The following is a 55,162-nucleotide window of genomic DNA, read 5'->3' on the forward strand; positions in this document are numbered from 1 at the left end:
GAGATCACCTCGGCGGCCGAGGCGCAGCTGGTCGCTTTGCGCCGGGACGTGATCGGGTTCGTGTTCCAGTCGTTCGGGCTCGTGCCGATCCTGTCGGCGGCGGAGAACGTGGGCGTGCCGCTGCGGCTGGCGAAGGTGCCGCCGGCCGAGCGGGACCAGCGGGTGTCGGTGCTGCTGGAGCTGGTCGGGGTGGGCGGGCACGCCAACCAGCGGCCCTACGAGCTGTCCGGTGGCCAGCAGCAGCGCGTGGCGGTGGCCCGCGCGCTGGCCAACGACCCGCAGCTGCTCATCGCCGACGAACCGACCGGCCAGCTCGACTCCGAGACCGGCCGCCAGATCATGGACCTGCTCCGCGCCCTGGTCCACGCCCGGGGCATGACCGCACTGGTCGCCACCCACGACGCGGCGCTCATGGAGATGGCCGACCGGGTCGTCACGCTCCGCGACGGAGCGCTCGTCCCCTGACCCGAAATGACCAAAGCTCCGTCCCGCTGCGGGGGCAGCGTGGCGGAGCTTTGGCCATGGGGGGTATGTAGGAGGACTTCAGCCCTCCGGTTGTGCGGCTCAGTCGCCCTGACGCTGGTGCGGGATCTGACCCTGGAGCAGAGCACGCACCTCCGACTCACGGTAGCGACGGTGGCCGCCCAGCGTGCGAATCGCGCTGAGCTTGCCCGCCTTGGCCCACCGGGTCACCGTCTTCGGGTCGACGCGGAACATCGATGCGACCTCTGCCGGGGTGAGCAGGGGTTCTGGTTCGTGCGTACGCGACGCCATGCGGTCTCCTCCACAAGTACCTATAGACGTAGGCCGGGGTCCCGCCGGCCAACGCGCTACCCATAGTCCGGCTAGTCCCCGATGTCCGACATGGGCCGAACGGGTGAAGGTCCGTGGATGGACGGATGATGAATGAACGACATGTCTGCTTTTAGCGGATGAAGACAGTAATTTCATAGCTTTCGATCACTGCAAGTGACCTGAAAACTACTCACCGTCAGTTACTGCGCTCCATCAACTGGACTGCCCGCCACCGTTGCACGAGCTGCTCATACGCCGCCGTGGCGGCGTCGCCGTCCTCGCGCTCCAGCCCGGCCAACCCCGTGGCGACCAGCTCGACCGAGTCGTCGTCACGCAGCGCGTCCTCGGACAGCAGCCCGGTCAGGCCGCCGTAGTCCAGCTCGACCACCGAGCCCGGGTGGAACGACTCGAGCCAGCGGGCGGTCTCCCGCAGCGAGTCGGTGATGGGCACGTCGCCCAGGGTCCGACGCAGCACCCGCAGCCCCTTGTGCGCCCGCTGCCGAGCCTTGCCGATCTCGGTCCGGTAGCGCAGCACCCGCCGGGACGGCTCCAGCACCAGGTCCCGTTCCGCGGGGGAGACCAGCACGAACCAGCGCAGCGGCACCCCCCAGGTGGCCACCTGCTCGTGCATGCGGTCCTCGGCGCGGGTCTGCTCGACCACGGTCTGCGCCAGGTCCACCAGCACCGGCGGCACGAACGCGTCGGCCAGCACCTGCGGCACCCCGTCGCGCGCCTGCAGCGCCGCCTCGGCCACCCGCACCCGCAGGTTCCACGGGCAGACCAAGGTCACGTCGGTCTGGCCGGTCAGCCCCTGCATGACGTACGCCTCATCGGGCAGGTCGGGCAGGCGCGACCAGCCCGCGCCGAGCGCCTCCAGCACGGTCGCCCGCTGCCGGCCGGGCCCGTCGGACAGCCCGACGGCGCGCCCCTCGTCCACGTAGCGGCGCCAGAAACGCTCACGTTCCGGCGCGAACGCGGTGAGCGGCTCGTAGACCCTCAGGTACGCGGCGAACTGTGACGGCACCTCGCGATCCTCCCACGATTAGGCTGTCAGCGGGAGCGTCGCTACCGCGGCGTGCCCCAACCCCTCGGCGGAAGGTGGGGAGTCGCTTGGCGAGCTGCTGGAGGGCAGCTCGACGGGACGAGCCACTTTCCGTCAGACCGAGCAGGATGGGCCTCACAAGGGCCATCGTCGTCACCTTGGAGCCAGCAGTGGGCGTATTCACCGACGGCAGTCACGAACAGGTCGTGTTCTGCCAGGACCGGGCCAGCGGCCTGAAAGCGATCATCGGCATCTACTCGACCGCGCTGGGGCCCGCCCTGGGCGGCACGCGCTTCTACCCGTACGCCTCGGAGGAGGAGGCCCTGCACGACGTGCTGGACCTGTCCCGGGGCATGGCGTACAAGAACGCCCTCGCCGGGCTCGACCTGGGCGGCGGCAAGGCGGTCATCTGGGGCGACCCGGATCAGATCAAGTCCGAGCAGCTACTGCGCGCGTACGGCCGCTTCGTGCAGTCCCTCGGCGGGCGCTACTACACCGCTTGCGACGTCGGCACCTACGTGCAGGACATGGACGTCGTGGCCCGCGAGACCAAGTACGTCACCGGCCGCAGCGTCGAGTACGGCGGCGCCGGCGACTCGTCGATCCTCACCGCCTGGGGCGTCTTCCAGGGCATGCGCGCCGCGGCCGAGCACCGCTGGGGCACCCCGTCGCTGAAGGGCAAGCGGGTCGGCGTGGCCGGCCTGGGCAAGGTCGGCAAGTACCTGGTCGCGCACCTGATCGAGGACGGCGCGGAGGTGGTGGCCACCGACGTGAGCCCGAAGGCGCTGGAGTGGGCCAAGGCGACCTACCCGCAGGTGGGCCTGGTCGCCGACGCGACCGCGCTGATCACCAGTGACATCGACGTCTACGCGCCCTGCGCCCTGGGCGGCGCGCTCAACGACGACACCGTGCCCGCGCTGCGGGCGCAGATCGTCGCCGGCGCGGCCAACAACCAGCTCGCCCACTCGGGCATCGAGAAGCTCCTGGTCGACCGCGGCATCCTGTACGCGCCCGACTACCTGGTCAACTCGGGCGGTGTGATCCAGGTCGCCGACGAGATCGACGGCTTCAATTTCGACCGGGCCAAGCTGCGCGCCACCAAGATCTACGACACCACCAAGCGGATCCTGGAACTGGCCGACACCGAGGGCATCTCGCCGGCGAGCGCCGCCGACCGCCTCGCCGAGCAGCGCATGGCCGAGGTCGGCCGCCTGCGCACCATCCGGATCTAGCGCCACGCCGAACCTAGATCATTCGAGTCGCCTGGTAATCGTGCGCATCCTGAGCAGTCTTTCGCCCGATTGCCAGGCGACTTTCGCGATCAAGAACGGGTCGCCGCGCTGGTGAGAGAGCTGGGCCGTTATTACTGGGGAGCGATATACTCCTTACCAGTAATAAAACGGACAGGTTCCGATGTGCCGCCAGACACCCGGTAACCCGAGATGCCGAAGTGGCCTCCTCCCATGTACCGTATGACCCACGAGAGATGTCTGACGTCATCGGGGCCCGCCTTCGGGTAGCCCCGTCATTCATGTGCGAGGGGGTCGGCCATGGGGCGCGGCCGAGCTAAGGCCAAGCAGACTAAGGTGGCCCGGGAGTTGAAGTACCACTCCCCGAACACCGACCTCGCCGCCTTGCAGCGCGAGCTTGCCGGTAGCGAGCTCAGCAGCGGCAGCGGCAGTGCTGTTGTCGAGGACCAGCGAGACGACGACGAGCCGGACCCGTACGACCCGTACGGGAACTATGCCGTCGACGACGATGACGACGACGACGGTAAGGACTGGACCCCCCGCCGCTGACTTCCTGAACGACCGCCGCCTCAGCGCGGCCGGTTGTTCCAGTTGAAGAAGGTCGGGATGTTCTCGAAGTGGTTCCAGGCGCAGACGGCGCTGCTGTCTGCGCCTGGCACTTCGGAACGGGCCAGCCTCGCCAGGCGGGCCTCCTCCAGCAGGGGAGCCAGCTCGCCGCGCGCGTCGCGGATCCGGTCATCAAGGGTGTCGGACATGGTCGAGCACTCCCTCCAGTAGGTTGATCTTGCTGTTGCGGCAGTGCTCGGTCTCCGTGCCGTCGAACCGCCCGTGCTCGAAGTACCTGTTGGCGGCGTGCCCGCCGCCGCAGAAGCCGAAGTACGCACAGGTGTCGCGGCATGCCTCCACCCCGGTGAGGAACTCCGGCACCCAGCTCGTGCGCCCTGGCTCGGCCAGCAGCGACGACAGCGGCGTGTGCAGCACGTTGCCGCTGCTGAAGTCGCCGTGCTCCGGGTCGTGGAAACCCGCCAGCTCCGGCGAGAGCAGCACCACCGCGCCGTCGTGGCCGACGGTCGGGATCGGGTCCAGCTCAGCCGGCAGCAGGTCGCCCGACGTGCCGTCCAGCACCGCGCCCAGGTAGCGCAGGCTCCACTCCAGCTCGCGGACGTGGATCCGCGGGTCGGCCCGCCACGCCGCGACCAGCTCGGCCCAGAACGCCCGCACCGACTCCGGATCATGGGAGTTCGGACGCTCGTTGACCCCCTCGCGTTCCTCGATGTTGATGCCGAGCGTGTCGCAGCCGAGCTCCAGGAAGTACTCGTAGAGCCGGGCCGCCACGCCCGGCCGCGGGTCGCCCACCACGCACAGCGCGGCGAAGGACTGGCCGTGCCGGCGCAGCGTCGCGATCCCCTGCGCGATCCGGTCGTACGCGGGCCGCGCCGCACGCGACACCCGGCCCGTGTTGAACTCCTCCGGCCCGTCCACGCTCACGCTCACCCGCACCCCGCGCGCGGCGAAGAACTCGCACCAGGCGTCGTCGAGCAGCGTCGCGTTGGTCTGCACGTGCTGCTCCACGGCCGGGCCGAACGGGGCCATCAGCGCCCCCAGATGGTCCCTGCCGGCCGCCAGGGGCTCACCCCCGTGCCACACCACCGAGAAGCGGTCGCGAGCCGCCCAGGCGTTCGCGTCGGTCGCCACGGCACGCGCCACCTCGATCGGCATCCGGCGGTCCTGGGCGCGCAGGGGCAGGTAGCAGTAGACGCAGTCCAGGTTGCACAGGGTCGTGGGCTGCATCACCACATATGCCGGCACGCGGGACACCCCGCGCATGCCGTTGACGGTGGCCACCCGACCATTCCAGCAAACCGCGCCGACTCCTGTCTCCCCTCTCCCACCTCGTGCACCCTGACACGCCGCGGAGAGGTCCCCGCACGCGCGGACGCCCCCCGGAGATTCCGGGGGGCGTCCGTCGTTCACGATGGCCGGTGCTCAGTCGTCGAGCCAGTCGAGCCGGCGGTTGTCCCGGTTGCTGCGGCGGTCGTCGTTGTAACCGCCGCCCGGGGCACCGTAGGGGTCCTGCTGGCCGTAACCGCCGCCCTGCTGGGCACCGTAGGGGTCCTGCTGCTGGCCGTAGCCCGGCTGCTGGGCACCGTACGGGTCCTGCTGGCCATAACCGCCGCCCTGCTGCTGGCCGTAACCGCCGCCCTGCTGGGCGCCGTACGGGTCCTGCTGGCCGTAGCCGCCCTGCTGCTGCTGCCCATAGGAGTCCTGCTGGCCGTAGCCCTGCTGCTGGCCGTAGCCGGCCTGCTGGTCGTAGGAGCTGCCGCCGGACGTCGGGCCCGCGTAGTGCGTGGGCTCGTCGTACTGGCCCTGGTAGCCGCCCTGCTGCTGCCCGTAGCCGCCCTGCTGGCCGTAACCCTGCTGCTGGCCGTAACCGCCCTGCTGGCCGTAGCCCTGGTCGTAGCTGGGCTGGCCGCCGCTGTAGCCGGACGTCGGGGTAGTCGAGCTGTAGGCGTCGTTGCCGCCGTAACCGGACGTCGGCGCGGGGCTGCCGTAACCGCTCGTCGGAGCCGGGTTGCCGTAGCCGGAGGTCGGAGCCGGGCTGCCGTAGCCGGAGGTCGGAGCCGGGCTGCCGTAACCGGAGGTCGGAGCCGGGCTGCCGTAACCGGAGGTCGGCGCGACCGGGGAGCCGCCGTAGGCACCGCCGGCCGGGGCGTCGTAGCCGCCGTACTGCTGGGTCGGCTGGGCGGGCGAGCCGTAGCCGCCGCCGTACTGCTGGGTCGGCTGGGCCGGGGCGCCGTAGGGCTGCTGCGGGCCGCGCTGGGCGGGCACGCCGCCGTACTCGCCGGGGCGGTGCATCACGGTCGCGTCGGCACCGCCGGGGCGGGCCACCATGGTCGGGTCGGCCGGGCGGCCGTACGCGCCGCCACCGCCACCGCCGCCGTAGACGCCGGCTCCGGCACCCGCGCGAGCGGGCTGGGCCGCGGGACGCACCGGGCGGCCGCGCACCGGCTCGTCGTCGTCGTCGTCATCGTCGTCGTCGTCGTCATCGTCGTCGTTGCCGCGCTTCATCACGAGCAGCACGATCGCGCCGATGCCCAGGGCGACGAGCAGGCCACCCAGGATGATCATGACCCAGGTCATCGTGCCGAGACCTGAGTCCTCCTCGTTGTTGGAGGCCGTATCGGTCTCGACGGTCTCGCCGCCCTCACCCGACTCCTCGGGGACGACGCTCTCCTCGGCGGTCGGCGTCAACTCCGCCGTCGGCGAGGCGGTGGCGTTCACGTCCACCATCGAGACGTTGATGTCGGTCTTCGACTGGCCGGGGCCCAGGTTCACCGAGACGGACTTCATCTTGTACGGGTCCTTCTGGACCGTGATGACGATGAGGCCGGGCTCGATCGGAACCGAAGCCGTGGGGGTGAAGGTGAAGGTGCCCGCGGAGCCCGTCGTCTTGGTCGGGAAGTTCCGGCCGCTGTCGTCGGACAGCGCGACGAGCGCCCCGCTGATCGGGTCACCGGTCTTCTGGTCACGGACGATGCCGGAGATCTTGCCGGTGGTCTCCGGCGCCTGCTGGGTGGAGCCCTTGATCGTGACGCTCAGCGTCTTCGACTGGTTACCCAGCACGACCGTGACAGCGTCACCCGCGACCGACGGCGCGTTGGACGACGCCTTCAGTTTCAGATTGCACGAACCCGACTTCGCGTTGCCCGAGCCACCTCCAGACTCGAAGGTGATGACGCAGTCGCCGTCCTTACTGAGCCCCGAGGGAAGACTGGCGAGAGTAACGCTCACCGGGCCACCCGCGGGATCCTCGGACTTTGCGTTGACCTGCACAACTTCGTCGCTGCCGGCGTCAATCGTGATAGAGCCAGGCGAGATCGAAAGTTCGCTGACACTGGGTGCCGCGTGCGCAGGAGCGGAGACTCCGACGAGTGTGCCGAGCGACACCATCGCTACCACTCCGACGCGTGCCAACCAGGACCGTCGCTGGGTAGTCACGGCCACCGCCTTCCAAGCTCCTCGATATCCCACAGCGATCGGGGTGTGGGGGGCGCTGCGGGAATACACCGACCGCAACTATGCCTTGCGAAGCAAGGATTGCGCGACCCAGGGCCGCCACAAAGTGAGCCGCAGTCATCTTGTATCGTCCGCTTATGTCCCCCTCGCCGGAAATCTCCCCCGCCGTCAGCACCGCCCTGGACTGCCTGGCCAACGGCCGGACTCCGGAACGTTTGACGCTCCGCGATGCGGTTAGGGCATTGTTGGCACATCTTGCGGCCACGGCGCCTGGCCGTTCGGTGGAGGTGCGGGTTCCTCCTTATGGCGCGATTCAGTGCGTCGAGGGGCCGAGGCACACGAGAGGAACGCCACCGAACCTCGTCGAGACCGATCCGGTCACTTTTCTTCAGCTCGCCGCCGGACGGGTGGATTGGGCCTCGGCGGTGGCGGATGGGCGGATTCGGGCGAGTGGCATTCGTTCCGACATCAGTGCTTTCTTCCCGATCGTGTAGCCATCCGGCCTGCGGTTCCGTTATTCAGTCACGTAGCACACAGCCCGGCCACCGGGGTGCCCACCCCGCCGGGTCACGTACACTGAGCTGCGGCGGCGATCCCCGCCGGACGCCGACACACACCACCGATGCCGGCTCACCGAGCAGGGCATCCAGCCAGCTACTGAAGCGACAAGCGCAAGGAGCAACAGGGTGCCCCGAGGCGACGGCCGGTTGAGCCACGAACTCGACCCCCACCGGCCAGGCCCGCAAGACGCATGTGGCGTCTTCGGTGTCTGGGCCCCTGGTGAAGAGGTTGCCAAACTCACCTACTTCGGCCTGTACGCGCTGCAGCACCGCGGCCAGGAGGCCGCCGGCATCGCGGTCAGCGACGGTTCCGGTGTGGTGGTCTACAAGGACGTCGGCCTGGTCGCCCAGGTCTTCGACGAGCCGACCCTGGCCAGCCTGCGCGGGCACCTCGCGATCGGGCACGCGCGCTACTCGACCACCGGCGACTCGACCTGGGAGAACTCCCAGCCCACGCTGCAGTCGACCAGCTCGGGCACCACGATCGCGCTGGCGCACAACGGCAACCTGGTGAACACCGCCGACCTGGCCCGCCGCGCCGCCGACCTCGGCATGGACAGCCGCGGTTCCACCAACGACACCAGCCTGGTGACGATGCTGCTGGCCGGCCACCCCGACCTGTCGGTCGAGGCCGCCGCGATGGAGGTGCTGCCGACCGTCGAGGGCGCGTTCAGTTTTGTCTTCATGGACGAGAACACCCTCTACGCGGCGCGCGACCACCACGGCGTGCGGCCGCTGGTGCTGGGCCGCCTGGAGCGCGGCTGGGTCGTCGCGAGCGAGCAGGCGGCGCTGGACATCGTCGGCGCGTCCGTGGTCCGCGAGGTCGAGCCCGGCGAACTGATCGCCATCGACGAGTACGGGCTGCGCTCCTCGCGCTTCGCCGCCCCGGACCCCAAGGGCTGCCTGTTCGAGTACGTCTACCTGGCCCGCCCGGACGCGACCATCAACGGCCGCAACATGTACTCGACCCGGGTGGAGATCGGCCGCAAGCTGGCCGCCGAGCACCCGGTAGACGCCGACCTGGTCATCCCCGTGCCCGAGTCGGGCACCCCGGGCGCGATCGGCTACGCCGAGGCCTCCGGCATCCCCTACGGCCAGGGCCTGATGAAGAACGCCTACGTCGGGCGCACCTTCATCCAGCCCTCCCAGACCATCCGCGCGCTGGGCGTACGCCTCAAACTCAACCCGTTGCGCGACAACGTGCGGGGCAAGCGCCTCGTCGTGGTCGACGACTCCATCGTGCGCGGCACCACGCAGCGCGCCATCGTGCGCATGCTGCGCGAGGCCGGCGCGCTGGAGGTGCACGTGCGCATCTCCTCTCCGCCGGTGAAGTGGCCGTGTTTCTACGGCATCGACTTCGCCACCGGCGCCGAACTGCTGGCGAACGGCATGGACATGGAGGGCATCCGCCGCTCCATCGGTGCCGACTCGCTCGGCTACGTGTCGCTCGAAGGGCTCATCGCTGCGTCCGAGCAGCCGAAGAACCGCCTGTGCCGGGCCTGCTTCGACGGCGAATACCCGATCAAGCTGCCGGCCAGCAACCTGATCGGCAAGCACGTGCTCGAAGGGGTCGGCCGCCGGGTCGAGTCCGACGAGCTCAGCGGCGACCAGGCCGCAGCCCCGTCCACGGAGCTGAGCCGGTCTTAGTACCACTCGTCACGGCACCACCGACCCTTCCCTGAACGGTGCCGCGCACAAAGAGGAGAAATACCGTGACCCACGTGACCGAGCGCCCCGTGTCCGGGCAACCGGAGAACGGGAACCGTCAGCTGTGGACGGCGGAGGGCAGCACCAACCGCCGCCGCACCGTGACCTACGCCGACGCGGGCGTGTCCATCCACGCCGGTGACAAGGCCGTGGAGATGCTGAAGGACAAGGTCGCGCGTACGCACCGGCCCGAGGTCCTGGGCGGGCTCGGTGGTTTCTCCGGCCTGTTCAAGCTCGACACCGCCAAGTACAAGAGCCCGGTGCTGGCCTCGTCGACCGACGGCGTGGGCACCAAGCTGGCCATCGCGCAGCAGATGAACATCCACGACACGGTCGGCATCGACCTGGTCGCGATGGTCGTCGACGACCTCGTCGCGTGCGGCGCGGAGCCGCTGTTCCTGCTCGACTACATCGCCTGCGGCGAGGTCGTGCCGGACCGGATCGCCGAGATCGGCGCGGGCATCGCCGACGGCTGCCGGTACGCCGGCTGCGCGCTGCTGGGCGGCGAGACCGCCGAGCACCCCGGCCTGATGCGCCCGGACGAGTACGACCTCTCGGCCAACGGTGTCGGTGTCGTCGAGGAGGACATGATCCTCGGCGCCGAGCGGGTGCAGCCCGGTGACGTGGTCATCGCGATGCGCTCCTCCGGCCTGCACTCCAACGGCTACTCCCTGGTCCGCCACGTGCTGCTCGGCCAGGCCCGCCTCAAGCTCGACTCGGTCATCGAGGACCTGGGCGACCAGCGCACCCTCGGCGAGGAGCTGCTGACCCCGACCAAGATCTACGCCAAGGACTGCCTCAGCCTCATCGCCGAGTGCGACGTCCGCGCCTTCGCCCACGTCACCGGCGGCGGCATCCCCGGCAACCTGGTCCGCGTCCTCCCCAAGCACCTGGACGCGACGGTCAACCGCTCCACCTGGGCCCCCCAGCCCATCTTCGACCTGATCCAGCGCAAGGGCCGCATCGACCAGCACGACCTGGAGTCGACCTTCAACATGGGCGTCGGCATGTTCGCCGTCGTCTCCGCCGCCGACGCCGACCGCGCCATGGCCCTGCTCACCGGCCGCGGCGTCGAATGCTGGCACGTCGGCGACATCATCGAGGGCACCGGCCAGGTCCACATGCTCGGCTCCCACACCCGCGGCTAAACCCCGCTCCTCTCACCACCGCACCACCAAGATCGCGACGATCTTGCGCAAGCTGCGGGGACGACACGCCCGAACAGGCCATCTCCCCGACAGTTCCCGCAAGATCGTCGCGATCTTGCTTTGGGGCGGGGTCAGGGGAGCCAGGTGGTCAGGGTGGTGCGCAGGGTTGAGGGGTCGAGGCCGTGGTGGCGGGCGTGGTCGGCGGGGGTGCCGTAGCCATGGAGGTCGCGGCGGGTCACGCCGAGGCTGAGGAGGCGGTGGGGGCGGTCGGCGAGGGCCGCGGAGACCGCGTGAGCCGAGGTGCCGGCCAGGTAGGGCTCGATCAGGGCGACGTTTCCGGAATGGGCCAGGGCGCGTAGGCCGGTGGTGTCGAAGGGGCGGGGGGTGTGGGTGTACGCCACGGTGACGTCCAAGCCCCGGGTCGCTTCGAGGACGGGGGCGAGCATCGGGCCGACCGCCACGACCAGGGCCTTCGTGCCGTGGCGCACGGGGCGCAGGAGGGACGCGTCGGCGTACGCGATGTCGTTGGTCTGGGTCGACAGCCTCAGGTAGACGGGGTCGTCGTGCAGCGTCGCCGCGGTGAGCAGGGGTGGGACCTCGCCGGGGTGGCCGGGGACGTGCACGGTCCAGCCGGGCAGGGTGTCGATGAGCTGCACGTCCATCGGTGACATGTGGGTGTATCCGGCGGAGGAGCCGTCGTAGGACGCGCCGACGCTTACCAGGATCGCGCCCGTGCCCTGGTGGGCCAGGTCGAGTTTGATCTGCTCGTAGGCGCGGTCGACCAGGAAGGTCGCGTAGCTGTGGGCGATGGGGCGCAGCCCGGTCAGGGCCAGGCCGCCCGCGACTCCGATCATGAGTTGTTCGCGGATGCCGACGTTGAGGATCCGGTCGGGGTGCTTGAGTTTCGCCTCCTCGAAGGCCGAGACCGAGATGTCGGCCAGCACCAGGGCGGTGCGGGGGTCCTCCTCGATCAGCGCGGTGGCGGTGTCGATGAACGCCTGCCTCATGATCAACTCCCCTTCGTCTCGACGACCGCCACGACCACGTGCGGCGCGCCTTCCCTGGCCTGGCCCAACCCGGCCTCGACGGCGTCGTGGTCGCGCCCGTCGACGGTGACCGCCGTCCACCCGTGCACCGCGAACCGGGACGCGATGCCGCCCGGCCAGCCATGGGAGGCGCTCCGGTTGTCGATCACGATGGCGGTGACCGTGTCGAGGCCGGTGGCGCCGGCGTACGCGATCGCCTCGTGGTTGCTGCCCTCGTCGAGTTCCGCGTCGCCGAGCAGGACGTACACCCTCGGTTCCAGCCGGCCCTGGGCTCGCAGGCCCAGCGCGGTGCCCACGCCCAGGCCGAGGCCGTGCCCGAGCGAGCCGGAGCTGATCTCCACGCCGGGCACGCGCAGCCGGTCCGGGTGGTGGCCGAGCGGGCTGTCCGCACCCGCCAGATCGTCGAGCCAGTCGTCCGGGAAGAAGCCCTTCGCGGCGAGCACCGCATAGTAGGCGGCCGGTCCGTGCCCCTTGGAGAGCAGGAACCGGTCCCGGTCGGCGTCGTCGAGCCGGTGCGGGTCCACCCGCAGCACCCGGTCGTAGAGCACCCAGAGCACGTCCAGGGTCGAGAACGCGCTCGGCGCGTGCTTCTCGTCCCCGGTCAACCGCCGCAGCAGCGGCTCGACATCCAGCACCGTCATGGGAGTAGCCTGCAAGTTCAAGTGCACTTGAACTCAAGTACGGGGGATCCGTGAAACCGGTGACGCTCACCATCGGCGAGCTGTCGGCCCGCAGCGGGGTGGCCCCGTCGGCGCTGCGCTTCTACGAGGAACGCGGGCTGATCCACTCCACCCGCACCAGCGGCAACCAGCGCCGGTACGAGCGCAGCGAGCTGCGCCGCGTCTCGTTCATCCGGATCGCGCAGCAGGTCGGGGTGTCCCTGGAACGGATCGGCGACGCGCTGAAAGAACTGCCGGAGGGTCGTACGCCCACCAAGGCCGACTGGACGCGGCTGTCCGCACGCTGGCGCTCCGAACTCGACGACCGGATCGCGCTGATGGAACGGCTGCGCGACACGCTCGACGGGTGCATCGGCTGCGGCTGCCTGTCCCTGCAGTCCTGCCGGCTCTACAACCCGGGCGACGAACTCGCCGCCCAGGGCTCCGGCCCGCGCAAACTGCTGGGCTGAGCCGCCGGGCGGCCCGCCGCGCGCCGCCAGGAGTCGCTTCAGGACTGCGAAGGATCATCGATCCGTTTACCGTGACGGAATGACCCTTGTCGAACTCCCGAAGTCTGCGGCAGGCGCCATGCCACCGTCGTCACAGCGCGGCCTGCACCGGCTGATGATGGGAGCGGTGGCGTTACTGCTCATCCTGGGCGTCACCTTCGGGCTGACCGAGTACTACCACGCCAGCGTGCCCATCCCGCGGGAGAAACCGGGCTCCACTCAGGTGCGGGCAGAGAACCTGCGGCCAGGCGTCGCCAATGCGATCGTGGCGGCCGTGGACCCGGATTTCCACCAGCAGTCCGATGAGATCATGTGGCCGTCGACCTACCTCACCAAGCGGTACGCGGTGGTCGCGATGGAAACCTCGTGGGATGACCTGGACAGCTGGCGGGTGCGGGTCGGCGCGCACAAGCTGGAGGGCTGGTACACGAAGGCCCAGCTCCTCGACTTCTACCTCAACACCGCGCACTACGGCCAGGGCGCGATCGGGCTCGTCGACGCCTCGATGCTGTACTTCGGCAAGCATCCGCGCGACCTCACCGTCGCCGAGGCGGCACTGCTCGGGGTGCACCTCGACCCGGACCCGGGCGACGTGGCGGCCGCCTGGAACCGGGTGCTCGACACCATGGTCGAACACGGCTGGCTGAACGCCGGCGAGCGCACCGGCCTGCTGCTCCCGAAGACGATCGCACGCTGAGGCGGCGGCTGCGGCCCCGTGACCGCAGCCGCCGCCCCCGGTCAGAGCGTGGCCGCCAGGCGGATGAGCTCCTGGTCACCGACCCGGACGTAGATCCAGCTGTCCCCCAGGTCGCGCCGCAACTCGCTGATCGTCATCCCGGCCGGAACCGTCAGGTGGAACGTGAGGAACGCGTGGTCGTGGCCCCGGTCGGTCTGGCATCGCACCCACTGCTGCGTACCCTCGGCGCAGGCCTGGCCCGCGACCCGTGGCGCGCTCGCCGCCTCGCCCACGATCGTGACTCCTGGCGCGTTCGCCACCGACAGCAGCACCGTCACCGGGGCCAGTGCCTGTGCCACGCGCTCGACCCTCACCTTCACCTCGACCTGGGTGCCGCCGCCAGGGGCGGGGCTGAGGTCCGGGGAGGACAGCACCACGTTGAGCGGCACCACGTCCGTGTCCGCCGTGAACGAGGGCGAGCCGCCCGACTGTGCGAAAGCCGAGCCGTTCCAGCGGTACGAGCGCCACTGGTACAGCCCGATCGGCCCGCCCGACAGGTCGCTGTAGGTCGTCTCCAGGTTGCCCACCTCGACCTGGATCTCGCCCGACGAGTCTCCGGCCAGCTTCGTGACCCGCTCGACCGTCATCGGAGTCTGCTGCGGTGGCAGCGCGAGCGGCGTCTCGACCTGCACGACCACCCCGAGCGTGGTGAACCCGTCGCCGTCGCGCCGGAAGGCGACCACCTGACCCAGCGGGATCTCGCCGGGACGGCAGTAGATCAGCGCGACCTGTTCCGGCGTGCCGTCGGCGTCGAGGTCCGTCTCCACCGCGCTGTCGATCCAGACGTCCGGGCCCGCCTTGCCGTCCCGGAAGGCGGTCGGCCCGGCTGGGCAGTCCTTGGGGAGCACCTTCCGTGCGGGCAGGTCCAGCACCGCCCCGGCCAGCCCGTACAGCGACCCGCCGGTGGCGACCGGAACGGGGCTGTTCGTGGGGCTCGGGCTCGCCGCCGGCGACGCGCTGGTGCTCCCGCCGGGGTTCGGCTGCGTCGGCCCGGGCCCGCCCAGTGTGGTGATCGCGAAGCCGCCCGCCAGCACTGCGACCAGCGCGCTCGCGGCGACGCCGACGGAGCGGACCCGCTTGCGGTGCCGGACCGTCGCGTACGCCGCCGCGGTGCCCGTCGGCCGGATCAGCGGATCGGTGTCCGCGCGGTACGTGTCCACCGCGGACCACAGGACGTCGTCGTGCTCGTACTCAGACATGGTCGTGCTCCTTCCGGGCCTCGGTGAGCTGGGCGGCGAGCGCGGTCCGGCCACGGTGCAGCCAGGACTTGACGGTGCCCTCGGCGACGTCCTCCTGCTCGGCGATCTCCGCGATGGTGAGCTGGGCGAGGTAGAACAGCACGCACGCACGCCGCTGCACGTCGGGCAGCGCGGCCAGGGCACGGGTGAGCGCCACCCGGTCCGGCCCCGGGGCGGGCACGTGCTCCTCGCGCTGGCGGCGCAGGAAGTTCAGCGCGGTACGGCGGCGTCGCCACCCGCTGGTGGCCAGGTTCCAGGCGACCCGGCGCACCCAGGCGGGCGGGTCGGCGTACCGCGCGATGGTGTCCCACCGCGCCAGTGCCCGCACGAACGCCTCCTGCACCATGTCCTGCGCCTCGCTCAAGTTCCCGAGGTACGCATTGAGCTGCAGGGTGAGGCTGTGGAAATGCGCGGCGTAACACTCCTCGAAGTCGGCACGGCGGTCCGGTCCGTCGTCGCGATAAGGGGCCATCGCTCCCCGTTCTCCCCTCCGTGGCGGGCCCCGTCGGCCCGTCGCGACATCACGCCGCATCTGCCCTGAAGGTTGCGAAGATCTTTCCAAGCCGGGCCGTCGACCCACCATGATCGTTCGACTTGCCTGGCACCTGGGCAAATGCCCGTTCAAGATACGCACGACTGCCAGGCAAGTCGAGCGATCATGAGGCGCGCCCAGGGGAGGGGCACGGAAACGAATCGGGTGCCGTTTCCGCTGCGGACAGCGGAAACGGCACCCGGGTCAGAAGGTGCGGAGAATCAGCCCTCGGTGCGGCGGCCCTCGTCGTCGGCCTGCGCCACCTCGCCGGGCTGCTCGGCCCGCTCACCCTCGGCGAGCAGCGCCGCCGGAGCCTCGACCACCACGGTCTCGGTGACCTCGACGCCCGCCGGGGTCTCCAGCACGGTCAGCGTCTCGACCACGGTCACGGCCTCAACCGCCTGCGCCACGGCCGCGCCCGGCTCGTTCGAGCCGAACAGTCGCGGCAGCGTGCCGGTGAAGGCCTCCCGCAGCTCGGCCTGCGACACCGTGAACCGGCCCGCCTCGCCGTGGCCGATGACCGTCAGGTCCGCGCCCTCGTCGTCGACCTGGCCCAGGATCGTCGCCGGCAGCTCGTGCTCGGCCAGCAGCGTCTCGAAAGCCTGGCGGTGGCCCACCGGCACGGAGATCAGCACCCGGCCCGCCGACTCGCTGAACAGCGACACGAACGGCTCGATGTCCACCGGCAGGGTCACCGTCGCGCCCATGCCCTTGCGCAGCACCGATTCGACCAGCGCCTGGCCGAGGCCGCCGTCGGACAGGTCGTGCGCCGAGCGGACCAGGCCGGTCTCGGCGGCCTTCTGCATGAAGCCGGCGATGGCCTGCTCCCGCGCGAAGTCGACCTTCGGCGGGCGGCCGCCGAGGTGCCGGTGCGCGACCCAGGCCCACTCGGAGCCGGACAGCTCCAGGCTGGTCTCGCCGAGCAGCACCAGCACGTCCCCGGTGTGGCTGAAGCCCATCGGGATGCGCTGCGCGGTGTTCTCCAGCACGCCGAGCACACCCACGACCGGGGTCGGATGGATCGCCACCGCACCGGTCTGGTTGTAGAAGCTGACGTTGCCGCCGGTCACCGGGATGCCCAGCTCCTGGCAGCCGTCGGCGATGCCGCGCACGGCCTCGGCGAACTGCCACATGACCGCCGGGTCCTCGGGCGAGCCGAAGTTGAGGCAGTCGGTGACGGCGACCGGTTCGGCGCCGGTGACGGCCACGTTGCGGTACGCCTCGGCCAGGGCCAGCTTCGCGCCCTCGTACGGGTCGAGGCGGGCGAAGCGCGAGTTGCAGTCCAGCGACAGCGCGACGCCGAGGCCGGTCTCCTCGTCGAGGCGGACGATGCCGGAGTCCTCCGGCTGCGCCAGCACGGTGTTGCCCAGCACATAGCGGTCGTACTGCTCGGTCACCCAGCTGCGGTCCGAAAGGTTCGGCGACGCGGCGAGCTTGAGCAGCGTGTCCTTGAGCTGGAAGTCGTGGTGCGGGCGGGGCAGCGTCTCCGCGCGGTCGGCCTGCAGCAGGATCAGGTCCGCGGGCTCACGCAGCGGCCGGGCGTACACCGGGCCGTCGTCGGCGAGGCTGCCCGGGGGCACGTCCACCACGGTCTCGCCGTGGAAGGTGATCCGGACCCGGCCGGTGTCGGTCACGGTGCCGATCGGCGTGGCGATGACGCCCCACAGCTGGGCGATGCCGAGCACCGCGTCCAGCTTGGCCGGCTCCACGATGAAGAGCATGCGCTCCTGCGACTCGCTGGCCAGGATCTCGTGCGGCTCCATCGAGGCCTCACGCAGGTGGACCTTCTCCAGCTGGATGTCCATGCCGGTGCCCGCCGAGGCGGCGGTCTCGGTGAGCGCGCAGGTCAGACCCGCGCCGCCGAGGTCCTGCACGCCGACGATCAGCTTCGACGCGTACAGCTCCAGGCACGACTCGATGAGCAGCTTCTCGGTGAACGGGTCGCCCACCTGCACGCTCGGCCGGCGCTGCTGCGACTCGTCGTCGAAGGTCGCGCTGGCCAGCACCGACACGCCGCCGATGCCGTCGCGGCCGGTCTTCGCGCCCATCAGCACCACGATGTTGCCGGGGCCGTCGGCCTCCTTGCGCTGCAGGCCGTCGACCGGCAGCACGCCCAGGCTGAGCGCGTTGACCAGCGGGTTGCCCTGGTAGCACTCGTCGAAGAAGACCTCGCCGCCGACGTTGGGCAGGCCCAGGCAGTTGCCGTAGCCGCCGACGCCCGCGACGACGCCCGGCAGCACCCGCTGGGTGTCGGGGTGGTCGGCCGCGCCGAAGCGCAGCGAGTCCATCACCAGGATCGGGCGGGCGCCCATGGCGAGGATGTCGCGCACGATGCCGCCGACGCCGGTCGCCGCGCCCTGGTAGGGCTCGACGAACGACGGGTGGTTGTGCGACTCGACCTTGAAGGTGACCGCGATCTTCTCGTTGATCTGGATGACACCGGCGTTCTCGCCCATGCCGGCCAGCATGCGGTCCGACGGCGGGGCCTTCTCGCCGAACTGGCGCAGGTGCACCTTGCTCGACTTGTACGAGCAGTGCTCGCTCCACATGATCGAGTACATGGCCAGCTCGGACTGGGTCGGCCGGCGGCCCAGGATCTGCTTGATCCGCTGATACTCGTCGTCCTTGAGGCCGAGCTCCAGGTAGGGCTGCAGCTCCTCAGGGGTGGACTCGGCGTTCTTCACCGTGTCCACGGTCATCGACTCCAGGTTCATGCTGCCGCCTTAGCGTCGGCCAGGTGCTTGAGCACCGACGAGAAGAATCCGAGGCCGTCCAGCGACGGGCCGGTCAGCGCCTCGACCGCGTGCTCCGGGTGGGGCATGATGCCCAGCACGTTGCCGGCCTCGTTGCGGATCGCCGCGATGTCGCGGGTCGAGCCGTTCGGGTTGCCGCGGATGTAGCGCGCGACGATCTGGCCGTTGGCCTCCAGCTCGTCCAGCGTGCGCCGGTCGGCGACGTAGCAGCCCTCGCCGTTCTTCACCGGGATCAGGATCTCCTGCCCCTCGGTGAAGTGGTTGGTCCACGCCGTCGAGGAGTTCTCCATGCGCAGCCACTGGTCGCGGTTGCGGAAGTGCAGGTGCTGGTTGCGGGTCAGCGCGCCGGGCAGCAGGTGGGCCTCGCAGAGGATCTGGAAGCCGTTGCAGATGCCCATGACCGGCATGCCCCCGCGGGCGGCGTCGGCGATCGTCTCCATCACCGGCGCGAACCGGGCGATCGCGCCGCAGCGCAGGTAGTCACCGTAGGAGAAGCCGCCCGGGAGCACCACGGCGTCGACGCCGTGCAGGTCCGGGTCGGCGTGCCAGAGCCGTACGACCTCGGCTCCGGAGATGCGCGCGGCACGGGCCGCGTCCCCGTCGTCCAGCGAACCGGGGAAGGTCACCACACCGATCTTGCTCATGCTGCTTCGACTACCCGGATCTCGTAGTCCTCGATGACCGGGTTGGCGAGGAGCTTGTCCGCGATCTCGCGAGCCCTCTCCAGGTCGGCATCTCCAGCGAAATCGATCTCCACACGACGACCGATACGCACTGAGGCGACGTCATTGACGCCCAGGCGGGGCAGCGCGTTCGCGACGGCCTGCCCCTGCGGGTCGAGGATCTCGGGCTTAAGCATGACGTCAACCACGACGCGAGCCACGGGGAAACTCCTGACTTTTTTCTATGTCTGCCTGTCCGCCACGGGCATGCACAGATTACCGGTCGGCTGATTCGCCCCTTGTTCAGGGGAGCGCCAAATCCCCCAGGAGTTCACTGCTTTCACAGAGCTGAGAGCAAGGTCACGACCGCGAGGACCGCGCACACCCCCGCACCGACGTAACGGATGACCGATAGCTTCACCCGTTTCAACAGCCAGCGCCCGAGGAGCACGGCGAGTCCGGAAACCGTCGCCAGACCGAGCCATCCGCCCAGAAACGTCGGCAGCATCGGCCGCCCACTGGCCACCAGACCCGCCAGCAGCAGTTGCGACAGATCGCCCCATTCGGCGGTGAAGAGCACCGCGAAACTGGCCGCCGCGGCCCGCCAGCCCCGCTTCGGCTCGACGGCCTTGGCCTCGAACTCGGCCTCCTGCTCCTTCTCTTCCGCATCGGCCTTCTTCGCCCCCCGGGCCAGGATGAACGCCCCGGTGGCGAACAGCAGGGCGGCCACCAGCTGCACCGGCCGGGTGGGCAGCTTCGTCAGCAGCGCACCGAAGGCCACCGCGATCACGCACTGCACGCCGAACGCCGCGACCACCCCGAGCCAGGTGGGCAGCGGCCGGTAGCGGGTGCTGAGCACCAGCGTCGCGACGAACGTCTTGTCCGGCAGTTCGACCGGAACGATAGCGACGTACGCGACTAAAAGCGCCGTAAGGAACTCCACGGGTCGATCTTCTCAGCCGGATGGGGGGCCGCGTGACCAGGACGGACTCGATACGGTCAGCACATGACATATCCGCCCTCGGCTGACGACCCGTACCGCGCGGCCGACCCGTACGCGCTGCCCGCCGCCCCGCCGCCCGCGGCCCCCGTCTCCTGGGGCCCCAGTTCGGCCGTCCAGCCCTACAGCGGCGTGCCGGGCGGCTACGGCTACGGCCCGCCGGTGTCGGACAAGAGCAAAGTGGTGGCGGGCCTGCTGCAGATGCTGCCCGGCTTCCTGCTGGGCCTCGGCGGCATCGGACGGCTCTACGCCGGGCACACCACGCTCGGCATCCTGCAACTCGGCGCGACGCTGGTGGGCTGGGCGTCCTTCTGGTGCGGCATCTTCCTGATCCTGCCGCTGTTCATCTACGCCGCGATCTGGCTCTGGTTCGTCATCGACGGGATCATCCTGATGGCCGGCAACCCCGTCGACGGCCAGGGCCGCCCGCTGCGTTCCTGACGGCAGCGCCCGCAGGCCACGGGCGCTGCCGCCGGAGGTCAGAGAATGGCGCCCGGGGTGTACGCCGCCGCGGCCGGGTGCTGGGCCGCGATCTTCTCGACCTGCGCGACGATCGCGGCGACCTGGGCCGATGCCGCGCCCACGAACGCGGAGCGGTCCGCCACCAGCGCGTCGATCTCGGCCCGGGACAGGCCGAGCCGCGTGTCGGCGGCCAGCCGGTCGAACAGGTCGTTGTCGGCCTGGCCCCGCTCGCGCATGGCCAGCGCCACGGCGACCGCGTGCTCCTTGATCGCCTCGTGCGCGGTCTCCCGGCCGACGCCCTTCTTCACAGCACCGACCAGCACCTTCGTGGTGGCCAGGAAGGGCAGGTAGCGGTCCAGCTCGCGGTTGATGACGGCCGGGTACGCGCCGAACTCGTCGAGCACGGTGAGGAACGTCTGGAACAGGCCGTCCAGCGCGAAGAAGGCGTCCGGCAGGGCCACCCGGCGCACCACCGAGCAGGACACGTCGCCCTCGTTCCACTGGTCGCCGGCCAGCTCGCCGGCCATGCTCGCGTACCCGCGCACGATCACGGCCAGGCCGTTGACCCGCTCGCTGGAGCGCGTGTTCATCTTGTGCGGCATCGCCGACGAGCCGACCTGGCCGGGCTTGAAGCCCTCGGTGGCCAGCTCCTGGCCGACCATCAGCCGGATCGTGGTGGCCAGGCTCGACGGCGCGGACGCCGCCTGGGCCAGCGCGGTGAGCACGTCGAAGTCCAGCGAGCGCGGGTACACCTGGCCGACGCTGTCCAGCACCCGCTGGAAGCCGAGGTGCCCGGCGACCCGGCGCTCCAGCTCGGCGACCTTCGCGGCGTCGCCGTCGAACAGGTCGAGCTGGTCGGCCGAGGTGCCGACCGGGCCCTTGATGCCGCGCAGGGGGTAGCGGGCGATCAGCTCGTCGAGGCGCTCGTACGCGATGAGCATCTCCTGCGCGGCGCTGGCGAAACGTTTGCCCAGCGTGGTGGCCTGGGCCGGGACGTTGTGCGAGCGGCCCGCCATGATCAGGTTGTCGTACTCGGCGGCGCGGGCAGCCATCCGGGTCAGCGCGGCGACGATCCGGTCCCGGATCAGCAGCAGCGAGTCGCGGATCTGCAGCTGCTCGACGTTCTCGGTGAGGTCGCGCGAGGTCATGCCCTTGTGGATCTGCTCGTGCCCGGCCAGCGCGCTGAACTCCTCGATGCGCGCCTTCACGTCGTGCCGGGTCACCCGCTCGCGCTGCGCGATCGAGTCCAGGTCGACGGTGTCCAGCACCCGCTCGTACGCCTCGATGACGCCGTCCGGAAGTGCGATGCCCAGGTCGCGCTGCGCGCGGAGCACCGCGAGCCAGAGCCGCCGCTCGGCGCGGACCTTCTCCTCGGGTGACCACAGCGTCACCAGTTCAGCGGAGGCGTAGCGGGTGGCCAGGACATTCGGAACGTGCGGGCGCTTTGTCACGTGCCTCATTCTCGCACGCAGCGATCGCCGTCCCTGGCGAGGCCGTGCGGGCGCGGATATACTCGGGATCCAAAGCGTATATACGCGGATGCGAGGGGGAGCCGATGGCGAAGATGCTGATCGACATCGACGAGGAACTGCTCGCCGAGGCGGCCGAGGTCTTCGGCACCAAGACCAAGAAGGACACCGTCAACACGGCCCTGCGGGAGTCGGCCGCCAGGCTACGCCGCGCCCGCGCCCTGGACGAGCTGCGGCAACTGGGCGACACCGGATATTTCGATGAACTCTTGGACAAGAACAACTATCGGCCGAAGCCGTGACCGTCGACTACCTGATCGACACCAGTGCCCTGGTGCGGCTGCTTCGACCCGGTTCGGCGGCCCTCGGTTGGGATCAGCAGATCGAACAGGGACTGGTCGGGGTCTGCCCGATCACGGAACTCGAACTTCTCTTTGCCGCCAGGTCGCTGGTCGACCGGAAGAAGATCGTCGCACTCCTGCACGACGCCTACCCCTGGGTGCCGATGCCTGATGACGTCTACCGCCGGGCAGCACAGGTGCAGGATCTGCTGACGCAGAAGGGTCAGCACCGCAGTGCGGGGCCGATCGATCTGCTGGTGGCGGCGGCTGCGGAGCTGAACGGGCTGACCGTGCTGCACTACGACGGGGACTTCGACGTGATCAAGCGAGCCACCGGGCAACCCGCCCAGTGGCTCGCTCCGCCCGGCACCATCCGCTGACTAGGCGATGACCTTCGCGGCGACAGCCTGCGCGATCGCCTGGAGCTGATCCGCCGTCAGCGGAGGCTCCGACTGCACCGGTCCGGTCGGGATCGGGTCGCCGTACAGGTTGCTCGCGTGGACCCGCAGCGTCCGGCCGTCCGCGAGGCGCACCGACACCCTCGTCACGACCTGCAACAGCTCACCCTCGATCATCCGGCGCTCAGTCTCGACCGGCCTCGCGGACGGGCCGACCCCGACGGGAGACACCTGCAGATGCAGGTGGCCCAGGCGCTGCCCGACGGACAGGTCGCCGCCGCCGGAGAAGAGGGTCTGCGCGACGTCTGTGCTCCCGTTCTTGGCCCTGAACAGCACGATCGCCCCGTCGGTCGACATCCAGACCCGGTTCGGGACGACCGCCAGCACCGCCTTGTCGAACTCGTCGGCGAGCCGAGCCGCGGTGGCCTGGGCCTCCTCCGGCGTGCCGTAGACCAGGCGAAAGCCGGGCACCGGAACCGGGTCACCGGAACCGGGCGCGGCGGTGGCCGGCACCGCCACCGGAGCTGCCGGGCCGCCGGTCAGGGCTCCCGAGCCCAGCGCCACGGCACCCACCGCCAGCAGGGCGAGGGCACCCGTGGACACTCCCGCCAGCCGCCTCGACACTGCACCGCGCCGCTCCCGGCGAATGATCCGGTCTACGTCGACGCCGGGTGCCGGCACCTCACCGATGACGTCGTCGAACAGCTGCTGTGTCATGACATACCCCCCATCGGGACGGCCTGGCGGCGCAGCGCCTCCAGGCCTCGTGCGGACTGGCTCTTGACGGTGCCGACCGAGATGCCCAGCACCTCGGCGGTCTGCTCGACCGAGTAGTCGAGGTAGTAGCGCAGCACGACCACGGCGCGCTGGCCCGGCCCAAGCGAGCCCAGCAGCGCGTTCAGGCTGTCGCGGTCCAGGAAGCCGTGCGGTTCGTGCATCGCCCGTTCCGGCAGCTCAGACGTAACCCGTTCGCGCCGCCACGGGCGGGCGGTCTCGTCGAGCCAGGCGCGGGTCAGCACGCGCTGGGCGTACGCGTCGGGATTGTCGGCGGCCCTGACCTTGCGCCAGTGCCGGTAGAGCTTGCCGACGGTGACCGACACCAGGTCGTCCGCCGTGTGCCAGTCCCGGCTGAGCAGGTACGCGGTGCGCCGCCAGCGGTCCATCCGCTCCGCGACGAACACCCGGAACCGTTCCTCTTCGGACTTCGTCATCCCTCACCTCCACCCGCCCGACCGGCCCCACACGGTACGAGGTTGCACCTTGGTCGGGATTCCAGGCGATCGGTTGTCGCAGTCGCGACCACCTCCCGCACAGATCCTGACCAGGCTGCTGTCATGGAGGAATTGGAGTGGACGCTGTTCGCCCAGAGCAACGTGCTCACCTGGGCGCAGGCGAGTGCGCTGCTGACACCGGGCAAGGTACGGCATCGGGTGCGATCCGGGCGCTGGACGACAGTCTGCCGAGGCGTCCTGGTCGCTGGAACCGGGCCGTACACCGTCGACCAGCAGCGCTGGATCGCCGTGCTGGCAGCGGGACCGGGCGCACGGCTCGCCGGGCTTGCCTCGGCGCAAGCAGGCGGACTACGGGGACGGTTCCGTGACGACCGCATCGACGTGACGGTTCCCCCTGGGCGACACCCAGAAGGGCTCTACCGGCGGTTACCCCTCGACATGCCCGCAGTGCGGGTGCGCCGCCCCGCCCACCTGCCGGAGCAGGACTGCCAGCTGGCCCGGCCGCCGCGCACCGCCATGGCCCGATCGGTCGTGGACGCGGCCTCCTGGGCGCGCTTTCCCGACATCGCGCAGTCGATCGTCGCCGCGGCATGCCAGCAGCGTCTGGTGACACCCGATGAGTTGCTCGAAGTGCTCGGGCGGGTGCCTCGCGCGCCACGGCGGGCATTGATCGGTGCGACCGTGCGAGACGCGGCGGGCGGCGCGGGCGCACTGTCTGAGATCGACTTCATACGGCTGTGCCGACGGCATCGGCTGCCGATGCCCGACTTGCAGGACCGGCGCGTGGATGCGAGCGGGAGAGTGCGTTACCGCGACGCCTACTGGCGCGCATATCGTCTGCATGTCGAAGTTGACGGCGCGCATCACATGGAGGCGGCTCACTGGGAGGCCGACATGCGACGGCAGAACGACATCTGGACCAGCGGTGACCGCATCCTTCGCTTCTCCGCCCACCAGGTCCGCACCCGCCCCGCCGAGATCGCCGCCACCCTCCGTACCGCTCTCACCGCCGCCGGCTGGCCCGAGAGCCGCAAATCTTGACGCTTTATCGCAGCCATGACAACGACAACCAGTCAAGATCGCGAGACAGCCACTGCGCGGGTGTGGATGTTGGCGGTTTGTGGCCGCTATTGCGGCCACAAACCGTCAAGATCTGTGGGTCAGCGTTCGAGGACGGCTACGACGCCTTGGCCGCCGGCGGCGCAGATGGAGATGAGGGCGCGGCCGCGGCCCTTCTGGGCGAGGAGTTTGGCGGCGGTGGCGACGATGCGGCCCCCGGTCGCGGCGAAGGGATGGCCGGCGGCGAGCGAGGAGCCGTTGACGTTCAGCTTCGACCGGTCGATGCCGCCCAGGCCGTTGGACTCCCAGGCGGCCAGGGTGGCGAGCACCTGCGAGGCGAACGCCTCGTGGATCTCGTAGAAGTCGAAGTCCTGGAGCTTCAGGTCGAGCCGGGACAGCAACTGGGGCACGGCGTACACGGGGGCCATGAGCAGGCCTTCGGGCTCCGGGTCGCCGTGCACGAAGTCGACGGCGGCGGTCTGCGCGGTGACGAAGTGCGCCAGCACGGGCAGCTTGCGCTCGGCGGCCCACTCGTCGGTGCCGAGCAGCACGACGGCGGCCCCGTCGGTGAGCGGGGTGGAGTTGCCCGCGGTCATGGTGGGGTTCTTGCCGCGCAGGCCGTAGACGGGCTTGAGCGCGCCGAGCTTCTCCAGGGAGGTGTCGGGGCGCAGGTTCTGGTCGCGGGTGAGGCCGAGGTACGGCGTGACGAGGTCGTCGAAGAAGCCTGCGTCGTACGCGGCGGCCAGTTTGCGGTGCGAGTCCAGCGCGAGCTCGTCCTGGTCGGCGCGGCTGACGCCCCAGCGCTCGGCGGTGATCGCGGCATGCTCGCCCATGGACAGGCCGGTGCGCGGCTCGGCGTTGCGAGGCAGCTCGGGCTTGAACGGCTGCAGCGGGCGCAGCGCCATCGCGGCCTTGATCCGCTCACCCGTCGTCTTCGCGTTGTTGAGGCGCAGCAGGATGCGGCGGAACTGCTCGTTGAGGGCGAGCGGGGCGTCGGAGGTGGTGTCGACGCCGCCGCCGATGCCGGACTCCAGCTGGCCGAGCGCGATCTTGTTGGCGATGTAGTTGATCGCCTGGAGGCCGGTGCCGCAGGCCTGCTGCAGGTCGACGGCGGCGGTGGCCGGGTCGAGGCCGGTGCCGAGCACGGCCTCGCGGGTGAGGTTGAAGTCGCGGGAGTGCTTGAGCACCGCGCCCGCGGCCACCTCGCCGAGGCGCTGCCCGGCCAGGCCGTGGCGGGCGATGAGGCCGTCCAGGGCAGCGGTGAGCATGTCCTGGTTGGAGGCTCGGGCGTAGCGGCTGTTGGAGCGGGCGAACGGGATGCGGTTGCCGCCGATGACGGCCACCTTGCGCACTCTGTCAGTCACAACAGCCTCCTGGTGTCAGACCTTACTCGCGAGTAAGGTCTACCGCATGAGCGACCGTTACACAAGTTTCGCAAGGTCCGGGCCGGGGCGGGCGATAGTCAAGCGGCTCGGGCTGCCCGATCCGCCGCGGCTGCCGCGCTACCGGTCGGGCGACGCGCTCATCCCCGGGCCGGTGCTGGTCGGACCGTCGGACGGTCCGCGCTACGAGGAGCTGGCCAAGCTGCTCGGCTCGAACGAGCAGGGCGAGAAGCACCACGCGCTGGTCTTCGACGCCACCGGCATCAGCACGCCGGCCGGGCTGCGGGCGCTCTACGACTTCTTCCACCCGGTGGCGCGCTCGCTGACCCCGGCCGGACGCGTCATCGTGCTGGGCCTGCCGCTGAGCAGCGCCGCCGACCCCGGCCAGGCCGCGGCCCAGCAGGCGCTGGACGGCTTCGTCCGCAGCGTCGGCAAGGAGTTCGGCCGGGGCACCACGGCCCAGCTGGTGCGGGTGCACCCCGAGGCGGACACCGCGGCGCTGCGCTCGACGCTCGAGTTCCTGATCTCGACGAAGTCGGCGTACGTCAGCGGGCAGACGATCACCGTGGACGCCACTCCGGCAGCCGAGGGCAAGGACCTGACCGGCAAGGTCGCGCTGGTGACGGGGGCCGCGCGGGGCATCGGCGCGGCGATGGCCCGAGTGCTGGCGCGGGACGGGGCGCACGTGATCTGCCTGGACGTGCCGTCTGCCGGGGACGATCTGGCGAAGGTCGCCAACGAGGTGCGCGGTGAGGCGTACCAGCTGGATCTGACCGGGGCCGACGCCGCGCAGCGGCTCGTCGAGCACGTGCGGGACCGGCACGGCCGGCTCGACGTGCTGGTGCACAACGCCGGCATCACCCGCGACAAGACGCTGGCCAACATGGACCAGACCCGCTGGGACAGCGTGCTCAAGGTCAACCTGATCGCCCCGGCGCACGTCACCGAGGCGCTGCTCGACGCGGGCCTGATCCCGGCGGGCGGCCGCATCGTCGGCGTGGCCTCGATCGCGGGTGTGGCGGGCAACCGCGGGCAGACCAACTACGCCGCCAGCAAGGCCGGCGTGATCGGCTGGGTACGCGCGCTCGCGCCGGTGCTCGCCGCGCAGGGTGTCACCGTGAACGCGGTCGCGCCCGGCTTCATCGAGACGGCGATGACCGCGAAGATGCCCGTGCTCATCCGCGAGGTGGGGCGGCGCATGAACAGCCTGTCGCAGGGCGGCCTGCCGGTCGACGTCGCCGAGACGGTGGCCTGGTTCGCCGCGCCCGGCTCGGCCGCCGTGACCGGCAACGTGGTGCGGGTCTGCGGCCAGTCGCTGCTGGGGGCCTGATGCCGAGCATGCTGCGCGCCGCGCTGTCCGTGGTGCCGTTCCCCCGGCCGAGCACGCTGCCCGAGGACACGCTGACCGCCACGGTCACCGTCGACCCCGAGCACCTGGCCCGCTACCAGCGGGTCTGCGGGTTCCGGCTGAGCGACCGGCTGCCGGTCACGTACCCGCACGTGCTCGGCTTCGGGCTGCAGCTCGACCTGATGACCCGGCGCGACTTCCCGTTCCCGGTGGTCGGCGGGGTGCACGTGGCCAACCGGATCGAGCAGCACCGCCGGCTAACCGCGGGCGACGTGCTCGAACTCGCGGTCCATGCGCAGGACCTGCGGGATCACCCGCGCGGACGGCAATACGACGTGATCACCACGGCGGCGGTCGGCGGCGAGGTGGTGTGGCGGGACGTGTCCACCTACCTGCGCAAGGGCCCGTCGGAGACGCCGAAGGGCGAGCGCCCGGCCCGCGAACCGGCCCCGGCGACCCCGCCGCATGCGACGTGGCGGGTACCGACCTCGACGGGCACCGCGTACGCCGAAGCGTCCGGCGACCACAACCCGATCCACACCTCGTGGGTGGGTGCGCGGCTGTTCGGCTTCCCCAAGCCCATCGCGCATGGCATGTGGAGCAAGGCCCGCTGCCTGGCCGCCCTGGAGGGACGCCTGCCCGAGGCGTACACCGTGGACGTCTCCTTCAAGCTCCCGATCCTGCTCCCGGCCACGGTCGGCTTCACCTACACCGGCCGCGACTTCACCCTCCGCGACGCCCGCACCGCCAGACCCCACCTGGCCGGCACGATCACCACCTGACCCACCCGCCCCGGCGCGGCTCGCAGGCGCGCCGCGGCCCGCAGTTTCAGGGAAACTGCTGTTATCACCGGCTCGATTCGTGCAGTTTCCGCGAAACTGCACGCGGCGCGCGGACGCGCGGCGCGGAGCGCGGGGGTGGTGGTCAGGGGCGGGTGAAGAAGGTGCGGAGGAGGGTCGCGGATTCGTCGGCCAGGACGCCGGAGTAGACCTCGGGGCGGTGGTTGAGGCGGCGGTCGCGGAGCACGTCCCACAGTGAGCCGGCCGCGCCGGTCTTCGGCTCCCACGCGCCGAAGACCACCGTGGCGATCCGGGCCAGCACGATCGCGCCCGCGCACATGGTGCACGGCTCCAGGGTCACCACGATGGTGCAGCCCTCCAGCCGCCACTCGCCCCGCCGGGCCGCGGCGGCGCGCAGGGCGAGGATCTCGGCGTGCGCGGTCGGGTCGTGGGCGGCCTCCCGCTCGTTGCGGCCGATCGCCAGCTCCGTGCCGTCAGGGGCGTACACGACCGCGCCGACCGGCACGTCCGCGCTGTCGTCGCAGCCCGCCGCGACGTCGAGGGCGCGGCGCATCCACTGCTCGTGCCGCGGCCGGGATCTCAAGACTCGCGCAGCTCCTCGACCTCGTCGCCGCAGCCGATCGCCTGGCACACCTCGGCGGTCACGTCGGCGGGCAGCAACCCGTCGGTGGCGCAGAGGGCCAGCAGCTTGTGCGCGGAGACGCCGAGGTCGGCGAGCAGGTCGGCGTCGCCCACCGGGTCGGCGGTGGGGTCGGCGGCCGGGCGGTCCTCGTCGTCGTCGGCCGCCTCGACCTCCTCGATCTCCACGACCGGGGCCTCGACGTCGCTGAGCAGCAGCTTGCCGAGGCGGGACTCGTCGGCGAAGGCCGAGTCGGAGCCGAAGATCCGCAGGTCCTCACCTTCGTCGAGGCGCATGACGACCAGGTAGGCGTCGTCGGACTCGACGAACATCAAGGAGACGTCGGCAGCCGGGTCGGCGTCGCGGAGCAGGTCGGCGACCTCGTCCACGTCTGCCGCGTCATGCAGGTCGAGTTCGCTGGCGGCCCAGCCGGACCGGCCCCGGACCACCGCGGCGGCGAAGTACGACACGGTCCCCCCAAATGGTGTCGATATGGGCTACGGGCGAGCCACAGGTCACCCGCGATACGGCCATCCGGCGGGTGTCCCCGAGTGATGACCCTGATCTGACAACGACCAGTCAGCCCGCCAGTCGCCGACGCAACGCGATCAGCTCGCGGAGTTTGTCAGCCGCGACGGCTCTGCCGGCCCCCCGGACGGCACGCACGGTGCTGGCGGCGCTGTGCACGGCGGGCAGCTGGCGCTCGCGGCCGGTGCCTGTCGACAGCTCGGCGAGCAGCTGCAGGCGCCGGCGACAACGGTCCGGGTCTGGCTGCTGCGGCGTCCACATACAGCCGAGAGTGCCGCGCGGGTGTGACCTCCGTCAAGTCCGGTAACGCGGTTGTTTGGCGACGCTCCGTGACTGCTGCTCCTCAGCACGGTACCGGTGCCGAGGTTGTTTCTCGGGTTTAACACAAGGTCACTCACAGTGGCCAGGCTCCTCGGCGGATCCACTCGGCGACTACGGAGAGTGCCGCCGCGGTCCAGGCGACACCGGTGGCCGCGGCAACGCCCGCGGCGACCCCGCGATCGCCGTACCGGCTGAGGGCCAGCGCGGCCGCCCACGCGAGCAGACCCGCAGCGAGGGTCCAGGCGACGTAGCCGCCCAGAGTCGCCCCGAACATGCCGAACGACAGCAGCCACACCCCCGCCGCCAGCGCCCCGGCGACGACCGCCCAGGGGCGCACCGAATGGGGTTCGCGCAGCGTGGGACGCGTCCGTGCCTGGGTCATACCCGCTCCTCGCCGCACCTGTCGACGCAACGACCGGCAGCCTGCCACCCGATCCGCCCGCTCACGCCCCTTCAACCGGCAGGAACGCCGTCACGGTACGGCGGTCCGCGGCGACCTCGCTGATCCAGCCTCCGGCGCGGCCCAGCCGCAGCAGCGTCTCCACCCGGACCGGGACCTGTTCGGGGCGGCCCGGCGCGGGCGGCCAGGCCCGCCGGGCGGCGTGCCCGTCCTGCGCCCAGTCCCGCACTGCGCGCAGCGGGTCGCGTCCCTCCAGGGCTTTGGCCGCGTCGTCCAGGCGGTCCTGCACGTCGGCGAGCGCGGCCAGCACCGCCGCGGCGTTGCCCCCGCACATCGCGGCCACCAGCTCCGGCCGGCTGCCCGCGACCCGGGTGCCGTCCCGGAACGAGCCCGCGGCCAGGGTCAGCGCGAGCGGGTCGGTGGCGGCCGTCGCGGCCAGGGCCAGTGCCAGCAGGTGCGGCACGTGGCTGATCGCGGCGACCGCGCGGTCGTGCTCGGCGCTCGTGGCCGGCACCACCCGAGCGCCCAGCGAGGTGACCAGACCGGCCACGGTGAGCCAGTCGTCCAGACCGGTCTGCTCGTCCAGGCACAGCACCCAGGCACAGCCGGTGAACAGGGCCGGATCGGCGGAGGCGAAGCCGGACACGGACTTGCCCGCCATCGGGTGCCCGCCGACGAACCCGGCGAGCGGGTTGGCCGCGCGGCGCAGCCGGGCCGCGACCGCCTCCCGCACCGGCCCCTTCACCGAGGTCACATCCGTGATCAGGCCGTGGTAGCCGCTGGCGACCAGCGCGTCGAGCACGTCGTCCAGGGCGGGCAGCGGCACCGCCAGCACCACCAGCCCCGCGTCGGCCGCGGCGTCGCGGATCGTCGCGGTGATCTGCCAGCGCTGCGCCGCGGGCACCCGGGCCGCCGCGCTGCGGGCGGTGGCCCGGGTCTCCGGGTCCGCGTCGAAGCCGAGCACACGATGCCCGGCGGCGGACAGGGCGCGCATGAGTGATCCGCCGATGAGCCCGAGTCCGATCACCGCGATGTTCACACGCGCAGCCTGCCACACCGCGCGCGTGGGAGCGTCGGCCCGGTGGGTGCCTCGTTGGGCATGACGTGCTGAAATGTTCTGCATTGCGCAATATGACGGTGGCCGCCGCATTGGGCGTGCTGGTCTCACCGCTGGCCTTCACGGCCGTCCTCGCCGCCCCGGTCAACCCGATCCCGGCTCCCTCGGTCACCTTCAACGGGGAGGTGCTCGCCACCACGTACTGGGGCAACACCATCTACGTCGGCGGCGACTTCACCTCGGCCACCAGCAACGGCAAGTCGGTCGGCAGGTCGCGGCTGGCGGCCGTCGACGCGCGCACCGGGGCGCTGCTGCCGTGGAACCCCGGCGCGGACGCCCGGGTCACCGCGCTGACCGCCGACTCCGGGGGTGTCTACGCCGCCGGGTCGTTCCACAAGGTCAACGGCGTCAGCCGGGACAACCTGGCGAAGATCAGCTCGTCGGGCGCGGTGGAGAGCACCTTCAAGCACTCGATCTCGGGTACGCCGTACGCCATCGCCGTCGGGCACGGCCGGGTCTACCTGGGCGGCTCCATCACCAGCGTGGACGGGCAGGAGCGCACCCGGGCCGCCGCGTTCGACGCGAGCTCCGGCGCGCTGGACCCGAACTGGCGGCCGCACGTCAACGACATCGTGCGCGCCCTGCTCGTCTCCTCCGACCGGGTCTACCTCGGCGGGCGCTTCAACGCGGTGAACTGGCTCAAGGGCACCGGCAAGGTGGCCGCGGTCGACCCGGCGCGGGGCGACGTCGACCTGGGCTTCTGGTCGCATGTCACGGCGATGGTGCACGACCTGGCGCTGGACGGCGGCACGCTGTATGCCGGGATCGACGGCGGCGGCGGCCGGGCCACCGCGATGGACCTGGCCGGCAACGCGAAGTGGACCATCACCACGGACGGCGACGTACAGGCGGTCGCGGTCCTCGACGGCACCGTCTACCTCGGCGGGCACTTCGACAACGTGTGCAAGAGCGCCAACGTCGGCCACAAGGGCGTCTGCCTCGACGGCTCGAACCGCCGGGTCAAGCTGGCCGCGGTGACCCTGTCCGGCGAGCTGCTGCCGTGGACCGCGAACGGCAACGGCTCGGTGGGGGTGAACACCCTCAGCGCGAACCGCGACCTGGGGCAGCTCGTCGCGGCAGGGGCGTACACCGCGATCAACGGCAACCAGCAGCGTCGTTTCGCCCTGTTCAACCTGGTCAGCCGCCCAGGCTTCCTGGACACCGGCTGGTGATCCGGACCGGGTCATGACGAAGGGCTCCCACCGTGTGGTGGGAGCCCTTCGTCGTGTGTGCGACTACTTGATGTTCTGGATCATGACCGCGATCAGGCCCGCCACCACCGGGGAGAGCACCACCAGACCGGCCTTCAGCTCGCCGAACGTGGTCTGGTCCAGCCCGAGCAGCTTCTCCAGCTTCGCCTTGTTCTCGGCCGCCTCGATCAGCTCGCCGGTCGCCACCTCGTCGAGCGAGAAGTGCCGCTCCAGGTAGAGCTGGCCGCGGCGGCGCAGGGTCGCCGCGGTCGGGGCGAACATCGCGCCCACCACGAACGAGGCGACCACTCCGGAGTAGAGCACCACGCCCTTGTCCAGCGCCGCGCCCCAGTCGAGCGCGGCCGCGTTGACCGCCATCACCAACAGCACCAGGATGCCGAGCTGGCTCATCATGCGCGCGCACATCCGGCGCAGCCGCAGCAGCGCGTCCAACTGCTGGCCGGGCGTGCCGGGCAACGGGTCCGCGACCACCTGCTTGACCGCGGCGAGCGTGGCCGCACTGGTCAACCCGCCGAAGATGGCCAGGGCGGACAGCGCCACCCCGCGGCTCGTCAGGTTGTCCGCGCCGCTGTCGCTGCGCAGCACGAACGGCGTCGCGTAGACCAGTGCCCCGGCGAGCACGAGCACGCTTCCCACGGAAAGCCACACCCGCCGTTTGACGATGACGTGTAGGCGGCGCACCTCCGCCCACCGGGACAGGCCGAACCCGAATGCCTCCCCGGCGGCCGCGCCCAGCAGGGCCGCGACCACGACGAACGTCATCGGGTGCTTCGGACTGCTCCAGGCGATGCCCGCGCCGATCAGCGCTCCGACAAGCATGGTGAGCAGGCGGAAGTCGCCGATCGACCAGCCGCGTTCCTCGCGCGCCTCGGCCTCGTGCGCGGCGGCCACGACACCTCCGTGCGGGACGGACCGGGCCGGCTCGCCGTAGTCGAACGCCGCGACCAGGCCGCCGGACGGTGCGGCCGGCTCGGCGGGGTGGTGCGGGTCGGGCTGGCGTTGCTGGATCACGCGATACTCTCCCGTCGGCATCGGCTCGACCGGCATCCGGTCACTCCCCGGCGAACTGTGCGAACACCTCGTGCAGCACCTCGCGGCTCTTCTTGTGCAGCTCGTCGCCGGTCCACGACTCCTTGAGCTCGATGCTCCGTCCATCGTGGAGCTCGATCGTGGCACGGATCGGCACCTGCTTGACGATGGTCACCTTGCGGACCTCCTCGTACGGCACGAAGCGGTTCATCTCGGCGATCTTGGCCACCGGCATCGAGGCCATCATCGCCTTCATCCGCTTGGTGCCCTCGTCCTTGTCGCCCTTGGTCGGCACCGCGATCAGCCCGTTGTCGAGCACCAGCAGGTCGGCCTCGCCGCCGTCGAAGGTGACGTTGCCCAGGCCCGCGATGACGTCGCCGCCACGGGCGGTGGCCGTCGCCTCCACCACCACCGCCGCCGTGATCTCGATGCCCAGCTCACGAAGCTGGTCGACCGCCAGGGCCGTGGTCGCCGGAACGACCGCCAGCTTCGCGATCGGCGCGAGGTCCAGCGGCTTGCCGTCGAGGCCGAGCAGTTCGGCGGAGTCGGTCCACGACGCCTGCCAGGTCGCCCGGTCCGAGCGCACCGCGGCCAGCATCAGCAGCTGCTCCAGCACGTCGGCGAACTTGGCTGCGGCCTCCTTGCGGGTCGCGTTCTCGTAGAAGGCCTCACCGAGTTCGCCCGCCCGGCCCGCCGCCATCGCGTCCATCACCTCGTACAGGCCGACGACCGGGCGGTTCATCCGCCGGGCCAGCTCGCGGAAGATGTTGTCGGCGGTCTCCTGCAGTCGGCGGCTCGCGGTCGCCGCGGTGAACTGCGGCCAGGGCAGCACCTGCCGCCCCTCGGTCCGCACCGAGAGCCGGTGCAGGTGGCCGCTCATGGTCGGCAGGTCGGGGATCAGGTCGGTGGCGCGGCGGCGGTCGTTGCTCGGCATGCCCTCGGGCAGCGCGTTGATGGCGGCGATGCGCACCGCCAGCGGCGGGTGGGTGTTCCAGCGCGAGCCGGTCTCCCGCTTGGCGGCCTCCGGACGCAGTCGCGCGATCTCCTCCTCGCGGGCCGCCAGCATCTCGCCGAAGCCGGCGAACACGTTGTCCGGCAGCATGCCCAGCTCGGCCCCGGGGCCGACGTAGCGGTTCAGGTAGAAGGCGTACGCCATGTCGACGACCGCAATCTCGGTCAGCGCCGCGACGGCGGCCTGCCGGCCCGCCAGCCGCACCGAGGCGGCGTCGGCCTCCAGCTCCTGGCGGCGCGACACCGCGTTGTCCACCAGCAGGTATGCCCGCGCGTAGAGGCGGATCGGCCAGCCCGCGACGTTCCACTTGCCGATCCGGCCGATCGCGCCCTCCATGGCGATACGCCCGCGGTAGGCCACCGCGCCCAGCCGCAGGTGCGCCTCGGAGTAGTGGCCCAGCTCGTGGGCGAGCACCGCGCGCAGCTGGTCGACGTTCAGCGCCTGCAGCACCGGCAGGCCGACGTAGAGGTAGCGGCGGCCCGGGATGAGCCCCAGCAGGCGGGAGTGTTCCGACACGGCGGCGTTGACCTCGGGCACGATGCGCAGCTCGTCCGGGGCCCGGGTGCCGACGCCCTCGGCCAGCCGGCGCACCTCGGCCCACAGCTGCGGGGCCTGGTCGGGGGTCACCACCACGCCGGGCATGGGCTCGTTCTTGAACCGGACCGCCTGCCACAGCGCCCAGCCGACACCGCCGACGATCGCGACGAACAGCGGCGCGGTCACCTTCACCGCCAAGGCCGCCGGGCCCACGGTGATCAGCCAGACGGCGAACGCCACCGAGGCCAGGAACTCCACCAGGACCAGTACGAAGAAGCCGATCAGCATCAGCACGCTGAACAGCGCGCGCATACCCGCTTTCATGGCACATCCCTCCCCGTGCGCCCGGACCGCTCGTGCCGCGGGCATCTCACCGCGTCACGCGGCGTGCCGGACCTTATCGCGGCCCTCTGACCGCGACAATCCCCTTCCCCGCCTGGGGTTTGCGGGCATGCGGCTAGCCTGTCGGGGTGAGCGGATCAGGTGGGCTGCGGGAGCTGCTGCGCGGGGACTGCCATGTGCACACCGACTGGTCCGACGGGGGCGACCCGCTGGAGACGATGGTCGCCGCGGCGGCCGCGCAGGGCCACGACTACGTGGTGCTGACCGACCACTCGCCCCGGCTGACCATCGCGCACGGGCTGTCCCCGCAACGGCTGCGCCGCCAGCTCGACGCGGTCGCGGCGGTGAACGAGACGCTGGCGGGCACCGGGTTCCGGGTGCTGACCGGGATCGAGGTGGACATCCTGCCCGACGGCAGCCTCGACCAGGAGCCGGAGTTGCTGGCACAGCTCGACGTCGTGGTCGGCTCGGTGCACAGCGAGCTGCGGATGGACAAGCCGAAGATGACCCGGCGGCTGCTCGCCGCGCTGGCCCAGCCGCACCTGGACATCCTGGGCCACTGCACCGGCCGCAAGCTGCCCGTGGTGACCGACGCGCGGCACGCGTCCCGGGGCGGCGCGCCACGGCGGCGCGCTCCGAGCAGCTTCGACGTGGACGCGGTGTTCGCCGCGGCGGCCCGGCACGGTAAGGCCATCGAGATCAACTCTCGGCCGGACCGGCTCGACCCGCCGTCGAACCTGCTGCGCAAAGCGGCCAAGGTGGACGGCCTGCGCTTCGCGATCAACACCGACGCCCACGCCGTGGCGCAACTCGACTGGCTGGGCAACGGCTGCGCCCGCGCCGAGGCGGCCGGCATCACCGCCGACCGGATCGTGAACACGCTGCCCGCGGCCGAGTTGCTGGCGTGGACCCGTACCCACCAGGCCTGACGAGCGCGCCCAGCCGCCGACCCGCACCGGGCCCGACCACCGGGGCCCACTGCCTTGATCGCTCGACTTGCCAGGCAGGTGGGGGAATGGCCGGTCAAGATACGCACAGGTGCCAGGCAAGTCGAGCGATCTTGGTGCACCACGCGCCCGCACCGCACCGCGGCCCGCGCGGGCGAGTCAGCGGCGACGGGAGAGGGCGCCCTGGGCGACGGCCACGCCGAGCAGCACGATGAGCGCGCCGACGGGCTGGTTCCAGTGCAGGGACTCACCCAGCACCAGGATGCCGAGCAGGGTGGCCACCACGGGGACGAGGTAGGTCACGTACGCGGCGGTGGACGCGCCGGCGGCCGTGATCACGCGCATGTTCAGGGCGAACGCGATGCCGCTGCCGAACACGCCCAGCGCCACCACCGAGCCGATGACCGGCCAGGACAGGCTGGTCACCGCGGGCGGCGGGCCGGAGACCAGCAGGGCGGCCAGCACCGAGGCGAGTGCCGCGACCGCGGTCTGCACGAACGCGAGCGACACCCCGGACGGCCGCGTGCCGCCGAAGTCGCGGCCGGTGACGAAGCGCTTGAGGTACGGGATCGACACGCCGTAGCAGGCGGCCGCCGCCCCGCACATGAGCTGCCCACTAAGCGAGGACGCTCCGGCGTCGTGCCAGAAGCCGAGCACGATGAGCACACCCGCGAAGCCGAGCAGCAGGCCGGCCGCGGCGCGGGCGGTGAACTTCTCGGTGCGGAACACCAGTACCGCGAACGGCAGCACCCACAGCGCGGTGGTGGCGTTCCAGATGCCGGCGACCAGGCTGTCGACCCGCTCCTCGCCGTACGCGAAAAGGGTGAACGGCAGCGCCACGCCGACCACTCCCGGCAGCAGCATGTGACCCCACAGCCGGCGGTCGCCCGGCAGCCGCTGCCCCGCGATGAGCAGCAGCGCCAGCAGCGTCAACGCGCCGATGACGATCCGGCCGGCGGCCACCCAGGTCGGGTGCAGCTCCCGTACACCGATCTTGATGAAGATGAAGCTGGAGCCCCAGATGACCGCGTTCGCCGCGAATGCGGGCAACCAGGCTGACCTGGTGGCGGACGCGGTGGTGTCAGGAGCGATAGTGGTCGTCACCCCTGACACATTGCCAGAGTCGCCGGGTCCCGGGCCAGCGAGTTCCGGACATCGGACGGCTGATTCGCGCCACGACTAAGTCGCCTGCGCACGGTCGGTCCGGTCGGCTAGGTTTCCACGCATGGGACGAGTTGATGACCTGGCCGATCGCTATGTCGACGAGTGGGCGCCGCTGAGCCCCACCGGCGCCACCTATGTCGGTATCAGCGGCTATGACGACAAACTGGATGACCTCTCCGCGGACGGCTTCGCCGCCGGCGCCGACCTGGAACGCCGTACGCTGGCCGAACTCCGGTCGATCGAGCCTGAGAACGAGCGCGAGTTCGTCGCCAAGGAAGCCATGGTCGAGCGGCTGGAGCTGGGCGTCGCCCGGTTCGACGCGGGCGAGGTGACCAGCGAGCTGAACGTGATCTCCAGCGCGCTGCACAACCTGCGGGCCACGTTCGACCTGATGTCGACCGACAGCGAGGAGGCGGTGGCGAACATCGCCGCCCGGCTCAACGCCTTCCCCACCCCGCTCGCGCAGTACCGGCAGACCCTGCTGGACGCCGCGCGCTCCGGCAAGGTCAGCGCGCGCCGCCAGATCGAGGAGGTCGCCAAGCAGTGCGACATCTGGACCAGCGCCGACGGTGACGACTTCTACTTCGGCCTGGCCCGGCGCATCGAGGCCGACGGGGCGCTGCGCGCCGAGCTGGACCGCGGCGCGGCGGCCGCGAACGAGGCGACCCGCGAGTTCGGGGCGTTCCTGCGCACCGAGATGGCCCCGCTGGGCCGCGAGAAGGAGGCCGCCGGGCGCGAGCGCTACGAGCTGGCCTCGCAGTACTTCCTCGGGGCCCGGGTGGACCTGGACGAGACCTATGCCTGGGGCTTCGAGGAGCTGCACCGGCTGGAGACCGAGATGCGTGCCGTGTCCGCGGTCATCGCGGGCCCCGGCGCGTCGATCGACGAGGCGGTCGCCAAGCTCGACGCGGACCCGAAGTACCGGATCCAGGGCAAGGAGCAGTTCCGCGACTGGATGCAGCAGCTCGCCGAGAAGGCCATCAACGACCTGAACGGCACCCACTTCGACATCCCCGAGGCGATCCGGCGCATCGAGTGCTGCATCGCCCCGACCAGCGACGGCGGCATCTACTACACCGGCCCGAGCGAGGACTTCAGCCGTCCCGGCCGGATGTGGTGGGCGGTGCCGCAGGGCGTCAACGACTTCTCCACCTGGCGTGAGGTGACCACGGTCTACCACGAGGGCGCTCCGGGCCACCACCTGCAGGTCGCCCAGGCGGCGTACCAGGCGGACAAGCTCAACCGCTGGCAGCGGCTGCTGAGCTGGTCCTCCGGCCACGGCGAGGGCTGGGCGCTGTACAGCGAGCGCCTCATGGACGACCTCGGCTACCTGGCCGACCCCGCCGACAAGCTCGGCATGCTCGACGGGCAGGCGTTCCGGGCCGCCCGCGTCATCGTCGACATCGGCATGCACCTGGAGCTGGAGATCCCGCGCGACAACCCGTTCGGCTTCCACCCCGGTGAGCGGTGGACCCCCGAGCTGGGCTGGGAGTTCCTGCGGGCGCACTGCCGGATCGGCGACGAGACGCTGCGCTTCGAGCTCAACCGCTACCTGGGTTGGCCGGGCCAGGCTCCGGCGTACAAGGTCGGCGAGCGGATCTGGCTGCAGGCCCGCGACGACGCCAAGGCCCGCAAGGGCGCGGCGTTCGACCTGCGCCAGTTCCACTCCGACGCGCTCGACCTCGGCTCGCTCGGCCTGGACCCGCTCCGCAAGGCCCTCGCCCGCCTCTGACCCGGGACAGGACGAAGGAAGGGCACCTTCTTATCGCTACGCGTATAAGAAGGTGCCCTTCCTGACATCGCCTGCGGGATGAGCTGGGCGGGCACGACCTGCGGAGTGTCGCCTCCCATCGGGTGGCCGCGCCTCGCGGCCGACCGCGCACGATCACGGCGTGGCCAGCGCCTCGGTCGGCGACAGGCGTGCGGCACGGATCGCCGGGTAGAGCCCGGCCACTCCGCCGATCAGCAAGGTGGCGCCCAGGCTGCCCAGGGTCGCCCAGGCCGGCACGACCCCGGGCCAGCCCTGGAGCAGGGCATAGGCCGCGGTGACCGCCCCGCCCAGCAACACCCCGCCGACTCCGCCAAGCGCCGCGAGCAGCAGCGATTCCGTGAGGAACTGGCCGCGTACCTGCCCCCGGGTCGCCCCGAGCGAGCGGCGCAACCCGATCTCGGCCCGCCGCTCCAGCACCGAGATGACCATCGTGTTGGCCACCCCAACGCCGCCGACCAGCAGCGCGACCGCGCCCAGCCCCAGCAGCAGCCCGGTGAACGCCTCGTCAGTGGCCTGCTGCGCGGCCAGCGCGTCCGACGGCCGGGACACCTTGACCTCGTTGGGGGCCTCCGGGTTCGCGGTCGCCGCGAGCACCTCGCGAACCGCCTCCACCTGCGACTCCGCCGATCGGGTGTAGACCGTGGTGGCGTGGCCGTCGAAGGCGAGGTAGGACTCGGCCGCAGGCCAGCCGACCAGCGCCGCGGTGTCCAGCTCGGCGGCCAACGGCACCGGCCGGAGGATGCCGACCACGGTGAACCAGCGGCCGCCCAGCCACACCTGCCGGTCCGGCCCCGCCTCGGTGACGCCGAGGCGGCCGGCCGCGGTCGCCCCCAGCACCGTCGCGGGGTAACGGGCCGTCGCCGCGTTGAGCCAGGCACCGTCGGCCAGTTCCGCGCCGACCGTGGCGGGCAGGTCCAGGTCCGTGGCGCGTACGCCCAGGCTGCCGCTCTCCGCCTGGGGGATACGGTCACTGCGGTAGACCTTGGTGTCGATCCGGCCCACCGCGGACACGTCGGTGACCGGGCCGATCCGCTCGATCATCGTGGCCGCCTCCAACGGCAGCTTCGCGTCCTGCCCGAACAGGTTGCTACCCGGGCTGACGGTGAGCAGGTTGGTGCCGAGCCGGTCCAGGGTCCGGTCCAGCTCCGCCCGCGACGACGCGGAGATGCCGACGACGGCGACCATCGCCGCGATCCCGATGGCGATCCCCAGCGCGGACAGCAGCGCCCGGGTCGGCCGGGTACGCAGCCCGATCGCCCCCACCCGCACCAGATCCGCCCACCGCAGCCGCGGGGCGGCCAGGCCCGGCCCTCGCCCTTGATCATCGGACTTGCCTGGCACCTGTGCGTATCTTGACCGTCCTTTCACCCGGTTGCCTGGCAAGTCGGACGACCTTGGTGAGGCCGCCGCCCGGGTCGCGGCTGGCGAGCCGCCCGCGGGGGCGGGGGTCGTGTCGCGGGCGCTCATGTGAGGGCCTCGGTGATCAGCGCGCCGTCGCGCAAGGCGATCATGCGGGGAAAGGACGCGGCGATCTCCCGGTCGTGGGTGATCACGACCAGCGTGGTGCCCGCCGCGTTGAGTTCGCGCAGCAGGTCCAGGACCACTTCGCCGGAGTGCGAGTCCAGGTTGCCGGTGGGCTCGTCGGCCAGCAGCAGCGGCGGGTCGCCGACCACGGCCCGGGCGATGGCGACCCGCTGCCGCTCGCCGCCGGACAGCTCGTGCGGCCGATGGGTCAGCCGGTGCGCCAGCCCGACCCGGTCCAGCGCGGCGGTCGCCCGCTCCCGGCGCTCCCGCAGCGGCACGCCCGCATAGAGCAGTCCGTCGGCGACGTTGTCCACGCAGGACGTCCCCTGCGCGAGGTGGAACTGCTGGAACACGAACCCGATCCGGCTGCCGCGCAGCGCGGACAGCTGCCGGTCCGACAGCTCGGCCAGGTCGTACCCGTCGATCTCGACGCGGCCGCCGGACGGCCGGTCCAGCGCCCCGATCATGTGCAGCATCGTCGACTTGCCCGAGCCGGACGGCCCGACGATCGCGGCGGCCTCGCCGCGCTCGATCCGCAGACTCACCCCGGCCAAGGCGGTCACCCCGCCGGGGTAGACCTTGGCAACGTCGCTGAGGGCGATCATCGCGCCGCCGGTGCCATCCGGCGTCGCGGTGGTTCGGCTCGGCCGACCAGGGGGTACGCCGACCGCGACGGCAGCGGACCGGCCCGCCCGATCCGTGTTGGCGCCGGTCATGACGGCATCCCGACGACCGCGCCCTCGGCCAGTCCGTCGCCGCTGACCTCGACCCGCCCGGCCGCGAACAGCCCGGTCTCCACGGCGACGATCCGGCTCCCACCGCCCTCGACGACCTCGACGCCGTAGCCGCCCTCGGCCAGCGCGAGCAGCGCCGCCACCGGCACGGTCAGCACACCCGCACGGGTCTCCGCGGTGAAGTCGACGTCGACGGCCGCCTGGTGGAAGCCCTGCACCGCGTCCTTCGCGGTCAGTGCCACGGTGACCTCCAGGTTCGTCGTCGGATCGGCCCCGTTGACGCCCGGCGCGATGACGGTCTGCACCGCGCTGACCTTGCCGGGCACCCGCCTGCCGTCGGGCAGTTCGACCTCCACGGCCGCGCCGGCCACGGCCAGCCGCTCGTCGGCGACCTCCAGCTCCACCACGACGGCGCGGTCCACCCCGCTGCGGGTGAGGATCGGCGTGCCGGGCTGCACCAGGTCACCGACGGCCGCGCCGAGCGCGTCCACCCGCACCTGCCCGGCCGCGTACACGACCCGTCCCGGCTCGACCGTCCCGGTCTCCGGCAGTCCCAGGTCCTCCTGCCACCGCCGCACCGCGCTCGCCGTCGAGGCCGTGTACTCGCGGTCCACGGTGAAGCCGGTGTACCCGAGCGCCTTCAGGTTCTGCTCCAACTGCTTCACGTCCGCGCCCTCGGCCCCGTCGCGCAGCTGCCGATAGGCGGGCAGCGGCCCGTAAAGCAGCACCACCGGCTGGTCGTCGAGGCGGAACAGGGGCTTTCCCCGACCGATCACCGCGCCCTCCGCGGCCAGCCAGGTGACCGTGCCCGCGCTGCGCGCGCCGACGGTGTGCTCGGTGCCGTAGCCGAGGGTGCCGCTCTTCGTCTCGGTGTCGGACAGCGTCTGCCGGGTCACCGTGGCCGTCCCGGCCGGGCCCGACGCGGCCGCCTGCTCACCACCGGACAACCTGGGCAGGCCCACGGCCAGGCCCGCCGCGGCGGCGACCGCCAGCACGGCGACGCCACCGACCAGGTAGCGAGCCTTCACTTGCCACCGCCGCCCTTGAAGTCCGGCACGATCGCCCGGCACTTCTCCAGCGCCTTGGTGAAGGCCGGGCTGGTACGCCACTGGCCGAGCGCACCGTCCAGCCGCAGCTTGCCGGTGTCGTCGGGCTCCGGGAACTCCGGCACCCCGTTCTCGCGCATGCACTTGGCGAAGACCCGCAGCTTCTCCACCTGCTCGGGGTCGAACTGCACCGCCTCGCCACCGTTGGGCAGCAGCGTCTTGCACGCCTCCATCGCGGGCTGCAGCTTGTCCTTGTCGATCTTCGCGAGGTCGGCCCGCATCTGGTCACCCGGCTCGGGGTCGGGCATGTCCACGCCGTGCTCGCGCATGCAGGCAGCGAACTTCCGTCCCTGCTCCTGCTTGTCCAGCGCCGCCGCCGTGGCCGACGCGCGGACCCCGCCCGCGGTCGCCACGCCCTCGTCCTTCGTCCCGCCGCACGCCGCCAGCGCCGGCACACACGCCAGCACCGCCGCGACGGCCATCACTCTCATCCTCATGCCGCCATCAGACCGGCCCTCGCATAACCCCCACGTAAACCGCGACCGGACGCCCGGCCGCGGTGATCGTCCGACTTGCCGGGCAGGTGGGCGAATCTTGAGCGCCGATACGCCCGGTTGCCAGGCAAGTCGGGCGATCATGATCTTGGTTATGCGGGGGTTACCCGGGGGCGGGCATCATTGCCGGGTGCGGGTGCTGGTGGTGGAGGACGAGGACGTGCTGGCGGACGCCGTGGCCGAGTGGCTGCGGCGGGAGGCGTTCGCGGTGGACGTGGCGTACGACGGGGACGCGGCACACGAACGGCTTGCGGTGAACCCGTACGACGTGGTGGTCCTCGATCGTGATCTGCCGGGGGTGCCCGGGGACGAGCTGTGCCGCCAGATCTCCGATCGGCTGCCGCAGACGCGGGTGCTGATGCTGACCGCGGCGGCGGCCGTACGCGAGCGCGTCGCGGGGCTGGCCCTGGGCGCGGACGATTACCTGGTCAAACCGTTCGCGATGGTCGAACTGGCGGCGCGGGTGCACGCGCTCGCGCGGCGGGCGGTCGTGAAGAACCCGGCCGTGCTGCAGCGGGCCGGCATCGTGCTCGATCCGGCCCGGCGCACCGCCGAACGCGGCGGCCGCGATCTCGGCCTGGCCCGCAAGGAGTTCGCGGTGCTGGCCGAGCTGCTGCGCGCCGACGGTGCCGTGGTCTCCGCCGAGCAGCTGCTCGAACGGGCCTGGGACGAGCACATCGACCCGTTCACCAACGTGGTACGGGTGACCGTGATGAAGCTGCGGCGCAAACTCGGCGAGCCGCAGCCGATCGAGACCGTCGCCGGAGTGGGGTACCGCATACCGTGAACAGGCTGACCATCCGCGCCCGGCTGACCCTGCTCTATGTCGTGCTGTTCACCGTCGCCGGGCTGGCCCTGCTGGCCATCACGTACTTCCTGGTGCGGTGGCAGATGAACGCCAACCCGTTCGACACCAAGCTGATCGTCACCGACCTGCTGAAGACCGGTGGCGACTTCAAGGCGCTGCGCGAGCTGCTGCAGGCCAAGACCGAGGAGTCCAACAACGCGACCCTCACCACGCTGCTCACCCAGGGCGGCATCGCGCTCGCCCTGGTGCTGACCGCCGCGACCGGTGTCGCCTGGGTGCTCGCCGGGCGGGCCCTGCAGCCGCTGCACCGCATCACGGCGACCGCGGGCCGCATCGCGGCGAGCGCCGGGGGCCGCGGGCTGCACGAGCGGATCGCGCTGAAGGGGCCGAAGGACGAGGTCAAGCAGCTCGCCGACACGTTCGACGCGATGCTGAGCCGGCTCGACCACTCCTTCGACGGGCAGCGGCGCTTCGTCGCGAACGCGTCGCACGAGCTGCGTACGCCGCTGGCGCTGAACCGGGCGCTGGTGGAGCTGGCCATCACCCGCCCCGAGGCGAGCGCCGACGCGCGGCAGCTCGGCGACGCCCTGCTGAAGGTCAACGAGCGCCACGAGCGGCTCATCGACGGGCTGCTGATGCTCGCCGACAGCGAGCACGAGGTGGCCGAGCAGACCTCGGTCGACCTGGCCGACGTCGCCGAGTATGTGCTGGAGGCGCTGCCCGCGGGCGGGCCCGTGGTGACCAGCCTGCTCGACCCGGCTCCGGTCACCGGGGACCCGGTGCTGCTGGAGCGGCTGGTGCAGAACCTGGTCGAGAACGCCGTCCGGCACAACGTGCCCGACGGCTGGCTGCGGGTGGAGACGACCACCGTGGACGGGCGGGCCAGGCTGATGGTGGTTAACAGCGGGCCGGTCGTGCCGGCGTACGAGCTGGAGTCGATCTTCCAGCCGTTCCGCCGCCTCGGCCGGGAGCGGGTCGGCGGCCCGTCCCGCGGCCTCGGCCTGGGCCTGTCCATCGTGCGCGCCATCGCCCAGGCCCACCGCGGCACCGTCACCGCCACCCCCCGCCCCGGCGGCGGCCTCACCCTCACCACCACCCTCTGACCCACTAGATCGCTCGAGTTGCCTGGCAAGTGGGCGAATGGGTGCTCAAGATACGCACACCTGCCAGGCAAGTCGAAAGGTCATGAACCCGCGGCCGTGATGGTGGTGGCGGTGACGGTGGTGTCGGAGGTGGTGCCCTGGACGGTGATCTCGGTGCCGGTGGTGAGGTCCTTGAGGGTGGACTTCTCGGTGGTCTGGACCGTGGTGGTGTCTGCGGTCTTGACGGTGAGCAGGCGGCCGTCGGAGGTCTCCAGGTAGACGGTGGTGCCGTCGACCAGCTTGATCTTTCCGGTGATCGGCGCGGCGGCGGGTTGCTGACCGCCCTGCTGGCCGCCGGGGAAGGCGCCGTTGCCGCCGCGGAGACCGCCCGGCCGGTTGCCGGTGGCTCCGCCGGGAGCCGCGCTGCTGGCGGCGGGCGTGCCGAAGTTCTGCTGGACCTGGATGCCGGCGAGGAAACCGCCGCAGGTCAGCACCAGTGCGAGCAGGGTGCCCGTGCTGCGGGTCAGCCACGGGCCGCGTTTGGCCTTCGCCAGGCCCGCCACCAGGTCGTCCATCGGCGCTTCCACGGTGACGTCCGGCTCCTGCGTACGGATCGCGTGCTTCATGAGGTTCAGGGCTCCTTACTCGTACCGCAGGGCGTCGATGGGGCGCAGGCCGGCCGCCCGGCTGGCCGGGTAGCTGCCGAAGAACAGGCCGATCGCCACGCAGACGCCCAGCGCCAGGACGACCGAGTCGGGCATGACCACCGGTTTGATGCCGACGATCTCGAAGTTCGCGCCGATCAGCGCCGCCGCGACCCCTAACCCGCCGCCGGCGAGGCTGAGCAGCGTCGCCTCGATCAGGAACTGGGTGAGGATGACCCGGCGCGGCGCGCCCAGCGCTTTGCGGATGCCGATCTCCCGGGTCCGCTCGGTCACCGAGACCATCATGATGTTGGTGATGCCGATGCCGCCCACGACCAGCGAGATCCCGGCGACCGCGCCCAGCAGCACGGTGAACGTCTCCGCGGTCGCGGTGCGGGTCTCCAGCAACTGAGAGGCATCCCTGATCTGGTACGGCGTGCTGCTCGCGCCGTCCGCGACGTGCATCTTCGCGTTGAGGATCGCGGTGATCTCGGCCTTCGCCGCGGCCACGGCGTCCGCGTTCACCGCCTCGACGGTGATCGACGAGACGGGCCCGTACCCGGTGAGCGAGCGCTGCACCGCGGGCAGCGGCGCGATCGCCACGTCGTCGGGGTCGTTGAAGCCGGTCGAGCCCTTCTTCGCCAGCACGCCGACCACCGAGTAGATCTGCCCGGCGATGCCGATCCGCTGCCCGACCGGGTCCACGGTGCCGAACAGCTCCTCGGCGGTGGTCGGCCCGAGCACCACGACCCGCGCGGCCTGGTCCACGTCCTCCTCGGTGAACCCCGAGCCGGTCGCGACCAGGCTGTTGGACGCGGAGAAGTACGACGGGTACGTGCCGATCACCGAGTTGACGTCGTACGACGCGTCGCCGAAGGTCAGCGTCTGCGCGCTGCTCACCACCGGCGAGACGCTCTTGACGTCGGGCGCGGACTCCTTGTCCTGCAGCGCCTTGACGATGTCGAGGGTCAGGTCGGTGCGGTAACCGGTGTTCCCGCCGCCCCGCCCACCCTGCACGGTCAGCGTGTTCGTGCCGAGCGCGGCGAGGCTGTCCTCGACCTGCTTGGCCGAGCCGTTGCCGACCGCGACCAGCAGGATCACCGCCGCGACACCGATCAGGATGCCCAGCACGGTCAGTCCCGAACGCAGCTTGTTGGCGGCCACCCCGCGCAACGCGAACCCGAAGATCTCGAAGACACTCATGCGGGGACCCCCACGGGCGCGATGTCGCGGCGGCGGACGTCGGAGACGACCAGGCCGTCGACGAGGCGGATGGTGCGGTGGGCGTGGGCGGCGACCTCGTCCTCGTGCGTGATCAGCACGATGGTGCGGCCCTGCGCGTTCAGCCCGTCCAGGATGCTCAGCACGTCCTTGGTGGAACGGCTGTCCAGGTTGCCGGTCGGCTCGTCGGCCAGCAGCAGTGCCGGTTGGCTGACCAGTGCGCGGGCCACCGCGACGCGCTGCTGCTGGCCGCCGGAGAGCTGGTTGGGGTCATGGTCGGCCCGGTTGGCCAGGCCCACCATGTCCAGCGCGGCGAGCGCGCGTTCGCGCCGCACCGCCGGTTTGATCCCGGCGTACGCGAGCGGCAGCTCCACGTTGGCCAGCGCGCTGGTCCGGGCGATCAGGTTGAACGACTGGAACACGAAGCCGATCCGGCGGTTGCGCACCAGCGCCAGCTGCGACTCGTTCAACTCGCTGACGTCCACCCCGTCCAGCCGGTACGTGCCCGAGGTGGGCACGTCCAGGCAGCCGAGGATGTTCATCAGCGTGGACTTGCCTGAGCCCGAGGAGCCCATGATGGCGACGTAGTCGCCGGGCGCGACGGTCAGCGAGACCCCCGCGAGGGCGTGCACCGCCGTCTCGCCCTCGCCGTACGTCTTGACCAGGTCGACGACCTCCAGCACAGGCCGTTGCCCGCGGCCGGGGGCCGTCATCGCCCACCACCGCCGCCACCGGGACGGTTGCCGGTGTTGCCGCCGAAGCCGCCGCCGGTGAAGCCGCCCGGCCCGCCGCCGGGGAACTGCTGCTGGTTGCCGGTGCCGCTGGTCACGGTGGCCAGCACGACCTGCTCACCGACGCTCACCCCGGACACGATCACGGTGTACGCGTCGCCCTTGAGCCCGATCTCGACGGCCCGGGTCTCCTGAACGCCGTCCTTGACCACGGTCACCGTGGTCCGGCCGCCGGCCGTGCGCACCGCCGCGGCGGGCACGTAGACCGCGTCGGCCACCTCGTCCACGGTCACCGACAGGCTCACCGTCTGCCCCAGCCGGGTGCCCTCCGGGATGCTGTCCAGCAGCACCTCGATCGGGTACGTCACCGTGTTCCCGCTGGACGCGGTCGGCGAGATCGCCGAGACCTTGCCGGTCGCGGTGGCCCCGGTCAGCGCGTTCCAGGTGACCTTGGCCGACTGCCCGACCTTGAGCCGGGTCGCGTCCGCCTCGGCTACCCCGGCCGTGACCTGCAGCTTCGTCAGGTCGGCTAGCTGCATGAACCCGGATCCGCTCGACGACGAGGACGACGAGCCGTTGCCGCCGCCGGACGAACCGCCCGAGGAGCCGCCGACCGCGCCGCTGATCGCCACCACGGTGCCGGCCATCGGGGCCTTGAGCACCGTGCCGTCGACCGCGCGCTGCGCCGCGGCCAGCGCCGACTCCGCCTGGTCCACCTGGTTCTCGGCGTTGGCGATGCTGCTGTCGTCGCCGCCGTCCTCGGCCCGGTCCAGCGCGTCACGGGCCGCGTCGAGGTTGCGCGCCGCGGTCTGCCGGCTCTCCTTGACCTCGGTCGCGTCGACCGTCGCCAGCACCGCGCCCTTGGCGACCCGGTCGCCCACCTTCACCTTGATGGCGGTCACGGTGCCGCCGGTGGCGAAGTCGGCCGACATGAGGTTCGCCGACTCGATCGACCCGTCGGCGGTGACCGTCGCGGTCACCGTGCCCTGGGCCACCGCCACCGTGCGCGTCGTGTTCGCCTCCGCCGGCGCCGCGTCTCCGCTGATCATGAAGTACGCCCAGGTGCCGCCACCGACCAGCAGCAGCCCGAGGGCACTGTTGAGCAGGGTCGTCCGCCCGAGCGGGATGGCTCGCCGCAATCGCATGGCACGCATCGTCGCGAGCCGCCCTCGACGCGACCTCCGGCCAACCTCGGAATGAGCTTGGAGCTGCGAGCTGCGGCGAGCCACGTCTCACGTCGCGTCGGCACCTCGGCCCGCCGCGCGAGTGGGTACCTCGTGGTCGGCTTACATCTTTTTTGATGTGGGCACATCAAAAAAGATGTAAGCGCGCCGTAGCACATGTGTCCGCAGGGCAGGCCCCGAACACCGCCCGCGCCCGCAGCTGCGCCGACCCGGCGGCAGGGCACCCTGGGTGCGATGCCGTCAGGTGTCCAGTGGCAGCAGGACGCGGAACGTCGAGCCGACTCCCGGCGACGTGGCCAGTTCGATGCGGCCGCCGTGGGCCTTCACGATCGCCGAGGCGATGGCCAGGCCCAGGCCCGCGCCGCCGTGGCTGCGGGCCCGGTGCGGATCGGCGCGGTAGAGGCGCTCGAAGATGCGGGCGGCGTGCTCGGGCGGCACTCCGGGCCCGGAGTCCTCGACCTCGATCACGGCGACCGGCAGGTCCGGGTCCAGCTCGGCGCCCACCGCTGCGACCACGGGGCCGCTGTCGCGGGCCATCGGCAGCTCGAACACCTCGTCGGCGGGCTCACCACCGCGATGGTTCACCCGCAGGGTGACCCGGGCGTCAGGCGGGGTGTGCTGGAGCGCGTTCGCCACCAGGTTCGTCACGACCTGGCGCAGCCGATGCTCGTCGCCCTGCACGCTGACCGGCTCGAACCCGGCCAGTTCCACGTTGCGGCCGGGGGTGCGCACGTGCGCGTCCCGGACCGTGTCGGCCGCGACCGCCAGCAGGTCGACGCGGGACTGCTGCAGCGGGCGCTCCTCGTCCAGCGCGGCCAGCAGCAGCAAGTCCTCGACCAGCAGGCCCATCCGCGCGGCCTCCTGCTCGATGCGGGACATCGTCTCGTCCAGCTCCGGGCCGGGCGGCGAGCCACCGCGGCGGTACAGCTCAGCGAAGCCGCGGATCGAGGTGAGCGGGGTACGCAGTTCGTGTGAGGCGTCCGCAAGGAACTGGCGCAGCCGCTGCTCGGAGGCGGCCCGCGCGGTCACCGCCGCCTCGATACGCGACAACATGGTGTTCAGCGCCAGGCCGAGGCGGCCGGGTTCGGTGTGCGGGTCGGGGTCGGGCACGCGGGCCGTCAGGTCGCCGCCGGCGATCTGCGCCGCGGCGTGCTCCATGTTGGTCAGCGGCCGCAGCCCGATCCGGACCACGGTGTACGCCGCGAAGCCCAGCACCAGCAGCACCAGCGCGCCGACGCCCAGCCCGATGAGCAGCATCAGGTTCGCGGTGGCGGCGACCCGGTCGAGCGAGATGGCACCGACCCGGAACTCCCCGTCGAACGTACGGTTCACCACGACCCGGAACTTCTGGCCCGACGTGTTCTCGACGGTGAACGGCGCCTTCGTGTTCTCGGCCGGGAACGGCTTGCCCGGCTCCCGGCCGATGGCCGGCCCGGCGTTGTCCTGCAACTGTGCGAGCGTCAGCACGGGAAGGTCGGCCAGCGCGATCCCGTTGGTGGCACAGCGCTGCAACCGGCCGTCGGCGCTGTACAGCAGGCCCGCGGCGTCGTCGCCGACCGGTGGCACCCCGCGGTTGGCGCCCGTCTCGGGTGTCTCGCAGACGACCTCGGCCGAGGTGGGCGTCTGCCCGGACGGGCTCGCGCTGTTCGACGGGCTCGGCTGCGGCGTGGGCGTGGCGGCGGGACGGCCGGGCTGCTGGCTGGGCGTCGAACCCCAGCCGGAAGGATTTCCCCGCCCCTGGCCCCACGCGATCGGCAGTCGGTGCAGGTCCTCGTCGAGCTGCTGGGCCAGGTAGTGGCGCAGCGTCGTGGCGGCGACGAAGTCGGTGACGAGCAGGGCCACCCCGGCGAGCGCGACCACCGCGACCACCATCCGGGTGCGCAGGGTCCATCGCCGCCACGGTGGGCGGATCATTCCTGGCCACCTCGGGGCAGCCGCAGCGCGTACCCGACACCACGCACGGTGTGGATCAGCGGCGGATCCCACTTGTCGACCTTCTTGCGCAGGTAGTAGACGTACGACTCGACGATGCGGCCGTCGCCGCCGAAGTCGTAGCTCCACACCCGGTCCAGGATCTGCGCCTTGGACACCACCCGGCCCGCGTTGACGAGCAGGTAGCGCAGCAGGTTGAACTCGGTCGGGGACAGGTCGACGAGCTTGCCGCCGCGGCGCACCTCGTGCGCGTCCTCGTGCAGCTCCAGGTCGGCGTAGCGCAGCACACCGCTGTCGGCCTGCTCGCCGCCGGGGCGGCTGCGCCGCAGGATGGCCCGGATGCGCAGCACGACCTCCTCCAGGCTGAACGGCTTGGTGACGTAGTCGTCCGCGCCGACGGTCAGCCCGGAGATCCGGTCCTCCACGGAGTGCCGGGCGGTCAGGAACAGCACCGGCACCAGGGCGTTGTCCTGCCCGCGGCCATCGGCGCGCAGCTGCCGGGCGACCTCGAAGCCGTCCAGGTCGGGCAGCATCACGTCGAGCACGACCAGGTCGGGTTGGAACTCCTCGGCCGCGATGAGCGCGTCCCGGCCGGTGTGCGCGACCCGCACGTCGAACTCGACCAGGCGCAGCGTGGCCGACAGCAGCGCGCAGATGTTGGCCTCGTCGTCGACGACCAGCACCCTGGTCCGTGCCCGCTCCTGCTGCTGCGTCACCGTCAACTCCCTGCTACCTCGTCACTGCCTGTGAGCTCGTTGTATCCGTCCTACCTCGGAGAATCCTGAGAACACCGTCGGAGCCCCGTGAATGTCACCAAGATCGCTTAGGGCGGTGGGGTCAGGAGCGGGCGTTGAGGCGTACGGTCTCGTTCTCGGTGAGGCCGGAGAGGATCTCCACGTCGCCGTCACCGCGCAGGCCGATGCCCACGGTGCGGGTGGTGCCGTCGGGAAGCTTCACCTCGCCGGTCCCGTCGCCCGTGACCCGGACGGCGGATTGGGGCAGGAGGAGGCCTTCGGCTCGATCCAGGACGACGCCGGCGGTGGCGCTCTGACCGATGAGCAGGCCTTCCGGTGCTCCGTCGAAGGCGAGCAGCACGTGGTAGCGGACCAGGGTGCCGGAGGCGGTGCCGGTGGCGGCGACCTGGGCGATGGTGGCGGGCAGGGTCTCGTCCGGGCGGTTGGCCAGGGTCACCGTGGCGGGCTGGCCGACGGCCAGGCTCACCGCGTCGGCCTCGGCGAACTCTGCCTCGACCATCATCGTGGCGACGACGCCGAGCGTGATGAAGGTCCCTGTGCTCACCTTGTCGCCCGCCTTGCCGCCGACGCTGAGCACCTTCGCGGCCACGGGCGCCGTGATGGTCGTACCGGCCAGATTGCGCTCGGCCTTGGCCAGGTCTGCCTCGGCCTTGTTCACCGCGACCTGCGCGGAGTAGATCGCGTCCCCGCCGCTGCCGCGCCCGCCGTTCGCCCCGCCGGCGCCGTTCGAGGACCCGCCGTTCGACGAGCCGCCGGACGAGCAGGTGCCGGAACCGGTGCTCGGTGCGGGTGTGCGGGACGGAGCGGCGGTCGGCCTGGGGGAGGCGGACGCCGACGGTGACGGCGACGGGCTGCTCGACGGCGAAGGGGACGGTGAGGCCGTGGCACTGACCGTGGTCGACGCGCTCGCCGTGGTCCGGTGGGTGAGGAGCACGGCCGTCACGGCGCTGACCGAACCGTCGGCCCGAGCGCCGTACGCCGCGCCGCGCGCCGAGGTGCAGCCGGTCGAGCTGTCCTCGCTGTCGGTGGCGGCCTCGGCGTCGGTCAGCGCCTGCTCGGCCTCGGACAGCGCGTTGACCGCGTCGTCGCGGGCCTCGCGCGCGTCGGCGTCGTCGATCGTCGCGAGGTCCTGCCCGACCGCCACCTCGTCACCGGGCTTGACCAGGACCGAGGTGAGCGTGCCGGCGATGGAGAAGGCCAGCTCACGGCTGGCGACCGGGGACACCTTGCCCGATGCCGCGACCGATGAGGTGACTTCGCCCCGCTGCACGGCGACCGTCGCCGCGGCCGCCGGGGCCGGGTCACCGCCCTGCACCGCGACCACCGTCACGACCGCGGCGGAGATGAGCACCGCCGCGCCCGCGGCCACCCATCGCCGCCGTCTTGCGCGCACCACGAACGTCATGGCCGGGAGTCTCGCGGCCGCCGCTCGGTGATCGCTTCAGCTAACCTCGGAGCCACCTCAAAGCCGTCACTCCCAGCCCATTCTGAGGTTCGGTCGAGCAAGCCCCGAGCCGCGGCGCGCAGGCTCGCGCCCGTGAAGACGCCGATGAGACAGACCCGCGCGGCCCTCACCGCCGCCGTCGCGATCGCCGTACTCGGCCTCGCCGCGGCCTGCGGTTCCGCCGACGACCCCGCCGGCCGGCCCGCGTCCGGCACCGAGACGAGCGGGTTCGCCGCGTACGCCGCGTGCCTGAAGGAGCAGGGGGTCACCCTGCCGGAGGGCTTCGGCCAGGGCCAGGGCCAGGGCAGACCGTCCGGCATGCCGACCGTCCGGCCGTCGGGCTTCCCCAGTGGCCGGCCTACGGCGCGGCCGAGTGGGCAGCCGGGAGGTTTCGGCGGCCCCGGCGGGGGTATGCGGGCACCGGACGGCGTGGACGCCGAGAAGTGGCAGCAGGCACAGCAGGCTTGCGCAGCGATACGCCCCAGCGGCGGACCCGGTGGAGGCTTCGGCGGCAACCGGGGCGACAACGGGGCCAACGCGGCGTACCGCAACTGCCTCGCTGAACGGGGTGTGGAGTTCACACCCGGGCAGCAGCTCGCGACCGCCGATCCGAAGGTGGCGGCGGCGATGCAGGCCTGTGCCGTGCTTCGTCCCACCACCGCGCCGAGCCCGGCGGCGAGCTGACCGTTTCTCCCAGCCCGCCGGGCTGGTGTGGACCGGAGCCGGTCCTGGCGGTGCCGTCCCCCCGTGCGGCACCGCCGGACCGGCTCCCCGAAGACGAAGGGCGCTCACCGCGGTGAGCGCCCTTCTCGTGTGCGAGGTCAGGCAGGGGGCCGCCAGGACACCCCGCGCATGAGCTGGTCAGCGCCGAGCCAGACCGCGTTCATGAGGCGCGTCGCCGTACGCCCCGGGTCTTCGTCGGGGTGGTCGGCGAGCCAGTCGGCGAGCGACTCGCTCGCGCCGACCAGCGTCAGGGCCATCGCAGTCAGGTCGTCGGGTTTGACCTGCCGCCCCTCCAGGCGCAGCGCGCCGTCGAGCCGGTCGGTGATCACCTCGACCACGGACTCCCGCATCGCGGCCACCTCCACCGAGAACGGCTGCTGGGTGCGGGCCTGCCGGTAGAGCACCGACCAGCCGTCGCGGTGCGCGCCGACGAACTCGAAGAAACCTTTGAGCCCTCGCCACAGTTGCTGGTCCGGAGGGAGGGTGGGATCGGCCGCGGCGGCCAGGCCCGCGACCAGGCGCGCCGACTCGCGGCGCAGGCAGGCGATGAACAGTTCCTCCTTGGTGCCCAGGTACGCGTACACCATCGGTTTGGACACGCCGGACAGCTCGGCGATCTCGTCCATGTTGGCGTGGTGGAAGCCCCGGCGGGAGAACACCAGCACGGCGGCGTCGAGCATCTGCTGCTCACGCTCCGCGCGCGGCACCCGGCCGCGGGGCGTGTCCGCGGGACGGGCCGCGGTCGGCGCGTCGTCGCCTGAGGGAAGTGAGCTGTTCTGCACCTTGCCAGCCTACCTACTCCGTCGTAAGGTTACGCACGAGTAAGTTTCAATGGTTATGGAGGACATCATGGCCGAGTTCAACCTGTCCGACTTCAGCTCGCTCGACCCGGCGCAGTTCGCCTCGCTGGTCAAGAACGCCTCCGACGCCCAGCTGAACGAGGTGCTCGGCGGCGACCTGCGGACCAAGGTGCTGGACGAGATCTTCCGCCGGATGCCCGGCCTGTTCCGCCCCGAGCGTGCGGGCAACACCGAGGCGGTCATCCACTGGATCATCACGGGTGCGCCCGGCGGCGGCTCGGACACCTACGAGCTGGTCATCGCCAATGGCGCCTGCGCACTTTCGGAGACGCCGTCGCACGAGCCGAAGCTCGCCGTGACGGTCGGCCCGGCCGACTTCCTCAAGCTCGTCTCCGGCAACGGCAACCCCGTCATGATGTTCATGAGCGGCAAGCTGAAGGCCAAGGGCGACCTGGCCCTGGCCGCCAACATCGCCAACCTCTTCAACATCCCGAAGGCCTGAGCATGACCGCCCCCCTCAGGCGGGATACGCCCCGGACGGGGGCATAAGACGTGGAGTTCTCGCTTGATCTGAACGAGGAGCAGCGGGATCTGCGGGACTGGGTGCACGGCTTCGCCGAGCAGGTCGTGCGCCCGGCCGCCGCGGAGTGGGACGAGCGGGAGGAGACTCCCTGGCCCGTCATCGCGGAAGCCGCCAAGATCGGCCTGTACGACTTCGAGTTCCTCGCGAACCTCTGGGCGGACCCGAGCGGCCTGTCCATGTGCATCGCCAGCGAGGAGCTGTTCTGGGGCGACGCCGGTATCGGGCTGGCCATCATGGGCACGTCGCTGGCGGTC

Annotated in this window: 58 protein-coding genes and 1 pseudogene (1 of these 59 cut by a window edge); 22 read left to right on the forward strand and 37 right to left on the reverse strand. The window is 71.4% G+C overall.

Annotated features, from left to right (window positions below):
* Positions 1-465, forward strand: a 465-nt coding sequence (locus AB0B35_RS37975) for an ATP-binding cassette domain-containing protein (RefSeq protein WP_361055524.1), incomplete at its 5' end; no start/stop codon positions are given.
* 99 nt (positions 466-564) lie between these two features.
* On the opposite strand, the gene AB0B35_RS37980 is transcribed toward AB0B35_RS37975, so the two are convergent.
* Positions 565-774 carry a BldC family transcriptional regulator gene (locus AB0B35_RS37980; protein WP_020522548.1) on the reverse strand — a complete coding sequence of 70 codons (210 nt, stop codon included), beginning with the start codon at positions 772-774 and terminating at the stop codon, positions 565-567.
* A 217-nt stretch (positions 775-991) separates the two neighbouring features.
* Complete coding sequence (locus AB0B35_RS37985) at positions 992-1,819, reverse strand: hypothetical protein (RefSeq protein WP_361055527.1); 828 nt, start codon at positions 1,817-1,819, stop codon at positions 992-994.
* 188 nt (positions 1,820-2,007) lie between these two features.
* Here AB0B35_RS37985 and AB0B35_RS37990 point away from each other — a divergent pair, with 188 nt between their 5' ends.
* Together AB0B35_RS37990 and AB0B35_RS37995 are read left to right on the forward strand one after the other, a co-directional pair.
* The gene (locus AB0B35_RS37990; RefSeq protein WP_360524102.1) at positions 2,008-3,069 is read left to right on the forward strand and encodes a Glu/Leu/Phe/Val dehydrogenase; all 1,062 of its coding nucleotides are present in this window, start codon (positions 2,008-2,010) and stop codon (positions 3,067-3,069) included.
* Positions 3,070-3,387: 318 nt separating this feature from the next.
* On the forward strand, positions 3,388-3,636 hold the full coding sequence (locus AB0B35_RS37995) for a DUF3073 domain-containing protein (protein WP_203697521.1): 249 nt from the start codon (positions 3,388-3,390) through the stop codon (positions 3,634-3,636).
* Between the two features lie 20 nt (positions 3,637-3,656).
* Here AB0B35_RS37995 and amcA read toward each other — a convergent pair whose 3' ends face one another.
* The 3 genes from amcA to AB0B35_RS38010 form a co-directional block, all read right to left on the reverse strand.
* Positions 3,657-3,842, reverse strand: coding sequence for a multiple cyclophane-containing RiPP AmcA (amcA, locus tag AB0B35_RS38000; RefSeq protein WP_361055530.1), 186 nt, complete (start codon positions 3,840-3,842; stop codon positions 3,657-3,659).
* Positions 3,826-4,914: a cyclophane-forming radical SAM peptide maturase AmcB gene (gene amcB / locus AB0B35_RS38005; protein WP_361055656.1), complete on the reverse strand. Its 1,089-nt coding sequence runs from the start codon at positions 4,912-4,914 to the stop codon at positions 3,826-3,828. Before amcB ends, amcA begins: the two co-directional genes overlap by 17 nt.
* 159 nt (positions 4,915-5,073) lie before the next feature.
* Positions 5,074-6,879 carry a carboxypeptidase regulatory-like domain-containing protein gene (locus AB0B35_RS38010; protein WP_361055533.1) on the reverse strand — a complete coding sequence of 602 codons (1,806 nt, stop codon included), beginning with the start codon at positions 6,877-6,879 and terminating at the stop codon, positions 5,074-5,076.
* A gap of 362 nt (positions 6,880-7,241) precedes the next feature.
* Here AB0B35_RS38010 and AB0B35_RS38015 point away from each other — a divergent pair, with 362 nt between their 5' ends.
* The 3 genes from AB0B35_RS38015 (at position 7,242) to purM (ending at position 10,519) form a co-directional block, all read left to right on the forward strand.
* Positions 7,242-7,598, forward strand: a complete 357-nt coding sequence (locus tag AB0B35_RS38015; RefSeq protein ID WP_361055536.1) for a sterol carrier family protein — start codon at positions 7,242-7,244, stop codon at positions 7,596-7,598.
* Between the two features lie 192 nt (positions 7,599-7,790).
* Positions 7,791-9,311, forward strand: a complete 1,521-nt coding sequence (gene purF / locus AB0B35_RS38020) for an amidophosphoribosyltransferase (protein WP_360523016.1) — start codon at positions 7,791-7,793, stop codon at positions 9,309-9,311.
* 65 nt (positions 9,312-9,376) lie between these two features.
* The gene (purM, locus tag AB0B35_RS38025; protein ID WP_361055539.1) at positions 9,377-10,519 is read left to right on the forward strand and encodes a phosphoribosylformylglycinamidine cyclo-ligase; all 1,143 of its coding nucleotides are present in this window, start codon (positions 9,377-9,379) and stop codon (positions 10,517-10,519) included.
* A 131-nt stretch (positions 10,520-10,650) separates the two neighbouring features.
* Here the strand turns inward: purM and AB0B35_RS38030 are convergent, their stop codons facing one another.
* The gene (locus tag AB0B35_RS38030) at positions 10,651-11,526 is read right to left on the reverse strand and encodes a transketolase (RefSeq protein ID WP_361055542.1); all 876 of its coding nucleotides are present in this window, start codon (positions 11,524-11,526) and stop codon (positions 10,651-10,653) included.
* Between the two features lie 2 nt (positions 11,527-11,528).
* A complete protein-coding gene (locus AB0B35_RS38035) occupies positions 11,529-12,206 on the reverse strand; it encodes a transketolase (RefSeq protein WP_361055545.1) in 678 nt (225 codons plus the stop codon).
* Positions 12,207-12,256: 50 nt separating this feature from the next.
* Here AB0B35_RS38035 and soxR point away from each other — a divergent pair, with 50 nt between their 5' ends.
* On the forward strand, positions 12,257-12,694 hold the full coding sequence (gene soxR / locus AB0B35_RS38040) for a redox-sensitive transcriptional activator SoxR (RefSeq protein ID WP_361055548.1): 438 nt from the start codon (positions 12,257-12,259) through the stop codon (positions 12,692-12,694).
* Between the two features lie 79 nt (positions 12,695-12,773).
* Positions 12,774-13,430, forward strand: a complete 657-nt coding sequence (locus AB0B35_RS38045; RefSeq protein ID WP_361055551.1) for a transglycosylase domain-containing protein — start codon at positions 12,774-12,776, stop codon at positions 13,428-13,430.
* Between the two features lie 41 nt (positions 13,431-13,471).
* Here AB0B35_RS38045 and AB0B35_RS38050 read toward each other — a convergent pair whose 3' ends face one another.
* From AB0B35_RS38050 to AB0B35_RS38075, 6 genes are all read right to left on the reverse strand, one after another.
* On the reverse strand, positions 13,472-14,668 hold the full coding sequence (locus AB0B35_RS38050; protein ID WP_361055554.1) for a hypothetical protein: 1,197 nt from the start codon (positions 14,666-14,668) through the stop codon (positions 13,472-13,474).
* On the reverse strand, positions 14,661-15,179 hold the full coding sequence (locus tag AB0B35_RS38055) for a sigma-70 family RNA polymerase sigma factor (protein ID WP_361055557.1): 519 nt from the start codon (positions 15,177-15,179) through the stop codon (positions 14,661-14,663). The genes AB0B35_RS38050 and AB0B35_RS38055 overlap by 8 nt, the downstream gene beginning before the upstream one ends.
* A 281-nt stretch (positions 15,180-15,460) precedes the next feature.
* Positions 15,461-17,953 (reverse strand): phosphoribosylformylglycinamidine synthase subunit PurL, encoded by a 2,493-nt coding sequence (gene purL, locus AB0B35_RS38060; RefSeq protein ID WP_361055560.1) that lies wholly within the window; start codon positions 17,951-17,953, stop codon positions 15,461-15,463.
* Complete coding sequence (purQ, locus tag AB0B35_RS38065) at positions 17,950-18,636, reverse strand: phosphoribosylformylglycinamidine synthase subunit PurQ (protein ID WP_360523043.1); 687 nt, start codon at positions 18,634-18,636, stop codon at positions 17,950-17,952. The genes purL and purQ overlap by 4 nt, the downstream gene beginning before the upstream one ends.
* The gene (gene purS / locus AB0B35_RS38070) at positions 18,633-18,875 is read right to left on the reverse strand and encodes a phosphoribosylformylglycinamidine synthase subunit PurS (RefSeq protein WP_120317757.1); all 243 of its coding nucleotides are present in this window, start codon (positions 18,873-18,875) and stop codon (positions 18,633-18,635) included. Before purS ends, purQ begins: the two co-directional genes overlap by 4 nt.
* Positions 18,876-18,994: 119 nt before the next feature.
* The gene (locus AB0B35_RS38075) at positions 18,995-19,597 is read right to left on the reverse strand and encodes a TMEM165/GDT1 family protein (RefSeq protein ID WP_361055563.1); all 603 of its coding nucleotides are present in this window, start codon (positions 19,595-19,597) and stop codon (positions 18,995-18,997) included.
* Between the two features lie 63 nt (positions 19,598-19,660).
* On the opposite strand from AB0B35_RS38075, the gene AB0B35_RS38080 reads away from it, so the two are divergent.
* Positions 19,661-20,095: a TM2 domain-containing protein gene (locus AB0B35_RS38080; RefSeq protein WP_361055566.1), complete on the forward strand. Its 435-nt coding sequence runs from the start codon at positions 19,661-19,663 to the stop codon at positions 20,093-20,095.
* A 38-nt stretch (positions 20,096-20,133) separates the two neighbouring features.
* Here the strand turns inward: AB0B35_RS38080 and purB are convergent, their stop codons facing one another.
* Positions 20,134-21,576, reverse strand: a complete 1,443-nt coding sequence (gene purB / locus AB0B35_RS38085; RefSeq protein WP_361055569.1) for an adenylosuccinate lyase — start codon at positions 21,574-21,576, stop codon at positions 20,134-20,136.
* Between the two features lie 95 nt (positions 21,577-21,671).
* On the opposite strand from purB, the gene AB0B35_RS38090 reads away from it, so the two are divergent.
* Positions 21,672-21,887, forward strand: a complete 216-nt coding sequence (locus AB0B35_RS38090; protein ID WP_361055572.1) for a type II toxin-antitoxin system VapB family antitoxin — start codon at positions 21,672-21,674, stop codon at positions 21,885-21,887.
* Positions 21,884-22,306 carry a PIN domain nuclease gene (locus tag AB0B35_RS38095; RefSeq protein WP_361055575.1) on the forward strand — a complete coding sequence of 141 codons (423 nt, stop codon included), beginning with the start codon at positions 21,884-21,886 and terminating at the stop codon, positions 22,304-22,306. The genes AB0B35_RS38090 and AB0B35_RS38095 overlap by 4 nt, the downstream gene beginning before the upstream one ends.
* Here AB0B35_RS38095 and AB0B35_RS38100 read toward each other — a convergent pair whose 3' ends face one another.
* The gene (locus AB0B35_RS38100) at positions 22,307-23,041 is read right to left on the reverse strand and encodes a hypothetical protein (protein ID WP_361055578.1); all 735 of its coding nucleotides are present in this window, start codon (positions 23,039-23,041) and stop codon (positions 22,307-22,309) included.
* On the reverse strand, positions 23,038-23,535 hold the full coding sequence (locus AB0B35_RS38105; RefSeq protein ID WP_361055581.1) for a SigE family RNA polymerase sigma factor: 498 nt from the start codon (positions 23,533-23,535) through the stop codon (positions 23,038-23,040). The genes AB0B35_RS38100 and AB0B35_RS38105 overlap by 4 nt, the downstream gene beginning before the upstream one ends.
* A 123-nt stretch (positions 23,536-23,658) precedes the next feature.
* Between AB0B35_RS38105 and AB0B35_RS38110 the strand changes: the two genes are divergently transcribed.
* Positions 23,659-24,597 carry a DUF559 domain-containing protein gene (locus AB0B35_RS38110; RefSeq protein ID WP_361055584.1) on the forward strand — a complete coding sequence of 313 codons (939 nt, stop codon included), beginning with the start codon at positions 23,659-23,661 and terminating at the stop codon, positions 24,595-24,597.
* Positions 24,598-24,716: 119 nt separating this feature from the next.
* On the opposite strand, the gene AB0B35_RS38115 is transcribed toward AB0B35_RS38110, so the two are convergent.
* Positions 24,717-25,979, reverse strand: a complete 1,263-nt coding sequence (locus AB0B35_RS38115) for an acetyl-CoA C-acetyltransferase (protein ID WP_361055587.1) — start codon at positions 25,977-25,979, stop codon at positions 24,717-24,719.
* 46 nt (positions 25,980-26,025) lie between these two features.
* Between AB0B35_RS38115 and AB0B35_RS38120 the strand changes: the two genes are divergently transcribed.
* Positions 26,026-27,327: a 3-oxoacyl-ACP reductase gene (locus AB0B35_RS38120; protein ID WP_361055590.1), complete on the forward strand. Its 1,302-nt coding sequence runs from the start codon at positions 26,026-26,028 to the stop codon at positions 27,325-27,327.
* The gene (locus AB0B35_RS38125) at positions 27,327-28,127 is read left to right on the forward strand and encodes a MaoC/PaaZ C-terminal domain-containing protein (RefSeq protein WP_361055593.1); all 801 of its coding nucleotides are present in this window, start codon (positions 27,327-27,329) and stop codon (positions 28,125-28,127) included. Before AB0B35_RS38120 ends, AB0B35_RS38125 begins: the two co-directional genes overlap by 1 nt.
* Before the next feature lie 142 nt (positions 28,128-28,269).
* Here AB0B35_RS38125 and tadA read toward each other — a convergent pair whose 3' ends face one another.
* From tadA to AB0B35_RS38150, 5 genes are all read right to left on the reverse strand, one after another.
* Positions 28,270-28,761: a tRNA adenosine(34) deaminase TadA gene (gene tadA, locus AB0B35_RS38130; RefSeq protein WP_361055659.1), complete on the reverse strand. Its 492-nt coding sequence runs from the start codon at positions 28,759-28,761 to the stop codon at positions 28,270-28,272.
* A complete protein-coding gene (locus tag AB0B35_RS38135) occupies positions 28,725-29,234 on the reverse strand; it encodes a tRNA adenosine deaminase-associated protein (protein ID WP_361055596.1) in 510 nt (169 codons plus the stop codon). The genes tadA and AB0B35_RS38135 overlap by 37 nt, the downstream gene beginning before the upstream one ends.
* A gap of 109 nt (positions 29,235-29,343) precedes the next feature.
* The gene (locus AB0B35_RS38140) at positions 29,344-29,553 is read right to left on the reverse strand and encodes a hypothetical protein (protein WP_361055599.1); all 210 of its coding nucleotides are present in this window, start codon (positions 29,551-29,553) and stop codon (positions 29,344-29,346) included.
* Between the two features lie 133 nt (positions 29,554-29,686).
* Positions 29,687-29,995 (reverse strand): hypothetical protein, encoded by a 309-nt coding sequence (locus AB0B35_RS38145; protein WP_361055602.1) that lies wholly within the window; start codon positions 29,993-29,995, stop codon positions 29,687-29,689.
* Between the two features lie 61 nt (positions 29,996-30,056).
* The gene (locus AB0B35_RS38150) at positions 30,057-31,052 is read right to left on the reverse strand and encodes a prephenate dehydrogenase/arogenate dehydrogenase family protein (protein WP_360523079.1); all 996 of its coding nucleotides are present in this window, start codon (positions 31,050-31,052) and stop codon (positions 30,057-30,059) included.
* A gap of 92 nt (positions 31,053-31,144) precedes the next feature.
* On the opposite strand from AB0B35_RS38150, the gene AB0B35_RS38155 reads away from it, so the two are divergent.
* Positions 31,145-32,302, forward strand: coding sequence for a hypothetical protein (locus AB0B35_RS38155; RefSeq protein WP_361055605.1), 1,158 nt, complete (start codon positions 31,145-31,147; stop codon positions 32,300-32,302).
* A gap of 63 nt (positions 32,303-32,365) precedes the next feature.
* On the opposite strand, the gene AB0B35_RS38160 is transcribed toward AB0B35_RS38155, so the two are convergent.
* Together AB0B35_RS38160 and AB0B35_RS38165 are read right to left on the reverse strand one after the other, a co-directional pair.
* Complete coding sequence (locus AB0B35_RS38160; protein WP_361055608.1) at positions 32,366-33,352, reverse strand: hypothetical protein; 987 nt, start codon at positions 33,350-33,352, stop codon at positions 32,366-32,368.
* A 40-nt stretch (positions 33,353-33,392) separates the two neighbouring features.
* Positions 33,393-35,243, reverse strand: a complete 1,851-nt coding sequence (locus tag AB0B35_RS38165; protein WP_361055611.1) for a M48 family metallopeptidase — start codon at positions 35,241-35,243, stop codon at positions 33,393-33,395.
* Between the two features lie 164 nt (positions 35,244-35,407).
* Between AB0B35_RS38165 and AB0B35_RS38170 the strand changes: the two are divergent.
* A pseudogene (locus AB0B35_RS38170) lies at positions 35,408-36,190 on the forward strand (PHP domain-containing protein); the annotation flags it as partial.
* A gap of 177 nt (positions 36,191-36,367) precedes the next feature.
* Here the strand turns inward: AB0B35_RS38170 and AB0B35_RS38175 are convergent.
* Positions 36,368-37,312, reverse strand: a complete 945-nt coding sequence (locus AB0B35_RS38175; RefSeq protein WP_361055614.1) for a DMT family transporter — start codon at positions 37,310-37,312, stop codon at positions 36,368-36,370.
* Between the two features lie 121 nt (positions 37,313-37,433).
* Between AB0B35_RS38175 and AB0B35_RS38180 the strand changes: the two genes are divergently transcribed.
* Entirely contained in the window at positions 37,434-39,104 is a 1,671-nt protein-coding gene (locus AB0B35_RS38180; protein ID WP_361055617.1) for a DUF885 domain-containing protein, read from the forward strand.
* 153 nt (positions 39,105-39,257) lie between these two features.
* Here the strand turns inward: AB0B35_RS38180 and AB0B35_RS38185 are convergent, their stop codons facing one another.
* The 4 genes from AB0B35_RS38185 to AB0B35_RS38200 form a co-directional block, all read right to left on the reverse strand.
* Positions 39,258-40,445, reverse strand: a complete 1,188-nt coding sequence (locus AB0B35_RS38185) for an ABC transporter permease (RefSeq protein WP_361055662.1) — start codon at positions 40,443-40,445, stop codon at positions 39,258-39,260.
* 161 nt (positions 40,446-40,606) lie between these two features.
* Positions 40,607-41,272, reverse strand: a complete 666-nt coding sequence (locus AB0B35_RS38190; protein ID WP_361055665.1) for an ABC transporter ATP-binding protein — start codon at positions 41,270-41,272, stop codon at positions 40,607-40,609.
* A 107-nt stretch (positions 41,273-41,379) separates the two neighbouring features.
* The gene (locus AB0B35_RS38195) at positions 41,380-42,429 is read right to left on the reverse strand and encodes a peptidoglycan-binding domain-containing protein (RefSeq protein WP_361055620.1); all 1,050 of its coding nucleotides are present in this window, start codon (positions 42,427-42,429) and stop codon (positions 41,380-41,382) included.
* A complete protein-coding gene (locus tag AB0B35_RS38200) occupies positions 42,426-42,944 on the reverse strand; it encodes a hypothetical protein (protein WP_361055623.1) in 519 nt (172 codons plus the stop codon). The genes AB0B35_RS38195 and AB0B35_RS38200 overlap by 4 nt, the downstream gene beginning before the upstream one ends.
* Positions 42,945-43,131: 187 nt before the next feature.
* On the opposite strand from AB0B35_RS38200, the gene AB0B35_RS38205 reads away from it, so the two are divergent.
* Entirely contained in the window at positions 43,132-43,788 is a 657-nt protein-coding gene (locus AB0B35_RS38205) for a response regulator transcription factor (protein ID WP_361055626.1), read from the forward strand.
* The gene (locus AB0B35_RS38210) at positions 43,785-44,912 is read left to right on the forward strand and encodes a HAMP domain-containing sensor histidine kinase (protein ID WP_361055629.1); all 1,128 of its coding nucleotides are present in this window, start codon (positions 43,785-43,787) and stop codon (positions 44,910-44,912) included. The genes AB0B35_RS38205 and AB0B35_RS38210 overlap by 4 nt, the downstream gene beginning before the upstream one ends.
* Positions 44,913-44,992: 80 nt before the next feature.
* Here AB0B35_RS38210 and AB0B35_RS38215 read toward each other — a convergent pair whose 3' ends face one another.
* The 7 genes from AB0B35_RS38215 to AB0B35_RS38245 all read right to left on the reverse strand — a co-directional run bounded on the left by AB0B35_RS38215 (position 44,993) and on the right by AB0B35_RS38245 (position 52,763).
* Positions 44,993-45,517 (reverse strand): hypothetical protein, encoded by a 525-nt coding sequence (locus AB0B35_RS38215; protein ID WP_361055632.1) that lies wholly within the window; start codon positions 45,515-45,517, stop codon positions 44,993-44,995.
* Between the two features lie 15 nt (positions 45,518-45,532).
* Positions 45,533-46,738, reverse strand: a complete 1,206-nt coding sequence (locus AB0B35_RS38220; RefSeq protein WP_361055635.1) for an ABC transporter permease — start codon at positions 46,736-46,738, stop codon at positions 45,533-45,535.
* Positions 46,735-47,469, reverse strand: coding sequence for an ABC transporter ATP-binding protein (locus AB0B35_RS38225; RefSeq protein ID WP_360523118.1), 735 nt, complete (start codon positions 47,467-47,469; stop codon positions 46,735-46,737). The genes AB0B35_RS38220 and AB0B35_RS38225 overlap by 4 nt, the downstream gene beginning before the upstream one ends.
* Positions 47,466-48,632, reverse strand: coding sequence for an efflux RND transporter periplasmic adaptor subunit (locus AB0B35_RS38230; RefSeq protein ID WP_361055638.1), 1,167 nt, complete (start codon positions 48,630-48,632; stop codon positions 47,466-47,468). Before AB0B35_RS38230 ends, AB0B35_RS38225 begins: the two co-directional genes overlap by 4 nt.
* A 279-nt stretch (positions 48,633-48,911) precedes the next feature.
* Positions 48,912-50,585 (reverse strand): HAMP domain-containing sensor histidine kinase, encoded by a 1,674-nt coding sequence (locus AB0B35_RS38235; RefSeq protein WP_361055641.1) that lies wholly within the window; start codon positions 50,583-50,585, stop codon positions 48,912-48,914.
* Positions 50,582-51,319 carry a response regulator transcription factor gene (locus AB0B35_RS38240; RefSeq protein ID WP_361055644.1) on the reverse strand — a complete coding sequence of 246 codons (738 nt, stop codon included), beginning with the start codon at positions 51,317-51,319 and terminating at the stop codon, positions 50,582-50,584. Before AB0B35_RS38240 ends, AB0B35_RS38235 begins: the two co-directional genes overlap by 4 nt.
* A 121-nt stretch (positions 51,320-51,440) precedes the next feature.
* Positions 51,441-52,763 carry a biotin/lipoyl-binding protein gene (locus AB0B35_RS38245; RefSeq protein WP_361055647.1) on the reverse strand — a complete coding sequence of 441 codons (1,323 nt, stop codon included), beginning with the start codon at positions 52,761-52,763 and terminating at the stop codon, positions 51,441-51,443.
* A 144-nt stretch (positions 52,764-52,907) separates the two neighbouring features.
* Here AB0B35_RS38245 and AB0B35_RS38250 point away from each other — a divergent pair, with 144 nt between their 5' ends.
* Positions 52,908-53,486 carry a hypothetical protein gene (locus AB0B35_RS38250; RefSeq protein WP_361055650.1) on the forward strand — a complete coding sequence of 193 codons (579 nt, stop codon included), beginning with the start codon at positions 52,908-52,910 and terminating at the stop codon, positions 53,484-53,486.
* A 137-nt stretch (positions 53,487-53,623) separates the two neighbouring features.
* Here the strand turns inward: AB0B35_RS38250 and AB0B35_RS38255 are convergent, their stop codons facing one another.
* On the reverse strand, positions 53,624-54,205 hold the full coding sequence (locus AB0B35_RS38255) for a TetR/AcrR family transcriptional regulator (RefSeq protein WP_361055668.1): 582 nt from the start codon (positions 54,203-54,205) through the stop codon (positions 53,624-53,626).
* Positions 54,206-54,374: 169 nt separating this feature from the next.
* Between AB0B35_RS38255 and AB0B35_RS38260 the strand changes: the two genes are divergently transcribed.
* Both AB0B35_RS38260 and AB0B35_RS38265 read left to right on the forward strand, forming a co-directional pair.
* Positions 54,375-54,827, forward strand: a complete 453-nt coding sequence (locus AB0B35_RS38260) for an SCP2 sterol-binding domain-containing protein (RefSeq protein WP_203694681.1) — start codon at positions 54,375-54,377, stop codon at positions 54,825-54,827.
* 50 nt (positions 54,828-54,877) lie between these two features.
* Positions 54,878-55,162: the 5' end (the start) of an acyl-CoA dehydrogenase family protein gene (locus tag AB0B35_RS38265; protein ID WP_360523136.1), read on the forward strand. 927 nt of this gene lie beyond the right edge of the window; only the first 285 of its 1,212 coding nucleotides appear in the window; its start codon is at positions 54,878-54,880; its stop codon lies off the right edge, out of view.

This window comes from Catellatospora sp. NPDC049133 (assembly GCF_040648455.1).
GTDB lineage: Bacteria > Actinomycetota > Actinomycetes > Mycobacteriales > Micromonosporaceae > Catellatospora > Catellatospora aurea.

Bases quoted from the DNA above. Each gene is read 5' to 3' on its own strand.
- AB0B35_RS37980 (WP_020522548.1), bottom strand. From the start codon at position 774: ATGGCGTCGCGTACGCACGAACCAGAACCCCTGCTCACCCCGGCAGAG.
- AB0B35_RS37995 (WP_203697521.1), top strand. From the start codon at position 3,388: ATGGGGCGCGGCCGAGCTAAGGCCAAGCAGACTAAGGTGGCCCGGGAG.
- amcA (WP_361055530.1), bottom strand. From the start codon at position 3,842: ATGTCCGACACCCTTGATGACCGGATCCGCGACGCGCGCGGCGAGCTG.
- amcB (WP_361055656.1), bottom strand. From the start codon at position 4,914: ATGCGCGGGGTGTCCCGCGTGCCGGCATATGTGGTGATGCAGCCCACG.
- AB0B35_RS38015 (WP_361055536.1), top strand. From the start codon at position 7,242: ATGTCCCCCTCGCCGGAAATCTCCCCCGCCGTCAGCACCGCCCTGGAC.
- AB0B35_RS38030 (WP_361055542.1), bottom strand. From the start codon at position 11,526: ATGAGGCAGGCGTTCATCGACACCGCCACCGCGCTGATCGAGGAGGAC.
- AB0B35_RS38035 (WP_361055545.1), bottom strand. From the start codon at position 12,206: ATGACGGTGCTGGATGTCGAGCCGCTGCTGCGGCGGTTGACCGGGGAC.
- AB0B35_RS38045 (WP_361055551.1), top strand. From the start codon at position 12,774: ATGACCCTTGTCGAACTCCCGAAGTCTGCGGCAGGCGCCATGCCACCG.
- AB0B35_RS38050 (WP_361055554.1), bottom strand. From the start codon at position 14,668: ATGTCTGAGTACGAGCACGACGACGTCCTGTGGTCCGCGGTGGACACG.
- AB0B35_RS38055 (WP_361055557.1), bottom strand. From the start codon at position 15,179: ATGGCCCCTTATCGCGACGACGGACCGGACCGCCGTGCCGACTTCGAG.
- purL (WP_361055560.1), bottom strand. From the start codon at position 17,953: ATGAACCTGGAGTCGATGACCGTGGACACGGTGAAGAACGCCGAGTCC.
- purQ (WP_360523043.1), bottom strand. From the start codon at position 18,636: ATGAGCAAGATCGGTGTGGTGACCTTCCCCGGTTCGCTGGACGACGGG.
- AB0B35_RS38080 (WP_361055566.1), top strand. From the start codon at position 19,661: ATGACATATCCGCCCTCGGCTGACGACCCGTACCGCGCGGCCGACCCG.
- purB (WP_361055569.1), bottom strand. From the start codon at position 21,576: ATGAGGCACGTGACAAAGCGCCCGCACGTTCCGAATGTCCTGGCCACC.
- AB0B35_RS38090 (WP_361055572.1), top strand. From the start codon at position 21,672: ATGGCGAAGATGCTGATCGACATCGACGAGGAACTGCTCGCCGAGGCG.
- AB0B35_RS38100 (WP_361055578.1), bottom strand. From the start codon at position 23,041: ATGACACAGCAGCTGTTCGACGACGTCATCGGTGAGGTGCCGGCACCC.
- AB0B35_RS38105 (WP_361055581.1), bottom strand. From the start codon at position 23,535: ATGACGAAGTCCGAAGAGGAACGGTTCCGGGTGTTCGTCGCGGAGCGG.
- AB0B35_RS38110 (WP_361055584.1), top strand. From the start codon at position 23,659: ATGGAGGAATTGGAGTGGACGCTGTTCGCCCAGAGCAACGTGCTCACC.
- AB0B35_RS38120 (WP_361055590.1), top strand. From the start codon at position 26,026: ATGAGCGACCGTTACACAAGTTTCGCAAGGTCCGGGCCGGGGCGGGCG.
- AB0B35_RS38125 (WP_361055593.1), top strand. From the start codon at position 27,327: ATGCCGAGCATGCTGCGCGCCGCGCTGTCCGTGGTGCCGTTCCCCCGG.
- AB0B35_RS38140 (WP_361055599.1), bottom strand. From the start codon at position 29,553: ATGTGGACGCCGCAGCAGCCAGACCCGGACCGTTGTCGCCGGCGCCTG.
- AB0B35_RS38145 (WP_361055602.1), bottom strand. From the start codon at position 29,995: ATGACCCAGGCACGGACGCGTCCCACGCTGCGCGAACCCCATTCGGTG.
- AB0B35_RS38155 (WP_361055605.1), top strand. From the start codon at position 31,145: ATGACGGTGGCCGCCGCATTGGGCGTGCTGGTCTCACCGCTGGCCTTC.
- AB0B35_RS38165 (WP_361055611.1), bottom strand. From the start codon at position 35,243: ATGAAAGCGGGTATGCGCGCGCTGTTCAGCGTGCTGATGCTGATCGGC.
- AB0B35_RS38180 (WP_361055617.1), top strand. From the start codon at position 37,434: ATGGGACGAGTTGATGACCTGGCCGATCGCTATGTCGACGAGTGGGCG.
- AB0B35_RS38190 (WP_361055665.1), bottom strand. From the start codon at position 41,272: ATGATCGCCCTCAGCGACGTTGCCAAGGTCTACCCCGGCGGGGTGACC.
- AB0B35_RS38200 (WP_361055623.1), bottom strand. From the start codon at position 42,944: ATGAGGATGAGAGTGATGGCCGTCGCGGCGGTGCTGGCGTGTGTGCCG.
- AB0B35_RS38215 (WP_361055632.1), bottom strand. From the start codon at position 45,517: ATGAAGCACGCGATCCGTACGCAGGAGCCGGACGTCACCGTGGAAGCG.
- AB0B35_RS38220 (WP_361055635.1), bottom strand. From the start codon at position 46,738: ATGAGTGTCTTCGAGATCTTCGGGTTCGCGTTGCGCGGGGTGGCCGCC.
- AB0B35_RS38225 (WP_360523118.1), bottom strand. From the start codon at position 47,469: ATGACGGCCCCCGGCCGCGGGCAACGGCCTGTGCTGGAGGTCGTCGAC.
- AB0B35_RS38230 (WP_361055638.1), bottom strand. From the start codon at position 48,632: ATGCGATTGCGGCGAGCCATCCCGCTCGGGCGGACGACCCTGCTCAAC.
- AB0B35_RS38235 (WP_361055641.1), bottom strand. From the start codon at position 50,585: ATGATCCGCCCACCGTGGCGGCGATGGACCCTGCGCACCCGGATGGTG.
- AB0B35_RS38245 (WP_361055647.1), bottom strand. From the start codon at position 52,763: ATGACGTTCGTGGTGCGCGCAAGACGGCGGCGATGGGTGGCCGCGGGC.
- AB0B35_RS38250 (WP_361055650.1), top strand. From the start codon at position 52,908: ATGAGACAGACCCGCGCGGCCCTCACCGCCGCCGTCGCGATCGCCGTA.
- AB0B35_RS38255 (WP_361055668.1), bottom strand. From the start codon at position 54,205: ATGCTCGACGCCGCCGTGCTGGTGTTCTCCCGCCGGGGCTTCCACCAC.
- AB0B35_RS38260 (WP_203694681.1), top strand. From the start codon at position 54,375: ATGGCCGAGTTCAACCTGTCCGACTTCAGCTCGCTCGACCCGGCGCAG.